This is a genomic window from Herpetosiphon geysericola, assembly GCF_001306135.1.
Classification (GTDB): Bacteria; Chloroflexota; Chloroflexia; order Chloroflexales; family Herpetosiphonaceae; genus Herpetosiphon; species Herpetosiphon geysericola.
This window is the reverse complement of the sequence record NZ_LGKP01000035.1, coordinates 461,374-519,044: the sequence shown is the minus strand read 5'-3', so window position 1 is coordinate 519,044 and position 57,671 is coordinate 461,374. Positions and strand designations below refer to the sequence as shown.

Genomic DNA, 57,671 nt, shown 5'->3' with positions numbered 1-57,671 from the left:
TATCAGCTGCCCCAGTTTTAAGATTTGGATTTGACTGCTTGGTGCGAAAGCCTAACAGGCCGTTGGGAAGGCGTTGGGGCAGGTAATAATCGGTGTATTGAAATTGCTTATCTTCAGGGATCGCAAGTCTGGTCGTTGAGCCCGATTCCAGATTGATCCACCAAAGTTGTTCTAATTCGGGAGGTTGAAGGGTGCTTGCCTGAAGAACTAAACCTTGATCAAGCCATGCAAGACCAGAATAGCTTCCTGCGGGAACCGCTAATTGAGTGGGTGTAATGGGCGTTGTAGAAATGTGAGTCATAGGAATTGCCTTCGTGCATCCAATAATGGTTAATAAAAAAGCTGAAAGGATAAAAAGTCGTTTCATTTGGCACTTGTTCCATCACTTAATGTATATGATCCATCTGGATTCATGCGGGTTCCCGCTGCTGAAATCAATCGACCTGTAGCAGTTGTAACAGTTCCATCTGCCCTAATAATCGTGCCATCAACTAACCGTGCATCCCCATTTACCTTAATAATCGTTCCATTATCCAATTGAACTTCACCACTAGGATCAATCTTGATATGTGGCAGAGTTGGAATAAGCCCATATTCAACTGCTTTGGACATATAATAGGTATTGCCATGCGTCATGACAACATTCCATGGTTCAGTTGGTATGCCTGCTGGGGGAAAGAGTGGCATATGGGGCGGTTGTTTGGGAAAAGATAACGGGGGTGTTCTAGAATCGGTATACATATCGATTCCAATCACATTTTTTGGATCAAAGAACCATGAGCCTGTTTGATCAGGAACAACAAAATCTGCTGCTTCTCCTCCTATCTCTTTACCTATTGGGGTTACGTTTGGTAACCATATAGCATTCAAGATCTCTTTAACTGGCAAATCCTTCCCAACATAGCTATCAATAATAAAATCGCTGATTGTTGTGGTAAATTGGGTTCCTTCTTGGGCAATAGTTCCACCAATGTCCTGACCAATTCGTGAGCTATAGCGATTAACAAACACATCTCCACCTCCCTCATTGCGGGCAATAAAGCGGTATAGATTGCCATAGGCTACGAATTGTGGGATAAGATCGCCTGCAGCTGTGCCAGGAACAGGAACACCAGCCCGTAAGTTTGCTGCATCTGAGCCATAATTTACCCCCATTTGTTCAGCCATTGCCCAATATGGGATGAGTTTTTCTTCTGCTAAACCCTTAGATTGATGCAAAAAGAACTCTTTCCATGCAAATGCTGCCCCAGCACAATCGTTAAACCCTGGAGGGATAATACCTTTTGATTTATGTAATTCATAGCCATTTTGAATTGCTTCTAAAACCCCTGCATCGGCCCACGAAGCCCATGTGCCTGGACCCATATGCCCAAGCGCCGATGATTCATCGAAAAACGCAATAATATCTTGAATGTTATGAAAAGAATTTGGAGAATCTATTTTTCTTTCTAAGGCTTCGACCCATTGAATGCGTTCAGGGGCGGTGAGCATTTCAAATTCAGCGAGGGTTAAGTCGAAACGAATTATGTTGCCAGCAGCATCGAATACTGGCCCACCTGGTAGTTTTGCGGCGCCTAAACGTGGTGCAGGCGGAGTTGTGCGTAAGTTAAAAAGTGTATCGAAGCCTGCACCTAAGGCTGCGGCAGCGATGTCGATCCCACCATCAAAATTGGCTCTGAAGAGCGCCGCCGCAGCCTCTTCGGCATTCCGCATGCCTGTGTGAATTGCGATGGCAACATCGCGGGCGGTTTCAAGCGCTTCGCGTAAGCGCTCAAACGCTGGTTCAACCTCTGTTTGATATCCATGGAAAAAGCTTGTCGCCGCTGTGCCACTCCAACCATGTTGAAGTTGGATCACCGTGCTTTGAAGCTGCTGGCGCAGCGTGAGCACCATTTCAGCTTTGGTTTGGAACCGCTGGGCAACCTGAAGAAGCTGGTTGTACTTCACCAGAATAATTGGGGTAGCCATATGCTCTCCCGTTGGGTAGGTTGATAGCGTGGATGCTTCTCTCTCGGGGTTGAGGATTGCTAGAATGGGTGATGCTGCATCCTTTGCCAAAAAGTATACGCCATGTGATATACAAAAACCTCACTCGTATGGGGGATTTTGGCTTTTAAATAACAAACCCTTCTCAGTTAAATGAGAAGGGTTGCCTAACAATAATCTACTTTTAATTGGTATGCTGGAGCCGCACAACGCTAAATGGCAGATCATCAAGCCCACGCAAAATCAGGGTTTCGTTGGCCAAATCAGCGGGCAAGATTTCAGCCACGCCTGGCGCTTCGAGCACTTGCTGGGTTACTACTAACTCTGCATAGTTGGCGCTTGATTGTACCCGCGCTGCTGCATTGACGGTCGTACCAAAGTAATCAAGCCGATCATTGAGCGTGACGGCAAGTGTTGGGCCTGCATGGACGCCAACTTTGAGCGTTAAACGTTCATCATCGGCTAGTTGGCGCTCGCGGTTAAAGGCTTCGATTGCCGCCAAGGCATTTTGGCCAGCCTTGACCGCCGCCGCACCATCAACAAACACTGCCATAATTGCATCGCCAATGGTTTTGACGACTGCACCACCTGCTTGATTGACCACATTAAATAAGATGTTGAAGTGTTCGCGCACCAAACTATAGGCCCGTGGATCGCCTTTACGGGCATACAAGGCGGTCGAGCCGCCAAGATCGGTGAACATCAAGGCCGCCCATTTGATCTGAAAGCTCTCGCCGTCGGGCAATGGCTCGTCGATAAATAAATCGCGGAAGGCCTGCACCGTTAGCAATTCATGCGAAGTCGTTACGCCCAAACGGTGGTCGGTGGCTTCGCGCCATGCTTCATTATCGATGCCTGCTGGCAAACTGCGCACCCGTTCAGCCACTGAGAAGGTCACATGGATGCCATCATCGAGCTTGGCTTGGAAATCGTCGCGGCACATTGCGCAATATTGTTTTGAATGCGCTTGGGTCAATTTATCGAAGGCATGGGCTTGGTAGCCACAATAAATACAGCGCGCTTCCCAATTCAGGTCGAATAGCCCAACCTGCACCGCTGCTGCCATCATTTGCAAGCCCGCGCGGCGCGAGAGCCCAACTTCTTCGGCCAAATAAGCCGGATTAAAGCGATAGAGCATCGCGCCTGGAGCTGTATCGACCATGCTCGCTAAGGCGTTGCGAACCGTTTCGTCGATGCCGTAATTTGCCAATTCTGCTACCAACGTGCTACTTGATGGTGAATGTTGTGCTTCATCTAAAGCCATAGCATAGCCTCCTAGATACCTATGAAATTGTAGCACGCTCTTGCTACTATTGGCAGTGTTAAGCATAAAATATGTGCTAAACGCTTCGGGCTGCGCCCCGTGATTCGATGTAGCTCAACGATTGATGGCGGAAGTAGGTATCGTATAAATCGGCGTAATGCCCGCCCTGATCCATCAGTTGCTCATGGCTGCCTTCTTCGATGATTTGGCCTTGGTTGAGCACAATAATGCGGTCGGCTGAGCGCACAGTCGAAAGTCGGTGAGCAATCAGAATCGCGGTCGAGCGCGAGAGAATCAGATCCATCGCTTGCTGAATTTGGGTTTCAGTAAATGGGTCGATGCTCGCCGTAGCTTCATCTAAAATAAAGATTGCTGGTTGTGCCGCCAAAACCCGCGTCAAGGCCACCAATTGGCGCTGGCCAAGCGAAAGTTTGTTGCCGCGCTCGCCAACTTGCGATTGCAAGCCTTGGGGCAGGGTTTCGAGCCATTCGCCGCCACCAATTTGGGTCGCCACCGCTTCAAGCTCTGCATCGCTCAGATGTGGCGCTGCATAGCGAATGTTGTCGGCAACCGTGCCATCAAACAAAAATGGAGTTTGAGTCACAATCCCCAATTGTTGGCGATAGCTGTGCAAATCGAGCGAGCGAATATCGTGGCCATCGACCGTGATTTTGCCAGCCTGAAACTCGTAAAAGCGAGTAATTAACTTGGCGATGCTCGATTTGCCAGCGCCAGTATGCCCAACCAAGGCAATGCTTTCGCCTGGTGCAATTGTGAGGCTAAAATCATTGAGCACTGGCTCTTTGCGGCCATAACGAAATTCCACATGATCAAACACAATTTCGCCGCGCAAACGCTCGGTGGTCTGCTGATCGGTTTGTTTGACGCTATGCTCTGCATCAATCAAGGCAAAAATCCGCTCGGCAGCGGCCAAGCCAGCCTGAAATTGGCTCCAAAAGGCCGAAATATTCAGCAAAGGAAACCAAAAAAGGTCAACCGAACGCACAAAAACATACCAAGCAGCCAAGCTAATCGAGAGATCAATAACCGACAAACCGCCCCAATAAATCAGCGCCGCCGTGCCAAAGCCCGAAACGACATTCAGGGTTGGAAACACATTCGAGAGCACAAAACCGCGCCGCAGGTTAACCCCATATGATTGCTGGTTGATCTCGCTGAATTCGCCGTAAATGCGGGCTTCTTGGCGAAAATTTTTGGCAATGCTAATCCCAGTTACGGCCTCTTGAATTGAGCTATTGACCTCGCCCAAGACCTGAAAACCTTTGCGCGTAACGAAGCGGGCCAAGCGTCGGAAGCCCAAAGCTAAACCAATCACGATTGGCGTAAAGCCGATAATGCCCAAACTGAGCGGCACCGAAACGCTGAGCAAATAAATCAGCAAGGCGATGACGGTCAACACCTGGCTAACAATTTCGATGATTAGGCGGGAAACTTGGGCAAACTCTTGGGTATCCGAGGTGATGCGGCTGATAATTCGGCCAGAACGCAGATCATCGAAGAACGAAAGATCATGGCTGATGGCTGCATTAAACGCATCGTTGCGCAAGGCGCTAATCACATCGGCCACGATTTTGGCGGTTAGGCGTTGGCGCACCCAGCCCATGGCCCATTGCAGTACGCCAAATACGACCCCGCCACTGGCCAGCAACCAGATAATATTCCAATCTGGGTTGGCCTCGCCAATCCGTTGCACTGCTTGGGCCACCAAAAATGGCGGCACGGTGTTGAGCAAGCCCAAACCACAGATCAGCAGCACTGTCCATAATGCGGTGCGCCGATGCGCCCGAAAATAGCTCAGCATCCGCCCCATTAATTCGCGGTCGCCATACTGGCGATCATAATTTTCGGTATCTAATCCTGCAAACATAAGCACCCTTTTGAAAGTCAAAAGTCAAAGGTCAAAAATCAAAATAGGTTTATTTGGCTAGAACACCACTTTGGTTCTTTACCAAGGGTTAAATATTTGGCTTCTGGCTTTTAATATTGAAAATCAAAGGCCAAAAAATTAAAATAGGCTGATCATAGTTTTGCCTTTTGACTTCTGCCTTTTGATTTTTCAACGAAGATTGCCCGATAGGCTTCGGATTGCTGCATGAGATCTTCGTGGGTGCCAACGGCGCTAATTGTGCCTTTGCGAATCACGATGATCAGGTCGGCCCAGCGAATTTGCGAAAGCCGATGGGTAATCAAAATTGTGGTGCGATCTTGCGAGGCTTGTTCAATCGCTTGTTGAATTCGATCTTCGGTCGCGCTATCGATCGCGCTGGTCGAATCATCAAGCACCAAAATTGTCGGATCGGTCAAAAATGCTCGCGCTAAGGCTAAACGTTGGCGTTGCCCACCAGAAAGCGTCACGCCGCGCTCGCCAATAATCGTATCGTAGCCTTCGGCCAAGCGCCCAATAAAATCGTGGGCCTGGGCAGCCTTAGCGGCTTCGATAATTTGCTTGCGGGTGGCGTTGGGCACGCCAAAGCCAATGTTATCGGCGATTGAGCGCGAAAAGAGGAAAATATCTTGCTCGATGATTGAGATTTGGCGGCGCAAGGCTGCTAAATTCCAATCGCGCAGATCAACGCCATCGATCAAAATTCGGCCAGATCGGGCATCGTAGGTGCGGTTGAGCAGCTTGGTCAGCGTAGTTTTGCCAGCGCCAGTTTGGCCAACTAAGGCTACGGTTTGGCCCGGCTCGATCCGAAAACTCACATTTTGAATTGCATCAACATCGCTGTGATAGCCAAACGCCACGTTTTCAAAGACAATTTCGCCGCGCATTGGCTCGGCGTAGCCTTGGGCATTTTCGTCTAACTCAGTTTCAGTGGTAATTAATTCCAAAATCCGTCGCCCGCCAGCAAGGCCGCTCGAAAGCTGCGAGTAGGCAAATTGGGCGGTAAAGGTGGGGAAGCCAAAGAGCAACAATAAGCCATTGAACGAAACTACATCGCCAACGCTAATCAGACCGTTGCGGAAAAGAATCAGGCTATGGATAAAGCCTAAGCCTTGGCCCAAGCCCAGCAACAGCACTGGCAAAAAGACCGCTTCCACATTACCTTGGGCAACAAACGCATTGCGCCATTTCGTGACCGCAGCCCGAAAACGGGTGCGTTCGCGTTCTTCTTGGGCGGTGGCTTTGACGGTTTCCACGCCGTCGATTGCTTCGGCCAAGGTGGCGTTCAATTCGCCAAAACTGCCGCGCACAGCGGTGGTTACGGGCTTGAGTTGGCGTAAATAGTGCCAAACCAACAATCCATAAAAGACCAAATAGAGAATCGGCACAACCAGCAGTTGCGGGTGCGGCGAGGCGATTAGCGGCATAATTAAGAACATCGCTGAGCCAACCACCAAATTGACCCCAGGATTGAGCATCAGGTTCATTTCGCGCACATCGTTGGTGGCGCGGGCCATCACATCGCCAGTTGGTTGGCTATCGTGAAAGGCCATGCTTTTGCCCAATAAACTGGTGTAGAGTTCATCGCGCACATCGCGTTCGAGCCGTTGGCCAATTACTTCTGAGGAGAAATTGCGCAAGAGCTGCACAAACGCCCGCAAGAATTGCCCGCCAACAATCAGCAACGCCGCCCACCACAAGCCGTCTTTATCGCCAGCTTTAACAGCCTCGAAGGCTTGGCCAGTGACGATCGGCACTTGCGCGGCAAATAATGCGTTGCCAAACGCCCCGATAAACAGCCCGATAATCCACCAAAGATTGCGCCGCGCATGCGACCAAACCCAGCGTACTGGCGTTGAACGATTGATCTTCCACGATCGTTCAACCACAAACTCACTATTCGAAAGCGCCATGAAATCCCTTTCCAGTTGGAAGCATCTGCTCAATATTCTACCATTGAAACAGGTTTGCTATCCCCGCCTTATGACCGATTGCACATAAGCAGATAGATTTTGGGGGTTGGTTGTTAGGGACTGGGACGATAGAACATAGAGCAAAGAGCATAGAACATAACCCAAGAAAAGCAAAAGTCAGAAGTCAGAAAGCAAAAGTCAGAAATTAGGGCGAGGATTTTAACGCAGCGGTGCAGCGCGATAAAAGGATGAAGGATGAGGGATGAAGGGCTATTGACTTTGGGATTGTAGGAACATCATCCAACAAATTTGTGCAATCTGTGGCTAAAAGATCTTCATTCGTGCAATTCGTGGCTAAACAATTGAGGCTATAGGCTATAGGCTTTGGGAAGGTAAGAACCTAATCACAACAATCTGTGGGAATCTGTGACTAAAAAGCCTTCGTGCGCTTCGTGTCCTTCGTGGATCAAAAAACTTAACCTTCGTGCTCTTCGCGTTCTTCGTGGTTTCAAACTAGCCCCTGAATCCTGACCTCTCGCTCAATCCTTCGACTGATTGACAAGCATGCTGCTGCTGAATACAATAAGCGCCACAAATTGAAAACGACGTTGACGCGGAAGAGTAAGCAAAAGCGCACTTGTCCAGAGAGTTATCCCTTGGCTGCGAGGATAATCAAGCTGACTTTGCTGAATGGGCCGCTGAGTTGCTCACCGAATCTGGGTTGCTGCCCGGTAGTAGGCTGAGCCGTGATTGCCTCCGTTAGCGGGCTACGAGCGCGTAACTATTGAGTTGCGAATTCGGGTGGTACCGCGAGAATCAAGCCGTCTCTCGTCCCGTATGTGGATCGAGAGACGGCCTTGTTTTAGTTTAGCGGAGGATGATCATGGCTGCCTTACCACGGGTCTTTTCTGGCATTCAACCATCGGGCAATTTGCACCTTGGCAATTATTTGGGCGCGATTCATACTTGGGTGCAAGAGCAAAACCAATACGATAATTTCTTTTGTATCGTCGATTTGCATGCGATTACCGTGCCCCAAGATCCAGCAGAGTTGCGCAAAAACGTGCGTGATTTAGCTGCACTCTATCTTGCAGCAGGTATTAGCTTGGAGCATGCGACAATCTTTGTGCAATCGTATGTGCCCGCCCACGTTGAGCTTGGCTGGATTTTAAATTGCCAAACGCCCTTGGGCTGGTTGAATCGCATGACCCAATTCAAGGATAAATCGCAAAAGCAAGAAACTGTTGCCGCTGGTTTGCTCAATTATCCAACGCTGATGGCTGCCGATATTTTGCTTTACGATACCCAAATCGTGCCCGTCGGCGATGATCAACGCCAGCACATTGAGCTAACCCGCGATATTGCCGAGCGCTTCAATCATCTTTATGGCGAGACCTTTGTAATTCCCGAGCCGCTGATTCGGCCTGTGGCTGCGCGGGTAATGGGCTTGGATGAGCCGAACCAAAAGATGAGCAAGAGCAACAAAGCCGCCAATCATTCGATTCCCTTGCTGGGCGATTTAAAGGCGACGCGCAAAGCGATTATGCGAGCGGTTACTGATTCTGGCAGCGACATCAAATTCGACGAGAAGCGCCCTGGGGTGCATAACCTGTTGGGTATTTATCAAGCCTTGACGGGCAAGGATAAAGCGACTATCGAGGCTGAGTTCGAGGGCCAAGGCTATGGCAAGCTCAAAGGCGCAGTCGCTGATGTGGTGCTGGCAACCTTGGAGCCGTTGCAACAACGCTACAACGAGCTAACCGCTGACCCCGCTGAGCTTGATGGGATTCTCAAGCGTGGAGCCGAGCGCGCCGCCGAAGTTGCCAATGCCACCTTGTTGCGCGCCTATCAGCAACTTGGGTTGCGTTAATTCGCAGGGGTCTAAGATTTTTTAACCACGAAGGACACAAAGAGCACGAATGTTGGGTTAGTTGGAAACTTGGAATATCTGTGGATACCAAGAAATAATTTAACTAAGCTTTGCGTTCTTCGTGTCCTTCGTGGTTAAAAACTTCTTCATCTTTTTACGGCATCCACTCCGCTGGCTAGAGCCAAAAGCCACTAGCCAGCGGTTCATCCTTCATCCCTCATCCTTCATACTTTTACGGTAGCCACTCCACAATTGAGCCATTCACAAAGGGGGCTGGGGCTTTGCCAGAGCCAATTTCATAGATAAACGAGCCTTTGCCAATTGCCTCGTAGGTAACATAGCGTCCATCGGGCGACCATTTGCCCCAAACGCGCACTTCGTAGGAGTCGGCACTGCTTGGTGGTGCAACCAATTCTTTATCGCCAGTATCTGCATTGATAATCAGCAACGAGCCATCGCTATAGTTATCGAGCATATACCACTGGGCATCGGGTGAAATGCCGCTGAGATAAAAATCGCCAACCTTTTGTAAGGTTTCTACCTCGCCTGTAGCTGGGTCAAGCAAACAAACTCCCCGATCAAACGTGCCAGGATCACAAAAATCGTCGTAAATGATCTTGCTATCTTTGTTCCACCAAGCATCGGCGGTATAGACGGTAGCGATTTTAGTTTGATCGCTGCCATCAGCCTTGATCGTATTCAGTTCAATTGCATCTGCGCCAGTCATAAACATGAGCGTTTGACTATCTGGTGCCCAGCTTAATGGATCGAAATCGATCATGCCAGCGGTTGTCAATTGCTTTTCGCTATTGTTCGCAACATCATAAACATAAATATTTTGGTCGTCCTTGGTTTCAAAATCGATGTCGCTGGTGACGAAGGCAAATTTGCTGCTATCTGGTGCCCAGTTCAAACTTTGGGGTGAAACATTTTGCAATTCCATGGCGCTGCGCACGTTTGAGCCATCGCCATTGGCGAGATAAATGGTTGTTTTGGCCCCGTCACGCACATAAAAAGCCATCGTTTTGCCATCAGGCGACCAGCGCAAAAGATCGCTGTAGTAGTTGTAGTCGCCAAGATCGAAGGGCAAGACCACGCCATCATTCAAGGTTTGACGCACCAAGTTAAAGTTTTCGAGATAAAACAGGCTGCCGTTGAGATCGGTTGGCACGCTGCCACCAGCCGCTTGGGTTGGTAAATCGCTTGATTCGTTGGTTGGGATTGGCTCAGTGGTCGCATTGCCACTGGCTTGGGTTGGCTCGCTGGTGGCGGTTGCTTCAACTTGGGGATTAGCAGCGGTTTCCTCGGTTGGCTTGGCCAAATTGGTTGGCAACGGCGTCCAAGTTGGCGCACTGGCCAGATTGCCACTATTGCCACCATTCGAATCTTTATTTGCAAGGAAATATGCGCCAGCGCCGCCCGCCACCAATACCAATGCCAAACCACCGCCAATCAACCAGCGGCCTGTTTTGTTTGGTTTGGCAACTGGTGGTTGGTAATTCGGTTGTTGATAATTCGCTTGGTTATTGGGCGGATATTGCGGCAAGGCAAAATTGGGTTGGGTTGATGGCTCTTTGCCAAAACCACCGAGATTGCTGGTCGGGCCAGGGTTTTGGTAATTTGGCAAATTGACCACTTGGGTTGGTGGATCGTTTAATGGTTGAGTGCCGCTACGCCGTGGCGCATACGGCGAATCATCGCTTGTATTGCTAGTTGGCAAGGGCTGCGAGCCAAAAACGCCACTGCCAAGGGCTTGGGTCGATTGCCCGGTTTCTGGTTGGCGCGAGCCACATTCGGAACAATAGACCGAGCCATCGGCCAGCGCCGCGCGACAAACCACACATGCTTGAGCCATAACTACTCCTTACACACTGGCCTCATCAGAAGCCGTTACGCTACATTTGCACTCCCAAGACATCTGCAACGGTGAAAATATCTTTATCGCCCCGTCCCGACAGATTAACCAAAATGATGCTTTCTTTGCTCATGGTTGGAGCTAAGCGTACAGCTTCAGCAATCGCATGCGACGATTCCAAGGCTGGAATAATGCCCTCGGTGCGGCAGAGCAATTGAAAACCGTTTAACGCTTCTTCGTCGGTGGCATAGGTATAGAAAGCCCGTTCTTCGTCGTGGAGCCAAGCGTGTTCTGGGCCTACAGCAGCATAATCGAGGCCAGCAGAAATGCTATGGGTATTGGCAATTTGGCCATCGCTATTTTGCAATACATAGGAGCGTGTGCCTTGGAAAACGCCCAAGCGCCCGCCAGCAAACCGCGCTGCATGGCGACCTGGCTTAATGCCATGGCCACCTGCTTCAACCCCACGCAGATCAACATTTTCGTCGTTGATAAAGGGGTGGAATATGCCAATCGCATTGGAGCCGCCGCCAACACAAGCGATAATCGTATCTGGGAGTTTGCCAGTTGCTGCTAAAATTTGCTCGCGGGCTTCGATACCAATGATGCTTTGAAATTCGCGCACCATCAGCGGATAGGGGTGGGGGCCAAGCGCCGAGCCAAGCAAATAGTACGAATCTGGGTTGCTGACCCAATCGCGCATGGCTTCGTTAACTGCATCTTTGAGCGTTTTGGCCCCAGTGTTCACGCCGCGCACATCGGCGCCTAGCAAGCGCATGCGAAAGACGTTGGGCTTTTGGCGCTCCATATCTTCGGTGCCCATATAGACCACACATTGCAGCCCAAGCAAGGCACAAACTGCTGCCGTCGCCACGCCGTGTTGGCCTGCACCCGTTTCGGCAATAATTCGTTGCTTGCCCATGCGTTTAGCTAAAAGGCCTTGACCAAGCGCATTGTTGATTTTATGCGCACCAGTGTGGGTCAGATCTTCGCGTTTGAGCCAAATTTGTGCTCCGCCAAGCTCTTCGGTTAAGCGCCGTGCAAAAGTCAGCGCGGTTGGGCGGCCCGTGTAGGTGCGGTGCAAATGCGCCAATTCGGCTTGAAACTCAGGGTCAGTCCGAATCCGTAAGAACGCCTCGGTTAGTTCCTCAATTGCTGCGACTAAGGTTTCGGGCACATAGCGCCCACCAAAATCGCCGTAGCGGCCATTTAACTCATCAAGAACAACGTGATCAGTCATAGATCTTCCTTTAGCGTGCTTGGATAAAATCTTCAGCGACCCAGCCTTGACCAATTGCCGATTCGATCAGCCACCAGGTGTAATCATCGCCTGAGCGTGGCCCATCGACGATCGTAATCACTTCGCCTGGATCAAGCGCCCCAATCGGTTCGCCTTGGATGCTTGGGTCGGGCCGGATGCGCACTTGTTCGAGTGTAATCGCCTCGCCGCCAATTTCCAACACCAATTGGGTTGGCGTTGGCGGAGCTGGAGTGGCAATTGCAAATGGCGGGAAGGTTGGCGAAGCAGTGACTGGGGTTACCGTTACCATCACAACTAACGGCGTTGGTTGGGTACTCAAAACGCCGCGATCGCGTAAAAACCAACCGCCAGCCAGCCCAACCAACAACAGCGCCGGAATCAAAAAATAGAGGAAATTTGGCTTTGGTTTCGGTGGGCCATTGACAATTTCGTCGTAGCCACGCTTATAATCGTGGTAGGTGTGATAAAACAATTGATTCAGCGTGCCTTCTTCTGCATCACGCCGTCCCTGATCATAATATGGCGAGGGCATAGCAACACTCCATAAAAGCCATGGTTTAGTATCATTCTCTGACGATTTTGTCAATCAACAAAGGCCGCAAGCGGCTTGAACGAGCGTCGATGCAGCTGGGTTGGGCCGTGCGCTACCAAAGCTTGTTGATGTTGAGCCGTGCCATAGCCTTTATGCGCTGCCCAGCCATAACGAGCATCACGCTGATCATACTCGTGCATCAAATTATCGCGATAGACTTTGGCCACAATCGAGGCCGCCGCCACCGAAATGCTGACTGAATCGCCTTTGGGCAGCGAGCGTTGCAATAAAGGCAATTCTGGCAGTTTAACCCAATCAATTACCAAGCCATCGGGCAAGGCTGGTAGGCTCAAAACTGCATGCATCATCGCCCATTTGGTGGCAACCGCAATTCCAAATAAATCAATGAGATGGGCTGAAACCACACCCAGCCCAATCCCGCTGGCCAAGTGGCGAATGCGTAAGGCCATGGCTTGGCGGGCTTCGGCGCTCAGCGTTTTGGAATCGTTGATGCCTGCTAAAGCTGTTGGATCGCGCAGCAAGGTTTGGGGAAACATCACTGCCGCCGCCACCACAGGACCAGCCCAGCAGCCACGGCCAACTTCATCAACGCCTGCAACGAGCTGCGCGCCCTTATTCCAAAGTTGTTGTTCTTCGTAAATTCCAATTGTCATAGCTTGGTTGTTGGGGTCTGAGGATCGAGGGCTGGGTTGTATCAGCCCCTGATCCAGTCTCATATCAATTAATTAATGGTTGGTTGGCTTTTTCGGCGATAAATAGTTGGACTTGCGAGCGCCCAACCTGCTTCATTCCACTGCTGACGCGAAAGCCTGCTTCGTGCAAACGCTGAATCCGTGGGTCGAGTTGGCTAGTTGGCACATCGGGGTTGGTCTGTCGCCCAAACACAATCCGATAGATCAAGCCAATTACGATTGCATAGATGCCATTGGGAATGCTGCCACCATCGACAATATACAGTTTGCCGTCAGCGGTGAGCACGCGCTGAATCTCGGCCAAAGTTCGGCGATCAAATAAATAGGGCGCTGGAAAGGTCGAAAGCACTGCCGCCCAACTGCCATCGGCGTAGGGCAAGGCTTGGGCAACTGCGCGCACCAAATTGGCTTGGGCTGCACGGCGACGGCTCAAAGCCAGCATTTGGCGTGATTCATCAAGGCCAACAGTTAAGCTAGATTGCGTTTGGCGGGCTTTTTGCACATAGCCTGTGCCACAACCAAGCTCTAGCAATGGTTGATCGGCAATTTCGGGCAAGGCCGCCAAGACCCATTGGCTCCAATAGCCCTGCGACATGAGCCAGGCTACCAGATCGTAGCTAAATGCGCCTTCGTGATAAAAGCGCTCGAAGGCCCAAATAACCAAGCGTTGCATTCGTTGCAGCATTGCCAAAGCTCCCAAAAATACAAACGCGAGTGCAGGCTTGGCCCACACCCGCGCAGGGTTTTGCAGCTATAACGAAAACGATTAACCGCGGCGTTCTTTGATCCGAGCGGCTTTACCGGTACGACCGCGCAGGTAGTACAGGTTAGCTTGGCGAACTTTACCAGTCCGCACCAGCTTCACGCCGTCGATGCGGGGTGAGTGCAGCAAGAACGTCCGTTCAACGCCAATACCGTGTGAGGCAATCCGGCGCACGGTGAAGTTTTCGTTCACACCCATGCGGCGGCGGCGAATCACGACACCTTCAAAGTCTTGAATCCGTTCGCGGGTACCTTCAACAACCTTGACGCTAACGCGAACCGTGTCGCCAACGCGGAATTCTGGCACATCTTTGCGCAGATATTCGTTTTCAATTTCGTGAATGACGGGAGCCTGTTGCATTGCTCTGCCTTTGCATTTCTAACGCGTAGAGCCGTATCTCTCGGCGCTGGTTGAATAACTAAATTTCATTGGCATACAGCGGATACGGTCGCTGGACAAACAACAAGCGTGTGAAGCTTCACACGCCGTTTCTTTTCGTGCCAATCAATTGACCGCGCGATTATAGCATAGCTGGTTAGTTATGGCAACTGCGTGAGAGACTGGGGTTCGGGTTTTGGGGATTGGGGATTAGCAACCGCGAAGTTCACGAAGGGCGCGAAGGTTAAGCGATGCCCACCCATAAATAATCCATAAATCCAAGCAATCCCCGTGCTATACTTGGCCAATGCTGCTGCTCAATTAAATAGGATCACGGCTATGCGCGCATTGTTTTTGGGCTTGTTGGCCTCGCTGTTTTTTGCCTCGACCTTTGTGCTGAATCGCTTGATGGAGCTGGCTGGCGGCCATTGGCTGTGGAGCGCGAGCCTGCGTTATCTGTTTATGCTGGTTCCGCTGTTGGCGATTGTGGCTTGGCGCGGTAAGTTGGGCTTGGTACTGCACGAGCTGCGTCAACAACCGTGGCAATGGATGTGGTGGAGCAGCATTGGCTTTGGCTTGTTTTATGCGCCGCTCTGTTTTGCTGCCAAATATGCTCCTGCTTGGCTAGTTGCCAGCACATGGCAGATTACGATTATTGCTGGAGCGTTAGTTGCGCCCTTGCTCCAAGCCAAATCAGCCCCCAATCAAGCAGCCTGGCATTGGCGGAGTTTGGCAATTTCAGGCTTGATTTTGGCGGGCGTGGCGGTGATTCAATTGCAACATGCGGCTACGATTGGCTGGCGCGAAGTGCTTTTGGGCTTTATGCCAGTCGTGATTGCCGCCTTTGCCTATCCGCTTGGCAATCGGGCCATGATGCAGCTCTGTGGCCAGCGCTTGGCAACCTTCGAACGCGTTTTGGGTATGACGATTGCCAGTTTGCCATTTTGGCTGATTCTAGCGGGCGTGGCGGCAACGACGGTTGGTTGGCCAAGCGCAAGCCAACTTGGTCAATCGTTGCTGGTTGCGCTGTTGGCGGGCGTAATTGCCACCGTGCTCTTTTTCAAAGCTACCGATTTGGCCCAGCATCACCAAGGTCAATTAGCGGCAGTTGAAGCAACCCAAGCAGGTGAAGTGGTCTTCGCCTTGGTTGGCGAAATTGTAGTCTTGAACAGCCCCGCTCCAAGTGACCTAACCTTGGTTGGCATCGGTGTAATTATCATCGGCATGGTTTTGCACAGTTGGTTCAGCGACTAAAGCCATTTAACATCCATTTAGGCTTGCTATGCTGCTTCTATCACCATTTAGAAGGAGCAAGGCTATGCTACGACGCTTAGGATGGATTGGAATGTTGCTCTTGTTCGTTGGTTGCCAGCAACCACCACAGCAACTTGCATGCTTTCGTCCGCTGATAAATACACCCACTACCCGACTGGCAACAGGTGAACGTTTAGTGCTGCTTGATCGGATTCTGGCGATTGAACCAGCACCCACCAAACCAATCACGTTACAATTTGCCTTAGTGAATGATCCATTAACCCAATTCAGTTTCAATTTCAATCAAAAAAATAACCACGTTAAGTTTGTCGATCTAGAAAACTTTTTTCGCATCAAGCCTGCTACAACACTTGAATGCCAAGATACATTTGTGCCCCAAAGCTATTCTTTTGTATTAGAGATTATGTCCAACACCAAAACATATACTCAATCATTTGATGTTAGCTACAAAGCTGATATTAATGACTTTAATTTTTATGATCTGCGATTTACTCAATCAATAAATGTGACATTAATAACTTTTACTATTATTGCTATTGGATTGATATTTCTATCAATTATGTATAGTATAATTTGGATTACAATATTTAGAAATAAATTACATACTAAAAAGTTGGTAATAAATATCTTGTTAATCAAATTTATTTTAGCGATATTTATCTTTCATATTGACTTTTATAATTTTAATCAAAAAACGACCCTTTATTGCTATTCCATGATTACAGTTGCTAATGAAAAATATCAACCATTAGCAGAAGGCATAAAAATGTTTCCAAATGGAATTCAAAGCCAAGACATTGATCTTAATTTTTATCCGTTGTATACCGATCTTTCTGATGACGAGAATAATTATATTTATAGCGATAATAGATATTTTTATCGGTTTTATTTCAAGTATATGCCAGCACTAAATTCTTTTCCTAATTATCCTAACTGTAATCAAGAATTTAATAGTACTCATATTGATATGTACCTGTTTAAGCAAAATAATGAAGTTAGCACTATTCCAATTATAATCAAACCATTGTATAAAGATAATCTTGATAATAATATTGGTTTTATTCGCGCTTATGATTTTGCGGGAGCGATATTAACCTTATCAATCCTTGCAATTCCAATGCTATTGTTTATCCGCTCGCAGCGCTAACGCTTGGATTGGGTTGCTGAAATTGGCTTAAGCATCTGCTAAACTACGCCTACTGGATTATTGCAGGCTGCGAAAGGATCGCTATGAGCAAGCCGATTAATCTCCACGAGTATGAGCAACAGGCAATGACGCTGTTGGAAGGCCCAACCTGCGATTATTATGCAGGCGGTTGCGAGGATGAAGTGACGCTGCGAGCGAATCTGCAATCGTTTGAGCAGGTGCGCTTGCGTCCGCGCTTTTTGGTCGATGTGCGCGAAGTTTCGACCGCAACAATCCTCCTTGGCAAACCACTTGATTCACCAATTCTCGTCGCGCCATCGGCTTATCATGGCTTGGCCCATGCTGAGGGCGAATGTGAAACTGCGCGCGGTGTGGCCCAAGCTGGCTCGTTATTTACCGTCAGCACCTTGGCCACGCGTTCGCTGGAAGAAGTGGCTGCTGCTGCCGAATGCCCGCTGTGGTTTCAATTGTATGTCTATCGCGATCGCAGCGTTTCTGAGCGTTTGATTGCGCGGGCTGAAGCCGCAGGCTACCAAGCTTTGATGCTCACAATTGATCGGCCTTGGCTTGGGCGACGCGAGCGCGAGTTGCGCAGCGGTTTTGGCGTGCCATCCCATCTGAGTATGGCTAATTTTCGCGATGTGCCTGCCGCCCAAAACTATCGCCGCGCTGGCCCAAATGCCTTGCCCGACCCCAAAGCCGATATGTTTGATGCTGGCTTGACGTGGGAATCGATCGCATGGTTACGTTCAGTTACCAGCTTGCCAATTATTATCAAAGGCATTTTGACTGCTGAAGATGCAGTCTTGGCGGCGCAAGCAGGCGCGGCGGCGGTGGTGGTTTCAAATCATGGTGGCCGCCAAATTGATGGTACAGTGACCACGCTGGAGGCCTTGCCCGAAGTTGCTACCGCTTTAGCTGACAGTGCGTGCGAAATTTATATCGATGGTGGTATTCGGCGCGGCAGTGATGCGCTCAAAGCCTTGGCCCTCGGCGCGCAGGCAATTATGCTTGGGAGGCCTGTGTTGTGGGGCTTGGCGGTTGCTGGTAGCGCTGGAGTTGCCGATGTACTAACGATTATGCAACGCGAATTGCAACGCTCGATGGCGCTCTGTGGCCGCCCAAATTTGGCCAGTATCGATCGTAGCCTCGTGCGCCCAAGTGGTATGCTGTTCTAATAAGAGAACAAAGAACATAGAACAGAGTAGAAGGATCAGGAGTTAGGTGTCAGTAATCAGGGAATCGGTCAGAAATCAAAAGTCAAAAGTAAAAAAGGAGCACATTTAACGCAGCAGCGGAGAGAGAAAATAAAGGATGAAGGATGAAGCGCAACAGGTAAAGCGGGATCGGGAGCGTTAGCTCTTGGCTAGCGGGCCGCAGGAATAGCATCCATCGTTGTTTTTGCCAACAAAAGCGATGCACCTTCACGTTACCGTCTCTTCTGGCTTACTTCTGACCGCCAACTCGGCAATCTCATTGCCATTCCTGATGCAATCGATGCCGATAGTACCCTCCATCGGCTTACTCGATGCTGGCCCGGGCGTGGTTAGTGCGCTGACCCGCCCTGAGCAGCTATTTGATGGATGCCGAGGCGAGCAATCGACGATTGTGCTTGCTGATGCCTACAATATTGCGGGGTTGCAATGGTCACCCGATGACCAATGGCTCGTTTTTAGCGCCAATTTCGACCCTTCCTCCGACCAAGTGTGGCTGTTTAAGCCTGCCACAGGCGAGCGCCTAGCCCTAACCCCGACGACCAAGATGCCCTAATCGTGCTCGATGTGCCCGATCTGGTGCGGCGGTAATTGATTGAATAATGCTTGGTGCACTTACAGCAATAGGTACCATACCAATAAGGCTGCGCCAATAACCACGCCGCCAACGACCAAACCCAGCAAAAAGCCATTGCTTCGCTGTGGTTGATTCCATGGTAATGGCGAACCAGCCAGCGGATCAACGCTTGGAGTGGGATTGTTCCAGCTGCTTGAGGAAGGTGGTTTTTTTTGGCTGCTCACGTTGCTTTGCTCTTGCATGATGTCAGGAATGCCATTGCCATCACGATCAGCAAATAGCTCATTAAATTGATCGGCGTTTCCTTCCATAATGTCGGGAATGCCATTACCATCGCGATCAGCAAACATTGCGTTCAGCTGATCGCTGCTGCCATTGATCACATGATGCTGGCTGACATTGGTTGTATGGGACGTTTGGATGGTAGTATTTTTATCAAAGAGGTTAGGAAAACCATCACGATCTGCGAGGGCATCCATCGCTTGTTGATAGGCTTGGCGATCTGCGGCAGGCATTTCATCGATGCTGTTGTATTTACGCCCATTAACAACATACCTCGGCATACGTCCTCCTGATTTAGCTGGTCAACATACGCACCAATACGCGCAAACGATCGTAATCGTCGCGCAATAAGCGGGCTAATTCGCGGCCTGCATACAACTCATATTCACGCCGATTGGCTTGTAATTCGGCAGCATTACGAATCGCTGTGCCCAAAAGTTCATCAACAATCGGCAAATTGGCGTGTAAGACCATGCGAAAGAAATCGCAGTGCTGGGTAAAACGATGCACGGTATTATCATCGCACAAATGGACGCTGTAGTGGACGGTTGGCGGTTGCGGTGGCAGATAATGAATAATCCGGCCAGCCCGCTCATAGCCAATTACCAAGGCACTCCACTCGGTTTGCAATACGGCGGCGAGATCAGGATGTTCGCTATAAATTTGGTCGTCGTAGAACTCGCTACCATCGTAGCGTCGACCACCACGCACCATAGCTTTGCCGCCAAGATCACGGCTGCCAGTTCGAATATCGTAGACCAAGCCATAGACACACAAATCGTTATCATAGCAGCCAGCCTTGATCAACGAGCCAAACGGCGGCGCATTCAGCAACTCATATGCGCCAGTTGTCCATTGAGTTGAGCTTGCTTCAATCACTTCACCAATACGTTGTTCTTGCATATCCGTTGGGTATAGGCTATCGAGGATAGGCTATAGCTAAAAGAGTTAAACCCGCACTTGAGCTTTGGCATCTTGTTTTAATGATGAGCCATTGCTCAAGCGAGCATGCCACAGGGCTTGCTCAATCATTTGGCGAAACACCCGGCGATCGCTTTCGCGCACCACTGCTTGTTCATGCGCCCGCGCCAACGCCACCGGATAACCACCACCACGATGGGCTTGATCATACGCGACTGCGTGAATCAAATCAACCCATTCAGGCCGTTGCGCTACCCATTCGGGCATTTCGATTCTGGCTAATTCGGCCCCAACATTCAGGTAGAAGAAGTAAATCGCGTGCTCGCCATATTCTTCAACATTAATTTTGGAGAGGCTTTTGAATAACGCGCTGCGTTCGCCATCGCCCAACAAGCCATTGCCAAATAATTTTGTATCGTTGATCCCAGGATAGGGATCGATAATGCCTTCTGCTTTGCTGGCACTGTTCAAGGTTGGTTTGGCAATCAAACGCGCAATTCCAGTCACTTCAGGCGCTTTGGGGTGGCTAATGTAAGAGCAGGTTGGCACGTCGGCAGCTCGTAAAGCAGCCAAACCTTCATCAAGATAGCGTTGCAAAAAATGGCTGCGCACCCATGGATCAAGCCCGCTCAACGACCAGCGAATGAGCGTGCCATCTTGCATTGCGACTAACGGCGCGGTGCTGGTGGCCAAAATCTCTTGGGCTAAACTCGCCAGCGCGATCCCTTCGCGAGTGTCACGCTCGGCATGGACCAAGGCTCCAGCCATTTTATAACTGCGGCCATCTTTATCGCGCAGCAACAATTCTTGATCGTTGTAGTGCAAAGCTGGCACCGAATGCAATTTGGAATAGGGCTGTTGGCCATATTGAATCGTCACCAACCCAAGGTTAATCAAAAAGCACTCAACCGCCCAATGCCGATCAAGGTCGATTTGTGAGCCATCAACTGCCGCCAAGCAATAATTTGGCGCAAATTTAGGCAAGCGATAACGATTGGTAATCGGCTCGGCGGGAGCCGCCAAAAGCCATGGACTACGCAGATAATTTTCCTCTGCATGGCGTGCCCAATGTTCCCAACGCGGGCTTTGTTGCTCCAAATTTGCCCACGCTGTAGCAACCAATTGATCATGTTGATTGGCAGTTTGGCGCAAATCGCCGCCCATTTGCTTAATTTGTTGGCCAACTTGATTAAAATCGAGTGGCATGCGGTGCTCCTAACCTAGTTGGCTTAATCAACCATTCGCGTTGGCAATCTTCGCGGTTCCGTTTTTCCTGATCACCAATCCCCAACAACTAATCCTCATAGTGCACGAAGGCTATTTTTTAGCCACAGATTGGCACAGATTATTGAGATTATGTTCCAATAGCCATAAGCCATAATTTCTCTGCGCCTCTGCGTTAAAACTTCCTGATCTCTGATCCTTCGCCCCTTCGTGATCTTCGCGTGCTTCCTGATCCCTGAGCGCTGATCACTAGCCCCTCGTTCGCCTCCCTTCCGTCCCTCCGCCGGAGGGAGACGCAGGGGGTTTTCATCCCCCTGCACCCCCTAATATTTGCTTGTTGGATTGTTATTATTGTTTCAGTTACAACATTCGGCTTGCGCGGTTGCGTTTTTCCTGATCCCTGAGCGCTGATCACTGGCCCCTCGTTCGCCTCCCTTCCGTCCCTCCGCCGGAGGGAGACGCAGGGGGTTTTCATCCCCCTGCACCCCCTAATATTTGTCTGTTGGATTGTTATTATTGTTTCAGTTGCAATCTTTGTGATCTTCGCGGTTCCATTTTTCCTGATCACTGCCCTCTAGGCCAGACCCTAGCACAACCATGTGTCAATTTCTGTCACAAGCGGCCCATTTGGCGCTCTTTTTCCAAAACCCGCATCAACTCACGGGCCAAACGCACTGGGTCGTGGCGCAATGGATTGGCAGGGTTGATGACGTTGGCAGTACGCACCCGAATTGGCAAATCTGTGGTTTGATCAAGCGGCACAACCGTCGTGCGGCCTTGCCATTCTGGGGCAAAACGATGGTTCTGACGATCATCGCTATTGGCCAAAGCCACATCAAACACATCAGGCCCAACGTGCTCGACGAGCGCTTGCAAGTGGTCGCGCACCCCAAAATGGTCGGTTTCGCCTGGCTCGGTCGCTACGTTGCACACATACACCCGAACCGCTTGGGTCGCCTCGCGAATGGCTTGGTTGACTTCGCTAATCATCAAGCTCGAAAGCAAACTGGTGTATAAACTGCCAGGCCCAACAATAATCAAATCTGCTTCTTCGATTGCTTTGATCGCGGTGCGCACGGCTAAGGCAGTTTGCGGCTGAAGATAGACCCGTTTGATCCGCTGGCCGCTTTTGGCAATCCGTGATTCGCCGCTGATATGCTCGCCATTTTCCAACTCGGCCCACAGCACCACATCATCAAGCGTGGCTGGCACAATTTGGCCGCGCACCGCCAATACCCGATTGGCCTCGCGCACGCCTTCGCCAAACGAGCCAGTTACTTCGGCCAGCGCGGTGATAAATAAATTGCCAAAGGTATGGCCTTCGAGGCTGCCAGCTTGGAAACGATGCTCAAACAAGCGGGTCATCAATGGTTCGGCTTCAGCCAAAGCTGCCAAACAGCGTCGAATATCGCCTGGCGGTAAGATGCCAAATTCTTGGCGAATGCGACCTGAAGAACCACCATCGTCGGCAACCGCCACAATCGCCGTAATATTATCGGTATATTGTTTGAGGCCGCTGAGCAAGGTCGAAAGCCCATGACCGCCACCAATTGCCACCACTTTGGGGCCATGACGGGTGCGGCTGCGGCCAATCAAGGTTTCGGCCAAATCGATTGGGGCAGTATTGCGGGGCAAGGCTGCACTCAGCAAAACCCGATTCAGATGGCGAAACGCAATCCCAGTGGCCATAATTCCCACCAAACACAAGATGATCATGCGAATGGTGCGCGGCCAGAATTGCAAGGTCAAATAGTAAAAGATCGCTGGCAGTTCAACCGTCGTATAGAGTTCGCGCAGGCCAAATGCCAAGCCCAGCGCCGAAAACATCAGGCCCAGCAGCATGAGTACCAGCCAACGCTTGACCCCAATGCCAACCTTAAGCCAGCGGCTATCCAATAATTTGCGCGCAGATGCAGGTACAGATTGTTTCATAGTCCCCCAATTATAGACCTAAATGCCGTGCCGTTATAAGGGCATTATTTGGCGCCGTAAATAATAGCTAAACCACCAACTTAGGCCAAGTGGGTAGATAACGAGGATCGCTAGCAGGAAGAAGGTTAATCCAAGGCCATCAAAATCGTTGATTACCAGCCAATGCGTGATGCTGGCAATCACAAAACCAAGCCCCAATTGACTAAACAGCCAAACTCCTGCCCAACGGCGTGGCCCCATAACCAAGGCAATTGGCCCAGCTACACAGCCAATCGCCACCAACATAGCGCTCAGCATATGCCGATAGTAGGTTGTATGCGGGCTATTGGTAAGCCACAATAAACTGGGCGGCCAATTAAACAGAATATAGGCCGCCCAATAGCCAAACAGCGTTGCCAAAACCACTGATCGTACACGGCAAATTGCCACTTTGCGCAGCATCCAGCCAATCAGCCAGCCAAAGCTGGCAAAAATCAGGCTGGCTAGGCCAATGCTCGCAATACTCAAACGCTGCATGCCCAATTGCCAAATGACTGGCAGACGCACGTTATCGTTGAGATCGTTAATGCCAACAATTGCCATCATGCCAAAAAAAACGCCCACAAACAGCACCACAAACAGATACCACCACAAGCGACCATGACCATAGCGCTGGCCCAAGGTCTGAACTGCTGGCACATGCAAGTCGGGCAGATTTTCAGCCATCGGCAAATTCCTTTTAACGAATTGGCTCGGCAATTGTAATTAGGCGATGGCTCAGCTCTAAATTGCCTTCAACAATCACTTGGTCGCCAATGCACGAAACCAAGGTCAAACGCTCTGAACCAACTGGCAAAATATATTGCACTTGATCAGGCGTAGCCCACACTTGTTCCGTTACGCGGTAACGATATTCGCTGCCATCGGCACTATACAGGTTAATTGTCTCACCAATCGCTACATCTTTCACCCGCGCAAAAGGCGCTGGTACATTCGGCGCATCCTTCCAGCGCAAGACATGGCCCCAAAGCACCACATTTTCGCCTTGACCAGGCTGCGCGCTCAGATTGTACCAACCAACATCGTGTTTTGGCACAATTGGCACATTACGTTGATCCAAACCAACTGAAACCGGAGCCAGATCCAGCCCAATGGTTTCAATGACCATGCGCACTGGTTGGCCGGGGTTGCTGCTAGGGTTGGCAGTTGGTTGCGGCGCAGCGGTTGGCGGCGCGTTTTGCTCGTTCAAGGTTGGCGTATCCAACTCGACTGGTTTGCTGGTAATTTCGGGCGCAACTGTTTGGGTTGGCAAACGAGTGGGGCTAGCAGCAGCAGTGGCAACAGGCGTGTTTGTTGGCACAACACTTGCCACCATTGCCTCAATAGTTGGCTCAAGGCTCGGCAACGGAGTTGCACTCGGATTGCCGACCGTCCCACCACAACCAACTAAAATGCAACCTACGAATCCCAATAGCATTCGACGCATGCCAAAACTCCTTATCCAGCAATCCATCCACATGGCACGAATTGCGTAATCTATCTTGTAATGTCCGTTCGCTACGCTATGAGCTTTATAGCCATGTTCACGGTGTTTGGAAACCTTTTCACAAATCGAGGTCATCAATGGCGCACAACTTCTATGCAACCTTACCTATTATCACCGATTTTGTCCAAATTACCGATGCCAGTTGCTATCAAAAAGTCCCTGCCGATTGGTATATTGTGGTGAGTGATATTGAACAATCGACCAAAGCGATTGCTGAAGGTCGCTATAAAGATGTGAACTTCATTGGGGCTAGCACGATTGTGGCCTTGCTGAATTTGCAGTCCAATCTCGATTTGCCATTTATTTTTGGTGGCGATGGTGCAACCTTATTGTTGCCGCCATGGTTGGTCGAGCAAGCCAAGCCTGCGCTGCAAGCGGTTCAACATCTGAGCCAATCGATTTACAATCTGCATTTACGCGTCGGCATTATTCCAATCAGCGAAGTGTATGCCCATCGCTATCAGCTTGAAATTGCCAAATTTGCCGTCTCGGAGAATTATGCTCAAGCCATGATTAATGGCGATGGCTTGACCTTCGTCGAGCAAACGATTAAAGATCCAATTTTGGGGGCCAAATATTTACTCGCAGCCCAGCCCAGCGATCAGCCAGGCTTGCTCGATGGACTCGAATGTCGTTGGCAAGAGATTCCTAGCCGCTATGGCGAGACGGTTTCGTTGTTAGTGCGGGCCGAAGCCGCTACCAGTATCGAGCGCAACCAGATCAATCGCCATGTGATCGAGCAAATCGAGGCAATTTATGGCGCAGACGCTGAGCATCATCCGGTTGATGTGCAGCAAATTAGCTTATCGTTGTGGCCTAAAGATCTGTGGGCCGAAGCTCGGTTGCGCGGCGGCTCCAGCAAATTGCAACAACTACGCTATCTGAATAATATTTGGTGGCTCAACGTACTTGGCAAGTTCTTGTTGGCAACTGGAGCTAAAACCGAATTAACCGATTGGGCCGAATATCCCCAGATTTTGCAGGCCAGCACCGATTATCGCAAATACGATGCAATGTTGCGCATGGTGATTGCAGGCACGCCAGCCCAACGCCAACAACTTGAGCAATTTCTCGATCAAGAACGCCAAGCTGGCAACTTAAACTATGGCCTGCATGTTGCAGATAGTGCTTTGATGACCTGCATTGTCTTTGAGCGCATGGGGCGGCAAGTTCATTTTATCGATGGCAATAATGGCGGCTATGCCAAGGCCGCCGATCAACTCAAGCAACAGAGCCATGTCCACCAAGGAGCGATCACGCTGAACGCTGTGGCATCCTCGAAAACAGGACTATTGGGGGATACTTCATCACCATCATGGGGGACATGCTGAGTATAATGGCTTCATTGCACTTTTTGGAGGCCGTATGCACATTTTATTGGTTGATGATAGTCAAGATATTTTGCGTTTGGTTCAACAGGTTTTAGCGCTCGAAGGGCATCGGGTTTCGGTGGCCCGCGATGGCTTGGAGGCCTTGCAAAAAGTTGCCAGCCAACGCCCAGATGCGGTGATTCTCGACGTGAATATGCCCATGATCGAAGGCACCGAAGTTTGCCGCCGGATCAAAACCAGCTATAGCATTCCGGTGATGATGTTGACTGTGCGCTCGGAACAAGTCGATTTTCAACGTGGAGCCGATGCTGGCGCCGATGCCTACCTCTCCAAACCCTTTGACATCCCCGTTTTCATCGAATATCTCAATACAATGCTACGTTTGCGCTATGGGAAAACCGTCTAACGCGCCAGTTGTTGACGATGGGCTGAGTCAATACTACGGATTTAGTCTGAGCAGAGGTCAACATTGCGCCTGATCTGCAAGCCTGCCTGTATTAATTATAGTGATTGCAGCTAAACCAACATATACTAGAACTGAGTCTCACATTTATGAAACTAAATGTTTTGCTGAAGCCATGGCGTGGCGATAAACGCTTCACGGCCATTGCCAAGTATGCCGCCGCCCTCAAAAAAAGTGGCTCCAAGGATTTGCAGATTGTGGCCCAAGTTGAGGCCGAATTTGGCAAACCTGCTGAACTGGCTCGCCTCAACGAGCAGGCCCAACCCTACAAAGCCTATGGCCAAATTGGGGTCGATATTGAAGCCGCTGCCTTAGAGCAATTACAACTGGCCTTGCGTCTGCCAATTGCCGCCCAAGGAGCCTTGATGCCCGATGCGCATCCAGGTTTTGCCTTACCAATCGGCGGGGTTTTTGCCGCGCACAACGCCGTCTCGCCGATGATGGTTGGGGTCGATATTGGTTGTCGCATGCATCTGACCATTTTTGCTGAAGCACCAATGGAAATTCAACGCCATCGTGAGCAATTGTTTCGCGATTTAGCTGAAGTAACCGTGTTTGGCTCGGGCGCAACCCGCAAACGCGGGCCGGATCACCCAATTTTAGGCATAAAAAACTGGAATTTGACCGCCCAAACCCGCAGCTTGCGCGAAAAGGCGATTGCCCAACTTGGCACTAGCGGCAGCGGCAACCACTTTGCCAACATTGTGATTGGCGAACGAATGGGCGAAAACGATTTGCCTCGCGAATTTGTTGGCTTGCTGACCCATAGCGGCTCGCGCGGGGTTGGTTACGCCATCGCTAAGCACTATAGCAACATTGCAGTGCAAGAAACCGCCAGCAAAGCCAATGTGCCCAAAATGTATGAATGGCTCGATTTGGATAGCGAAGCAGGCCAAGAATATTGGGCAGCGATGGAATTAGCCGGAGCTTTTGCCCAAGCCAATCATGAAGTTATTCACCGCTTATTTGCCCAACGCAGCAAGCTCAAGCCAGTCGCCACAATTCAAAATCACCATAATTTTGCCTGGCGCGAAGGCGATCTGATTGTGCATCGCAAGGGTGCAACGCCTGCCGGAGTCGGCGTGCGCGGCGTAATTCCTGGCAGCATGGCTTCGGCTTCGTATGTGGTTGAAGGCTTGGGCAACCCCGAAGCCTTACATAGTGCCTCACACGGTGCAGGCCGCTTGTACAGCCGCTCCAAAGCCCGCGCGGTCATCAGCCCCAGCGAGGCCAAAAAAGTCATCAAGGCCCATGGTGTGCACGTCGAAGGCTGGAGCGTCGATGAATCGCCGTTGGCCTACAAAGACATCGAACGGGTGATGGAATTGCAAATCGAAGCCAATTTGATTAAGCCGTTGGCCCGTATGAAGCCAATTGCCGTGATTATGGCTGGCGAGGCTGGCCAAAACTAAGCAAATGGCGGTGGGTTGCTGAGAGCTACATACCTTGGAATTATGATTTTGCGCCAGAAAATTCCCAACAATTGGATATCGATTAATCCTTGACCACAGGCCTAAAAATCTCTATATTGGAACCTAACACTATCTTAAATTGGTGATAGTGATGCAATGAGGTAGCACTATGCATGCACGAGATTTTGTTCAACCAGGCGAACAATTATTGGTATTGTTTACCCGTGGTCACTTACTAACCTTCAATAACGACGGAACTGGAAGCAGCGGGAATTGGGAAATGGCAGGAAACCGTAAAATCGATCGCGTCTTAATCTATTATCGTGACGATTCAAGCAATAGTAATAAATTGTATCTTGCTACCTATAAACATGCTGAAAAAGTTGAAGATGGTCGCTATTGCGTTTATTTTGAACATTGCCAATATGCTGGCACCACTAAACAAAACTGGGTTGAGTTTAGTGGTGCACAACAAGCAGTTCGCTACTTTGAATAGCATTGTTAGTCCACTCCCAACCTCTGACGTGAACCGTCAGAGGTTTTCGTATTTTAGATGCGATCTTTTCCTCTCACATCACTCATTCACAATTTTAGCGGCGAACGCCTTAGCATCACTAATTGTGCTTTAGGGGGTGCAGGGGGATGAAAACACCCTGCGTTCCCCGCCTTGAGGCGGGGCGGAGGGGTGGTGAAAAGATCCAATGCATCGCCAATCTGCATTTTAGGTCGATTTGCCCAAGCCGTTTTCAATTACGACAATAAATAGTTTACAATACAGCATCATGCAAGGATCGGAATCATAGACCTAGAATAGGAACATGGAATGCAAGCAAAACATGTGCTAGACCGCTTTAACCTGTGGCTAGAACAATCTGACAAAGTGCTTGAATACCTTGCCATTGAAGATGCGCTCAACCTGATGCTTGGATTCTATCGCGAAATTCGGATTGACGATTGTGATCTGGCCAATGATGGTGATATGTTGCTGTTTCAATGGGGGGTTGAACAGAACGGATTAAATGCACATTTTAGTTATAATTTAACCCGCCATTTGGTAGTTGAAAAAACCTATGTCGATGATGATGGCGAGTGGATTGACGATTCGGTTAAGCAGCTTTCGCTGACCTTTCGCTATATTTCCAATTTGAAATTAGCCAGTTTGGGCCAAGGCAATCAATGGTGTTTGCATCCTGAGGAACTGGGCGAATTTGAGCAATTTTTGCATACCCATCCGGCGACCCTCGCAGTCAAACACCTGCATGCACGCTCGATTGACCTGAGCTTCAAACATTTAGAGTAATTTGACAAGCAGATCAGCCATCGCTATACTTGATTAGACAGTTTCTTCCGATTAAATTGTTTTTATTGAGGCAACGATGGCTGATCTGCTCTTTGGTTGTTTGCAATTGGTGCTTGGCGGTGGCTTATTGATCGGCAGTTTCAAGCTAACCCAACAGATCAAACCACGCTCGATCAAAAGCCTCAAGCAAGCAGTGCTGCGCCAACAACTCCTCGCGCAACGCTCCAAGCTTCAATAATTTCACGCTTTTCAGCTTCACAGCTCACCCTGCCAATTAAAGCATGCTCCAGCCTTGGCGTTGACACAAACCTCTATTTGCAGTACATTCGTGCTAATCGATTGTTAAACTCGGGGAGAGCCTATGAACGGAGTTTTGTTCGATTCATTTCAGCACAATAGTTGGGCAACCAAGGTGCTCCTGAAGGTCTGTAGCCAGCTTAGCGCAGAGCAACTTGCCACAACGGCAGTCGGCAGTTATGGCAATATCATCGCCACCTTCAATCATATTATTTTGTCTGATGCGCGCTATTTGCATCATCTTTCAGGCAATGCACCAGAATGGCTACTCAATCGCGATCTGAGCAATGATTTTGCTGTGCTTGAAGCGCGCGCTGACGAAGCAGCCAACAATTGGCAGCAATTCTTCACCCAGCCAGTCGATGGCGAGCAGCTAACGATCCTTGTTTCAGGGGATTATGAAATTCACGCCGGAGCCTTGATTGCTCAAGCGCTGCACCATAGCAACATTCACCGCGAGCAAATTTGTGCAATCCTGACATCTTTAGGCATCGAGCCACCAGATATTCAGCCATGGGCTTATGCCCATGAAACTGGGCGAGGCCGCGACCTGCCTAGCGAGCAATAAATAGTTGCTATCCACAAAGGGCACAAGGTATGTAACCGCGAAGCACACGAAGGTTTCGTTTTTTGCCACAGATTGGCACAGATTATCAGGATTATGATCGTGCCAACCCAGAGCCACCAGCCAAGCAACATAATTTCTCTGCTTCTCTGCGTTAAATATCTGTTCGTTTAACGCAGAGAAGCAGCGTTAAATTTCCGATCCCCAATCCCCTTTCTCTATGTTCTATGTTCTATGTTCTTCCATTACATCTTTGGGCGTTTCGAGAAAATCGTCATTTCCGCAGCAAGCGCAACAGCAATCTTGGCTGGCCCCAGCGCCAACAGCACGCCAACCACACGCCAATAAGCGCCAATTTGAGGCCAATCAATGGCCAACTAAACGCCAATGGCAACCAACTTGCCAGCGCCACGCAGGCGATGGTGAGGCTGAGCCAAGCAAGCACCGCCTTAACATCAAAATCGATTGGATAGCGCTTTTGGGCCGCGCGATAAACCAACCAAGCAGCGATCAATTGATCGCCTGCGGCGGCGATGGCAGCACCAACCAAGCCCAACCACGGCACAAGCATCATCGCCAAACCAACATTCAAAATCGCGGTTAATAAGCTGGTTTGGCCTAAAACCGCAGTTGCTTTGGTAATCGTTAGGCCTGTTGCTAGCACCGTCAATAAGCCAATAGCCATCAAATTAAGTGCATACCAGCCAACCGCTGGCGCTGCTGGCAAATAATCGCCAGTCGTCAAGATTCGCAGCAACTCGGGGGCAAATAAGGCCAGACCAGTCGTTGCTGCGCCCAACAGCATCGTGTAGCTGCTCAGATATTGGCGATAGCTAGCGTTGGCGGTCGGCGTGTTGGCAATCGCTAGGCTATACGGCAACCAAGCCTGATTGGCAGCACTAATCACAATCCACACGATAAAGCTAATTTTGGTGGCCGCTGCATAGTGGCCAATTTGCTCCAACGAGCCAAAATGCAGCAAAATTTGGCGATTGATCAAAGTCATAGCCACAAAATAGATCGAGCGTGGCAAAAAGCCCAAGCCTTTAACCAGTAATGTTTGCAGCAGTTGCCAAGCGGGCCTACCAAGTTGGTCACGCATCAGCAGCGTCAAGCCAAGCGCCAGCAAACAATCAACCACCAACATCGCGCCAAAATAGGCACTCAAGCGCTGGCTCGTTTGCAACATCCAGCCAATTGTCAGCAAGGCCGTTGCCGCCACCCGTAGCACAGTTAGCCCAAACAAACGCAGGGCTTTGCTCTCTTGTCGCAAGGTTGTAAACCACAGACTGATGATGCCATTCGCCAACTGGCCCCACAAACCCAAGCGCAAGGCTAAAATCGTTTGCGGATCGCTGCGTTCGAGCAGTTGTATAGCAAGCCATGGGGCTAGTGCATGGCCAATTAATCCCATGAGCAAGCCCAAAAGCAAGCGCGCCAGCCAGAGCGAGCCAACCAAGCGCCGCCGCTCAAGGGTTGCTTCATGAAAATAGAGCGCCAAGGCAAAATCGCTGCCCAACGTCACCAACTCAATCGCAAATAAGCCAACCAAACTAATCAGATCGACGCTGCCATACAGCTCAGGGCTGAGCAAACGGGTGATAAAAGGCAGCAGCAAAGCCCCAATCAGTTTGGTTGCCACCCCCGTCAAGGCATAGAGCGCAGTATCTTTGAGCAGGCGATGACTCACGGGCTTGCTTCCACCAGCCGCAAGCGCTCGGCCAAACCAGGATGGTCAGGGTTCAGCTTAGCCGCGTCTGCATAAGCCTTGCGCGCCTCTGCCACCAAATTCAATTCGCGCAACGTGTCGCCCAGCACCAAATAATAATCAGCTTGTGGATCAAGCTTAACCAATTGTTCAAGCGATGCTTGGGCTGCTGGCCAATCGCCCACAGCCCGTTGCTGCAATGCCAAATAATACCAAGCCAAGCTATTAGTTGGCGAGATTATGGTAACTTGCTGCCAATCGCTAATTGCCTGTTGAGGTAGATTTTGACGCTCGTAGCTCTCAGCACGGCGGCTCAACCACATCGCATCATTCGGAAACGCGCTCAGCGCTTCATTCGCCAATCGCTCAACTGCTGGCCAATCTGGCTGATCGTTGGCGTAACGCCGCAGCCAATAACGATCTTCCCAAACCGTGCGATCGCTTGGATCGAGCGTCAAGAGCAATTGATAATAGCGCTCAGCTTGCGCCAAATCACCAGCCATGCGTTGATCAAACGCCAAGCGTTGCAAAGCTAGCCGAGGATTTGCTAGCCCTTGCAGGGTTGCTTGGGCAATAGCGCCATCGCCACGTTTGAGTTGCAGCAAGGCCAAGGCCAAACGCGCAGCTTGGCTCGTTGGTTCGCGATCCAAAGCGGTTTGATAGACTTGCAAGGCAGCGGCATCATCATCGTTTAGCTCAGCCAGCCAACCAGCCAAAAAGGCCGCCCTCCCAGAATCGGGCAACAATGGTTGCAGTTGCTGCAAAAGTTGCTTGGCAGTGCTTGGATCGTGCGTCCAGCGCAGGCTAACCACCGCATCCAAGGCACGATCAAGCGTGTTACTGCGTTGCCAGCGGTCGAGGGCGGCGCTGGTTTCGCCTTGCTGCCAGAGTTGCCAAGCTTGCTCAGCGGCTTGCTGATCAGCGGTGATTGGCACGTCGCTTGGGGCTGGCTGAATTGCAGCATCAATAAAGCTCAGCTCGTGATCGTGTTGCAACGTACCACGCCATTCGACCGTTTGCCCAGCTTGACTAACACGAACATGAATTGGATGCGCCAACGTGCCAGCCTGTTTGAACCAAGTTAGTTGATAGGGTTGGCTTTGCAAATTAGGCAAATAACTCAGCCGAATCGTGCGCGTTTGGCCCGGGTAGAGCAACATATACCAACCAACGCTTGTCAGCTGGCCTTCCTGCGCAATATCTGGCGGCGTATCAGCGCCCTCCAAGTGCAAGGGCAGCGCATTGATCGGCAAATAAGCCCGGGCATAGTCGCCATAACAGCCAGGAATGCGCTGCTGAATTGCCAAACCGATGTTGTAGCAATAGCCATAAACCGCGTGCTTGCTCAAATCGGCGCGCCAAGCATCATAGCGATTGGTATAGGTAATTGTCAGCGTGTTGGTTAATGACCGCGCTTGGGCATCGAGTTGCACATCAAGCTGCATACGTTGTTCAATAAAATTTTGGCCATCGCTATAGGATAAATCAGCGTCGACCAAGCCCAGCACATCGTGCGCAACCTGGGGCATTGCGCCAGCCCAGCCATTGGCAAGCATCAGACTTTGGCTAGTTTGATCATTGAAATAAATGCTTAAATGGCGTTGCTGCAACGATGCTTGTAAGCTTGCGCCAAGCTCCAACCACTGACTGAAATTGGCATGGCGAGCAGTTTCGAGGGTGCTGCGAAACAAGGCTGCCAAAAATTGTTTATCACCAGTCACGTTCTGGCCGTCGTAAAGGCCAAAAATGTGCTCAAGGCTGGCTGCTTGCGATATTTGGCCGTAGCCAGCAATCTCCACGGGCGCAAGCACCTGAATCAGGCCTTGCAAGCCATACAGATCGAGCGCAATCACCGCATCGACGTCAGGCTGTTGGTTTAATTGCCAAAATGTTTGCAAACTTTGGGCCGAGGTTGGCCAATCGGGCCACCAATTGGCATCGCGCAAGGTCCAAAGCGAGGCTCGCAAATACTGGTTGTAGGGCTTGGGCATAGCCGAGCCAGCAGGCGCAACCACCGCAAAATCGGCACTGTTGAAGTACGCCATGTCGCTAATGCGGCCTTGCTCAAGCGTCAAGGTTGCAATGCTGCCAATAAAGCCGCCGCTTGGCCGTAATTCAAGCGGATTTTGGCCAGCAATCAATAAACGCAACGGTTTTTTTGTGCCCCAACCATCAGCAAGCAACGGCCACGCTTGTTCAAGCAAGCCAAGGCTGGTTTGGGCCGCCGTTAATTGCTGGTCAAATTGGTCAATGGAAGCTTGATAGTTGGCCAACAATGGCGCTGTTTGCAGGCTGGTTGGTACGCTGCGCCATGTTTGTTGCAATTGCTGCACATCGCTTTGGAGTTGCTGCCAATTTGGTTGATTGGCAACCAGCCAATTGAGCATTTGCTGCGTGCGTTGTTCAGCAGGCAGATCGAGCAGCGCAAGCAAGGGATTAAATTGGTGGCAATAACCCTCTGTTAAGCCCAAGCCTTGCTGCGCAACATCACTAGCAGCGGGCAGCGCACCGATCCAAGCATCACTTTGGCGCAGGATGGGGTGTAACGGCAAGCTCAAACGGCGCAGCCAAATACCGCTTGTATTGGTTGACGCAAGCTCGTTGCACAAGGCTTGGGCTTGGCTGCTACGCACTGGGCTGGTTTGCAATAAATCACGGATGTTTTGGCTGTGAGCATACAGTTGGTAGCTCAACCAAGCCAGCAACCCAAGCCACAGCCCAAGCAACCCCAAAGCATATAGGAAAAAACGCCGCAAGCGGCGTTTCTTAGGAGCTTGATTGATTGCGCTTGAATTACTTAGTTTGCTCATGGCTAGCCATCTCATAGGCCGATTCTGAGCGCTCAAGCGTTGAATCGTGCAAATCCAACGGTGCTGGCTCGCTCATATTTGGCACCGGCTGATGATCATCTTTACGCTGCCAGAAGCGGCGGCCACGATTGGCGTTATGATGCTGATCGTAGTAGTAGGTGTAGTAGACGCCATAGCCCTCGGAGCGCGCATCAAGCTTGTTGAAGACCAAGCCAATCAGCCGACCGCCGACCGTTTGAACTGCAGCGCGACATTTGGCCAGCATATCGCGGCGGGTGCGTTTGGCTTCGGCCACCAGCACAACCCCATCGACGCGTGGAATCAAAGCAATTGGGTCGGTTACGGTCAAAATTGGCGGCGTGTCGAATAAGATCCAATCGTATTCTTGTTGCAACAGCCAAATTAGCATTTCCATGCGCTTGCTGCCAAGCAATTCCGATGGATTCGGCGGCAACGGGCCACTGGGAATGAGCCACAAATTTTCGGCAACGGGCAGCACCGTGCGATCGCGAATGGTTGGATCTTCGTTGTTGGTCAGCAAGTTGGTCAAGCCATATTCGCTGCTTACCTCAAACACCCGATGCATCATTGGCTTGCGCAAATCGGCATCGATCAGCACAACCCGTTGGCCTGCTTGAGCCAGCACCCACGCCAAATTGGCCGCGACGGTACTTTTGCCTTCCTCAGGTTGGCTACTGGTCACAATCAAGGTGCGGGCTTTAGTATCAACGTTCGAAAACTGCAGATTGGTGCGCAAGGTGCGAAAGGTTTCGGCGGTTGGCGAACGCGGATCGAGGCGTGAAACCAAACGCTGAGCAGCTTTGGTCACTTTGGTTTCTTGTTTGACGATTGCTGCCAGCAACGGCGCATTGACCAAATCAACGCCTTCGTCGGGAGTTTGCACGCTATCATCGAAATATTCGAGCAGCAAGGCCAAGCCAAACACCAAGGCAAAGCCCAAAATTCCGGCCAATATTGCACTGCGAATTGGCCGTGGCGCAATTGGAGTCGGATTGACCAACGCTGATTCGACAACGCTAATTGAGTTGGCCCGATTGCCAAGCGCCGTGCTATACAACGTGCTGAGGGTTTGGCGATTTTGATTTTGGCTCTGTTGCTTGAGTTGCAAATTAGCAATTAACGATTCGGCAGCAGGCTTATCGGCCCCGATTTGTTCGATTTCAGCTTTGAGAGTTTTGATTTCCTCGTCGGTGCGGGTAATTTCCTCGTTGAGGGTCGCAATCTGGCGATTAACCTCATCGAGCAATTTGGCCTCGGCGCTTTGAGGCCCTGCCGGACTGGTCAAAATCAGCTGTTCGGCAATTGCATTGGCAATATCAGCAGCCTGTTGTGGATCGTCGGCCTCAACCGCAATATCCAAAAACTCAGTTTCCTGCACTGGCCGCGTCGTGATAATCGCCGAGCTTGCAATATCGCGTACATTTAAGCGTTGCTCAACCGCCTCGATCGTTGTACGGCTTTGGGCAATTTGGGCATAGGTCGAAACCAAGCGCTCGCTGGCAACCAAACTGCCATAATCGGGATTACTATTTTGCAGGGTTTGACCAACAATCACCCGCGTGCTGCTTGCATAGCGCGGCGTTTGACGGCTACTGATGGCATAGGCCGCGCCAGCAGCGACGACTGGCCCTAGCACTAAGAGCCAGAGCCAGCGCCGCAACCCAGTGAGATAACGACGAAAGATATTCATTGATTAAGCTTCGCTCCGGCGGCGACTGACCATGAGCAACAGCCCGCCTGTGATTGACAAGCCCAAACCAAGCCAGAAAATCCACGAAGCTTGGCTCGGCGCGCTGGTGTCAGGCAAGCCAACTGGGGCGCTGCGATCGACCGCAATTGCAACTGGATTGCTAGGTGTGCTTGATGAGCCACCAGTGCCATCGCTGGCAACTGCTTCGGCGATGTTGATCCCTTGTTGGCCGCTGGTCGTGCCAGGCCGAATCTTGGTGGTAATCACAATCGTGACGCTTTCGCCAGCAGCCAAATCGCCAACACTGACCTTGACAGCTTGGCCAGTGGTAGTTGCGCTACCCTTGCTGGTTTGGACGCTGACGACTTCTAAGAAATCGAGAATCCGGTCGTTGACCACCACAGCAGGAGCGGTTGTGCCGCCAGTATTGCGCACCACAATTTTAAAGCTAATCAAATCGCCAACTTTGCCACTCGCAGGGCTAGCCGACTTTTCGACCACCAATTTTGGCCCGCTTGGGGCTTGGGTTGGCAGTGGTGTAGGCGTGGCGGTCGTATCGCCGCCAACCGTAACGGTCACGACATTACTTGATGAGCTTGAACCGCTGGCAGTATTGACAATTGCCACATTTTGGCCGATGGTGCCAGCTGCTGTGCCAGCCCGAATTCTCGTCGTAATGGTTAACGTCACCGATTCGCCGCTGGCTAATGTGCCAACATCGGCACGCACATCTTGGCCGCTGAAACTGGCAGTGCCTTTACTACTGCTTGCGCCAACAACTTCCAAGAAATTAACCACGCTATCGGTAATGACCACGTTGGTTTGAGTTTGTGGCTGATCGTTGGTGACATTGATCGAGAAGGTCACCGTATCACCGGGCAAGCCATTGCTTGGGCTAACGGCTTTGGTAATCGGCAGATCGAAATCAGGAGTTGGGGTTGGGCCTGCGGTTTGACCATAGGCACGCCATGCGCCGTCAAAGCCAAAGAGCGCCAAACCCAACCCGAGGACACAGAAAATAGTTCCCAGTACCCGCGTGAGGCGTTTGTGCATGGCTCGCTCCTTCTAAGCTAGAGTGAAAAAGGGGAAAATGACAACAATGGGTAAACAGCAGTCTAGCGCTTTAGAATGGCATAAATACCAACAATCAAGCTTTTTGTGCAGCGCTGTGAACTAGCGATCAGCATAACACGCGCCAGCAAACGCTGTCAAACCCTTTTGGCGCAGAAGTTTTGATCTTGTGGGGGATTTTTAGCGGGATTAAACGCATGGCGACCAGCTTAACCAAAAGCTGATCGCCATGCAATTGGCTTATTTACGACGGAAGAAACCACGTTTGGGCTTGGTTTGTTCTTCCAACTCGCTGCGCAAAGCGCTAAAGTCGGCAGGCGCCACTGGTTGCGAAGCTTGGCGCTCGCCCAAATCCAACACTGGCTCGCTACTCACTGGCACATCCAGCCCGCTCAGCCAATCGGGCAATGGTTCTTCGATGCCAAACTCGCTCGGCGCTGGCATTGCCAGATCGTTGGCGTTTTCGCCTTCTTCGCGTAGCCAATCGGGAATCGCGTTTGGCTCCTCGCGCTCTGGCAGCATTTGGGCTGGCGCTGGCGCAGGTTCTGGAATGCGGCTGATTGTCGGAATTGGCTCAAATGCGGGCAGCGCTTGCTCATCAGATTGGGGCGCATACGGATTGAGTCCATCAACCACACCCAATTGATTGAGCCATTGCCATTGTTGATTACGGCTTTGCGCGTCGCTGTTGCGTTGGGCTAAAGGCCGAGGCCGGGCATCAATCACCAGGCCAAGCGTGCTGCCAGTAATCGCTGCCAAGGCGGTTTCGACCACTTCGCCTGGCAAATTTGCGCCAATTTGCACTTGTTTGGTTGGGCGCAAGCGCAGGGTTGCCCGTTTGCCATGAGCCAATGGCAAGCGGCGAATCTCGCCATGGTGAATTTGGATAATGATTGGTGCGCCGCTAACTGGCACAAGCTCAACTTCAGCCACCAAATCACCTAAGCGCAACGAGCTATTGATCAACAAATAGCTAGCCAAGGCTCCATTGCGCAAAATATCTTGTTCAAGCAAGCAAAAACTTGCATCAGGATACTTCCAGGCAGTCGCGCCAGCCAGCGCCAACAACCCATCGCGATCAAGGTAAATATCGCTAATTAACAAACTGCGATCGCGATATTGTTGCAAGCGCCCGAAATCAAGCCCATCGACAAGGCTCAACAAGGCTTGGGCTGGGTGAATTGTATGGGTCAACGGGCCGCCAGTGGCAATAATCAAATCGCTGGCTAATTGAGGCTGTTCATCAAACAGATCATTTGAGACCACCCGCAGCGCTTCGCGCACCAACGCTTGTTCAATCAAGAGACTTTCGCGGTCGATTGGCACAATTTGCGGGCGAATCAACCGATTGAGCATATGCTCGCGCAAAGCCGAATCGCTCATTTCAAAGGGCAACCAACGGGTAATATTGCCAGGCCCAGCTTGATCAACCAAGCCAGCAATCCCATAGGCTGTGCCACAATTGGTTTCAACTGTGAGATGCAATTGCGTGCCATCGGAAGCATAGCCAGCGCTGGTCATGGCGCCAATATCCACAATCAAGGTGTTGCGGCCATGATGTTTGGCGATAAAGCGCACCAACGGCCCGAAGCCATCGCTGGTAGAACGCACCAAATCGCTGCTCATGGCGCGCATGCGGTTGAAACTTGGCAGTTTTGGCAGCACCCGATCGTTGTAGGAGCGCATTAATTCCAAGCGCGCTGGCATTAATTGCTCAACCCCAATTGCTGGCAGCACATTCGAGGTTGCGGTAATTGGCGCAATTGTTGAAAGCGCGTCTTCGATGCCAGGGTAGGCGGCGGTATTGCCAGCAAAAATCACATGGGCAAACTCGCGCGAATTAATTTGTTCGAGCCGCAAGACCGTAAAGCCAAGCATGTGGGCCAAACGTTCAAGCGGCGCTGAGTTGCCGCCATCAATGCCACCAGCCATCAAAACCGTTGCTGCTGGCAAGCGCACCAAATTGGCTAGCTGATAGTCGATCCAGCTTTCGCCTTCGGCCAAATCGGGGTCGCCATATTCATCGAGCGTCACCATATCGAGCACCGTGGTGTAGCTCGAACGCGCCACCCGCCGCAAACTTGCGCCAGTTGTATCATTCGAGATCGCCGCCAGCACAATTGGCAAGGTTCCGGCAGCGCTAGTGCTCACCACCATGCCATCAACGCCCGAGCCATCTGGGCGATGCGGCGTCATCAAGCCATCAACGTGGGCAATCGCCCGAAAAGTAAGTTGCTCAATTTCGCGAATTGCCGTCAGAATTCCTTGCCAGGCATCGGCAATTGGTGGCTCTAAGGTTGAGAGTGCTTGGGCACGACCCAACAAGCGATACTCGCCAGCAACCAATTCGAGCAACGCCACATGGGTAAACAACGTGCCAATATCAACGACAAGCAGTGCAGCAGGATCAGCGGTCGTCATATCAATCCTTTCGCAACCCCTAAGAGATCACGCTTAATTGCCGCAGCAAAAACTGGATACGATCAATCAAGGCTGATTGATAGGTGATCAACGTAGCGGCAAAGACCGCCCCCAAACTTAGCAAGAGCCACATCCGACCAACTTTTGCCACCATGCTTGGCTTGAGTGTTTCGCTATGATCAGCGGCTTCTGGCGTTGCGGCCTTGCTAAAGCGAAACGATAGCAAGACCAAGACAACCCCAATGACCAACACAAGTTTGCCAAGGGCTACTGCTAAATTGCTGCCATCAGTAAAGCTCGTAACCGAGAAGAACGATGATTGTAATTGGGGCAGCAATGTGCCAAGAATGGTGCCAGCAATCGCAATGGCGGCGGCAACCCCAAACAACAGCGCCAATGGCACGTTGGCCAGCCACGAAAGCTGTTGGGTGCGCAAACGGGTCAACAAGAGCAACCCAACGAGGACTGGCACAATAAACAAGGCAGTCCCAACGCTATTGGGATTATCGAGCATATCGCCGCTTGGCACGATAAAGACTGTTGTAACGACCACAGTTAGGGTATAGCCAAGCGCCAAACCAACAAACAAATATTGGCTGAAGCGAAAGAGTGGATTTTCGCCAAATGCCCGGCTGAGCACAATTAATGTCAAGCCAAAGGCGATCCAAGGTCCAAGCGTTGTCACAAGCTATTCCTCTTTCCACGGATACGCCGTTGCAACTGAAGCAATCCGCCCACCAGCACCACCAGAATCGTGGTGATCATGCCCAAACTCAGGGCGTTGATCGAGCCATTACTGCTGGTGTCGATCGAACGCAGCGCCGTATATTGCTGCTCACCAACTAAGCCAGCAGCAGTATAAATTGCCGCCTGATTGCCGTTGACGTTAACATCAACATAAGGTTGAATTTGGGGTAAAACTTCGTTCGTGGTTAAAATTGCCACTGGCAGAGATGGTTCACGAGACCAGAATTGCTCCATCCAGCGCTGAACATCGCTTGGCTCATCAGCAACCACAATCAACAGATCAAGATCTCTGGTGGTGGTAATCCGCGGTCGATCAAGTTGATTATTCGAATTGAGCTTCGACATAATGCGCAACAAATTAACATCAGCGCCCTCGCGATTTTGCAAGAGATTGGCAATTGTGCCGCGCAAATTACTGCCCAGCTGGGCAATTCCAACTTCGTTGCCTTTGACCCAACCAAGATTCAGATATTCGGCGCCTTCGCCCGTGTAGCCTGTCGTTGGATCGATGATTGGGAATTGGGCGGCTCGTTGGCTGGCAAGCAAGCTGCCTTCGGTATCGGTCGAAAGCAACAACATTGGCACTTTGCGATCGATCAAATGTTGGGCAATTGATTGTTCTAGTGGCCCCAACTCGGCGTTATGGCGTAAATCGCCTTCGTAGGCAATTAACACACGGCTTTCAGGGTTGAGCGTTTCAACATAATTGTAGAGATCGCTCGTATTGCCGCCAATCGTCAAGGCTTGGGTATTGATCGCAAGCAGATTCGGCACGAGTAGCCCAACAATCAAGCTGAGCAACATCAAGATTGCCACAATTCGCTGTGTCCCAATGCGTTGCCACCATGGCGGCGTTGCCACAATTGGGACTTCAGCTGGCTCTGGCAGCGGCTTCGTAACTAAATCTTGTAACAAATGCATAGCCGAAACTCGTTCAGGTGTTCGGTTCAGCAAGGCAGGCGGAGCTTGATCGAGCAAGCGGCCAGTTGTTGCAGCGTTTGCCGCAACTACAGGCTCTGGCTCACCTAAAACCCGCAGCCAATCCGCTGATTCAGCAATAGTCGGAGCCGCATCTGGCTCAACCACGGGGGTTGATTCTTCCTGCTTAACTGTCTGACGCAGCCACGCAGGCAAATCAACACTACCCAACAAACTATCATCTTGAGCAGCTTGAGCAGGCTCATCATCCAATAACCATGAAGGCGTGTTGCTAGGCAGGCTTGGCGCAGCAGTTGCCGGTGTAGCAGGAATCTCAATATCCAAATCATCGCGCAACCACGCAGGCACATTCGCAGCTTCAGTCTTTGCGCTTGGCGTTTGCGGAATGCTCGGCTCGACGCTGGCTGGCGGAACGATAGGCGTGACATCATCTTGCAACCAAGCAGGCACATTGCTAGCAGTGCTATCCAACTTGACGGTTGGCAAGTCTTCTTGCAACCACGTAGGCAAGCCTGCTGCTTGATTATCGAGTTTGATGGTTGGTGCTTCTTCATGCATCCAATTCAGTGAATCAGCTGGTGCAGCAGAAGGCGGCGTTTCAAGATCATTGAGCCAAGCAGGAACATTAGGATCTTGCTCATTGGAGTCAAGTTTGATAGTTGGACTCACAGGCGGTAGATCAGCTCCATCTGCCTGCAACCATGACGGAATATCGCCGCTTGCTGGAGTTGCCGGAACATCGGCTTGTAACCACGATGGTACATCGCCACTCGCTGCCGGAGCTGCATCCAAATCGGCCTTCAGCCACGCTGGTACATCCTGCTCGCTGCTATCAAGTTTGACCGTTGGGCTTGCTGGTGGCGCATCGGCTAAATCGCCACGCAACCACGCGGGTACATCATCGCCAGTACTTGACGCTGGTGTTGGCGCTGCCGGAGCATTCACCTGCATCCACGACGGTACATCGCTGCTCGCTGTTGGTGCTGGTGGCGCATCAGATAAATCGCCACGTAACCACGCGGGTACATCATCGCCAGCATTTGCCACTGGTGCTGCTGGCGTTGCCGGAGCATCCGCTTGCATCCACGACGGTACATCATTGCTCGCTGCTGGTGCCGTTGGCGCTGGCGTTTCTAAATCGCCACGCAACCACGCGGGCACATCCTGCTCGCTGCTATCAAGTTTGACCGTTGGGCTTGCTGGTGGCGCATCGGCTAAATCGCCGCGCAACCATGCTGGTACATCATCGCCAGCATTTGCCGCTGGTGGTGTTGCCGGAGCATCAGCCTGCATCCACGACGACACGTCGCTGCTCGCTGCTAGTGCTGCTGGCGCTGGCGCATCGGCTAAATCACCGCGTAACCACGCGGGCACATCATCGCCAGCATTTGCCGCTGGTGGTGTTGCCGGAGCATCAGCCTGCATCCACGACGACACGTCGCTGCTCGCTGCTAGTGCTGCTGGCGCTGGCGCATCGGCTAAATCGCCACGCAACCACGCGGGCACATCATCGCCAGCATTTGCCGCTGGTGGCGCTGCCGGAGCATCAGACTGCATCCACGACGGCATGTCGCTGCTCGCTGTTGGCGCTGCTGGCGCTGGCGTTTCCAAATCGCCACGCAACCACGCGGGCACATCATCGCCAGCATTTGCCGCTGGTGGCGTTGCCGGAGCATCCGCTTGTAACCACGACGGCATATCGCCACTCGCTGCTGGGGCTGGTGGCGCTGGCGCATCGGCTAAATCGCCGCGTAACCATGCGGGCACATCATCGCCAGCATTTGCCGCTGGTGGCGTTGCCGGAGCATCAGCCTGCATCCACGACGGTACATCATTGCTCGCTGCTGGGGCTGCTGGCGCTGGCGCATCGGCTAAATCGCCACGCAACCACGCAGGTACATCATCGCCAGCATTTGCCGCTGGTGGCGTTGCCGGAGCATCAGCCTGCATCCACGACGGTACATCATTGCTCGCTGCTGGGGCTGCTGGCGCTGGCGTTTCCAAATCGCCACGCAACCACGCAGGTACATCATCGCCAGCATTTGCCGCTGGTGGCGTTGCCGGAGCATCAGCCTGCATCCACGACGGTACATCATTGCTCGCTGCTGGTGCCGTTGGCGCTGGCGTTTCTAAATCGCCACGCAACCACGCGGGCACATCCTGCTCGCTGCTATCAAGTTTGACCGTTGGGCTTGCTGGTGGCGCATCGGCTAAATCGCCGCGCAACCATGCTGGTACATCATCGCCAGCATTTGCCGCTGGTGGTGTTGCCGGAGCATCAGCCTGCATCCACGACGACACGTCGCTGCTCGCTGCTAGTGCTGCTGGCGCTGGCGCATCGGCTAAATCACCGCGTAACCACGCGGGCACATCATCGCCAGCATTTGCCGCTGGTGCTGCTGGCGTTGCCGGAGCATCAGCCTGCATCCACGACGGCACGTCGCTGCTCGCTGCTGGTGCTGCTGGCGCTGGCGTTTCTAAATCGCCACGCAACCACGCTGGTACATCCTGCTCGCTGCTATCAAGTTTGACCGTTGGGCTTGCTGGTGGCGCATCGGCTAAATCGCCGCGCAACCATGCTGGTACATCATCGCCAGTACTTGACGCTGGTGTTGGCGCTGCCGGAGCATCCACTTGCATCCACGACGGCACGTCGCTGCTCGCTGCTGGTGCCGTTGGTGCTGGCGTTTTCAAAGGTGCTGTTGCAGGTTTTAGCCAAGGCGGAACATCATCGCTTGGGCCAGCTGCATTTAAATCAACATCAGATAATTGCACGACTGGTGGTTCTGTATCAAAATCTTTGAGCCAATCGGGCAAATTACCAGTTCCAGCGCGGCGTGCAATAACTGGTTCATCGTTATCTTCAGCAAATGAGGCAATACTTGGCGGTGGTGCAGGCTCACTAGGGCGTAATTGCTGCAACCACGCTGGCATCGGTTCTTCATCAGCACTTGCTGCTGGCGGTGGTGATGCTGGTGGCGTTGATTCAACCGTACCTTGCAACCACGATGGGATATCATTGCTTGCCGCTGGCGGTGGCGCTACTGGTGGGGTCGATTCAACCGTACCTTGCAACCACGATGGGATATCATTGCTCGCCGCTGGCGGTGGTGATGCTGGTGGCGTTGATTCAACCGTACCTTGCAACCACGATGGGATATCGTTGCTCGCTGCTGGAGCCGCTGAGGGAGCATTCGAGGGCGCTTGGAGATCTGAGAGCCAATTTGGCAAAGGTTGCTCAGGGCTAGCTGTTGCTGGCAATGGCTCATCAGCTGGAATTGCGGGCGTGGTTGCCTGCAAATCGCGCAGCCATGGCGGAAGCTCCTCGCTATTAGCAGGAGCAGTGCTAGCATTTTGGGCTGGCGCAGGGGCCGCCGACTCTTGTAACCAAGCAGGGATTGCGTCGGCGCTCGGCGCAGCTGGCGGTGCAGGGCTATCTTCTTGCAACCATGGTGGGAGGCTCGATGTACCACGTTTGGCGGGCACAACGGTTTGTTGCTGATCAAGATCCTGGAGCCAAGGAGGTAAATCGTTGCTAGCACTTGGCGCGACAGCCAAAGGTGCTTGACATTGGCTACAAAATTGGCGATCAGGAGTATTGGGCGTGCCACAGCGAGGACAATTCATTGAGGCCGCCTCCTAGCGATCCAAATATGGGAGGTCAATCCCAAGTAAGATGCGAATACTGGCAACGATGGCGCCAATTGCCGACCCAAAGATGAGGCCGCGTAGGCCAGCCATCACAATGTAGCGTTGAATCCAGCCCAAGGTTTCGCCCAAATAGGGCAACCCAGCCAGCACTGGCAATTGCAACACCAGAAATAGCAAGGCAACGCTCACCACGATAATTGCTTCACGTTGGCCGGCTCCAAAGGCATGAATCGCCGCAGTTAAACCAAAAAATGTCAGCAACGCCAAGAGGCTAATGCTGATTGGCGCATAAACCCAGCGAATCACATCTTGAAACAAACCAAGCTCTAAGACATTGGCGCGGCCTTGGGTGCTATAGCCATACACGGCTAAGGCTGGTGGAATAATCACGCCCAACAGCAAGGCAATGCTATACCAGCGTTTGGGATCGGTCGAGGCTAAACGTTTAATATGATGAATAATAACATTGGTTGAACCAGCAATTAGGGCAAAAGCAGCAATCACCGTTGCCCAATTGAGCAAAATTTGGCTGCCATTGGCAATGCTGCCAATCCCAGGAAAAAGCCGATCAATTAAAACGAAAATACCGGCAACGCTGCCGATCAAAATAGGAATTAAGCGCTTTGGATTGCGGAGCAGGTCAATTCGACGCATCCCACCCATCCTTTATCTAGGCAGCAATGGAAAATCTTGTGGCAAGATTGCTAATTGGCCTAAAGAAACCAAAATGATTCCAAAAATAATGATCCCAATAATGACCGAACGCAGGACATCATGGGTTAAGATGCGAGCAAAGCCTAAAGGTGTCGGGGCGATATAAGCCTCAGCGGCGTAAATTTCCTCACCTAATAGTGTCCCGTTGGCAGTTAGTAAGGCTGCGGTTAGGGCTTGCTGATCAGTCGTGCCAGCAATTTGCAAAATGTTATTAGCGCGGCCTGGCTCGGCAAACAACAAGTAGCCTTGTTCAAATGAGCCAACCGTAATGCTAGCCTCCATTGGTTCGCTGGTAACGCGATTACTTAAGCCAACTGAAAAGGCAATTGGATCATTCGCGGCCAGCATTTGAATCAGTTCGGGCCGATAATCTTCGCTGTAGCCAGCATCGCGATAGGCGCGCCGAACCGTGCCGCGTAAGGCCAAATGGGCAATTGGATCGCCGCTTGAGGCCGAAATACCCGCTCCACGCCGCGCTGCAATGTCGGTGATGCGCTGGGCCAAAACCAAACCAGCTAAAGTTTCTGGGTTGATTGTTGAGCCATCAAGCGAGCCACTCCCAGGCGAAACGTGGATTGGTTGGCCGGTTTCAGCAGCCCGTGCCAAAGCACTATTGATCAGGTCAATTGGGGGAAGAGGGCGGCGGTTGATCTTACGGCCACCAGTAACTAGCCGTGCATACACAAAGGGCAAGGCAATTGCTAGGGTTAAGATGAGTGACACGACAAGAATCTCAAAAGGAGACACGGGTTGGCCCTCACAACAGACACAGATTGAAGCAAGTAGGCTACTAGGCGTAATTGCGCTGAGTGTAGCCCATCGTTAATGCTTTGTCAACTTTCTAGGGCATTCAGATGCTCAATTAAGCGTTGCCAACTAGCCTCTGTTTCTAAGGCATTGGCATAGCTTGCGAGCCTCTGTCGTAGCGGGCTTGGCACAAATGCTTGGCCAAATAAACACAGCTGGCTCAAAACAATGCTGGCAACATGGCCCGATCGTAAGAACAATTGGGCTACGCCGTTGAGCCGATGGCGATGCAGGCTCTGCGCCAATTCAACTAAAACCTGCTCAGCCTCATCAGCCTCGGCCATGCTGCCACTCCGCTGTATCCAATATAATCGTCACAGGCCCATCGTTGATCAGGTGCACCTGCATTGCCGCACCAAATTGGCCGCTGGCGGTTGTAATGCCTTGCTCACGACAATAGGCAATAAACTGTTCGACCATCGGTTCGGCCAAGGCTGGCGCTGCCGCCCCAACAAACGATGGGCGGCGGCCTTTGCGGGTATCAGCATAGAGCGTAAATTGCGAAACCACCAATAATTCGCCGTGACAATCGATTAACGAACGATCAAAGCGATCTTGGTCATCGGGGAAGATCCGCAAGGTGAGAATTTTATCTGCCAGTTTGCGCAAATCATCAGGGCTATCGCTGGGGCTAACCGCCAGCAACACCAAAAGGCCAGCGTTAATCTGGCCAACTAGCTGTTCGGCAACGGTGACGCTGGCACTAGCTACGCGCTGGATAATTGCCCGCATCGTTTTTGCCCCCGTAAAATGCCCCAGCACTGCCCATAATTCGCCCAAAGACCATGCGGCCCCGATCGTTGGTCCAAACCCGACTGACGATCACCCGAACTTCATCGCCAATTCGTTCGCGCGCATCTTCGACCACAACCATTGTGCCATCTTCGAGATAGCCAATGCCTTGTTCGCGCTCGCGGCCCTCTTCACGTACTTTCACCACCAACATTTCGCCAGCGCCAACTGGTGGGCGCACCGCATCGGAAAGCACATTTAAATTGAGCACCTGCACGCCTTGCAATTCGGCAACTTGGCTCAAGTTCTTATCGTTGGTAATCAAGGCATGGCCATCTTGCAACGCCAACGTGACCAATTTTTGGTCAACGCCGCGCGCATTGGCAATATCTTCATTGGGCATTTCAAGTCGCAATTGGTCGTCTTTGCGAATTTCTTCTAGCATATCGAGGCCACGCCGACCACGCATGCGCTTCATATCATCGCTCGAATCGGCCAAGAGCTGCAATTCGTTCAAGACAAAGCGCGGCACGACTAAAATGCCATCAAGAAAACCACTTCGCACAACTGCTAAGACCCGCCCATCGATAATCGCGCTGGTATCAACCAAACAGGTGCGGCGCATTGGCACAGCTTCTTTAACCGGACGGGCTTTGGCGGTTTGCAATGAAACGCTAAAGTTAGCCAAGTTTTTCTTCTGATATTCAAAACCCATAATGCTAAAATAGATCGCCAAGAAGCTGGCAATTGCTGGCAAATAATTGCCGAGTAGCCCAGGCAAATTGCTCAGTGGAACCGCTAATAGTGCGCCTATCACGACACCCAAGAGAGTACCCAAGCCCAAAGCAATTAATTCTTGAGCGCTACTCTTGCGCAACCGTTGGTTAACATTGCGAATCGGGTATAAGATCATCCGGTGGGTAATTAACAAGCCCAAGCCAGCACCAGAAAGTGTGAGCAATTGCATTGCTAAAATTTCATCTTCGGTGGCGGGATTGCTCGCCGAACGCGAGCTAAAATACCAACCAACATAGCCCAACACGACCATGCCCAAAATTCGAACCCAAAAATCAATGCTAAGTAAGCGATTTCTGTTAACAGGCTTTTTTTCCGAAATCGTCATAAATCTCCTCGTGAGCACATCCACAATTTACGCTTAATCATCATGGTCAGTTGCTGCCTTCGCGGTTGGCGGCTCACCAGGTGATGGTCGCGGAGCACCAATTAAAGCAGCGCGAACTGCTTCAACTAATGAACGAATGCCAGTAACCTGAAACGCGTCGATCTGCGGTAAGGCATCGATCTGCGGCACAATTGCATTATGAAAACCAAGCTTGGCCGCCTCATTCAAACGCCGATCAAGCTGGCTCACCGAACGCAATTCGCCCGAAAGCCCAATTTCACCAATTAAGACGGTATTTGGTTCAACTCGCTGGTTCCGAAATGATGAAGTAATCGCCGTCGCTACAGCAAGATCGATCGCTGGCTCGGTCACTTTCAAACCGCCTACCACATTAACATAAATATCCTGATTGAACAATGGCACGCCAACCCGCTTTGAGAGCACAGCAATAATCATCGCCAAGCGGTTTTGATCAAAGCCATTAGCAGTGCGCCGCGGTTGGGCATTGGCGGTGTGACTGGTCAGGGCTTGCACTTCCAATAATAATGGACGTGTGCCTTCTAACATCACCGCCACCGCCGAGCCAGGCGAGTTGGTGCTGCGCTCGGCCAAGAAAATCTGCGATGGATTGGTAACTTCGACCATGCCACCTTGATTCATCTCGAAAACCCCAACTTCGTTGGTGGAGCCAAAGCGATTTTTGACGCTGCGCAACAAACGATATTGATGAAAGCGCTCACCTTCAAGGTACAACACCACATCAACAATGTGCTCAAGCACCCGTGGCCCAGCAATCGCGCCCTCTTTGGTGACGTGGCCAACCAGCATAATTGAAATATTGTGTTGCTTGGCCACCCGTTGCAGCCGCAACGCGCCTTCGCGCACTTGCGAAACGCTACCTGCCGCCGAGGTGACATCTTCGCTATACACGGTTTGAATCGAGTCGACAATCACCAAGACTGGTTTCATGCGTTCGATGGTAGCAATTGCGATATCAAGGCTGGTTTCAGCCAAAATATATAAACGCTCAGCAGCTAAACCAAGCCGCGTAGCCCGCAACTTAATTTGTTGCTGCGATTCTTCCGCAGAAATATACAGCACATCGCCAGCAGTTTCGGCCAAAGCAGCGCTTTGTTCAAGCAGCAAGGTCGATTTACCAATGCCTGGATCGCCGCCAATCAGCACCAACGAGCCGGGCACAATCCCGCCGCCAAGCACGCGAGCAAATTCACTGCCACGAACTGGCAAGCGTTGCACATCGCCAAGTTGAATATCCGGCAAGCGTAATGGCTCGCTCACTCCTAGAGGTGAACGAGTACTACCGACTGTCGTACCTGCTGACTTCGTGACAATTTGTTCAACCAAACTATCCCAAGCGCCACATTCGGTACAGCGGCCCATCCAACGGGGAAACTGTGCATCACATTGTTGACACACGAAAATTGTACGTTGTTTGGCCATGAAAACACCAGTTCCTTGCTTGCCACATCTCGTTAAATTATAGCACAGCCGCTTGGTTCAATGAACTAAGTTCGTGCTATACTTGGCGCAGATTAGCAAGCCAATCCTTGAGCTTTTTGGCTTTCGCCTGCGCTAAAAATCGCGCCAATGTCCCCCATATGGGCAGGATCGCCGTTAGGCCAAAGTGGTGCTTTTGGGTTATCGCAATCGCTTAAATAATTTTTTACAATAGCGAGTGAGGGTTATCGCTGGCTTAGGCAAGCTGGAACCACATTCGTCTGCCGTCACTTGCACTGCTGCATGTGCTGCTTAACGTGAGGTTGGTATGCCATCAACACCGCATCGTCAGCGTAAACCAGAGTGGTTACGCAAACCCGTGCTTTCACCAGAGTTGCGCAATGTCCGCCAACTGCTGCGTGATCTCAATCTCAATACTGTGTGTGAAGAAGCCTCGTGTCCGAATATCGCCGAGTGTTTTGGTCAAGGCACTGCCACATTTATGATCGGCGGCGATCGCTGTACGCGGCGTTGTCATTATTGTGACGTCACCACCGCCAAGCCCTTTCCGCTTGATCCACGTGAACCAAATAACGTGGCTGAAGCTGCTGCGCGCTTGGGCTTAAAATATGTGGTAGTAACTGCTGTAGCGCGCGATGATGTAAAGGATGGTGGCGCACGTCACTTTGCCCGCACCATCAACGCAATTCGCCAACGCTTGCCTGAGGCCGAAATCGAGGTCTTGATTCCCGATTTCAAGGGCGATGCCGATGCACTCAAAACAGTCTTGGATGCCGAGCCACATGTGCTCAATCACAATATCGAAACCGTGCGCAGCGTCTTTAAGAGTGTCCGCGCCCAAGGCGATTATGACCGATCATTAGCGTTATTGGCCCGCAGTCGTGAATTCGCCCCCCAGATTAGCACCAAATCGGGGTTTATGGTGGGCTTGGGAGAAACAACCAGCGAAATCTACCAAACCATGGACGATCTCAAACAGGTTGGGGTAGAGCTGGTCACGATTGGCCAATATTTACAACCATCGTTGACCCATGTCGCGGTCAGCGAATATATTCCCCCTGAGCGTTATGAGTTGTATCGCAACTATGGCCAGCAATTGGGCTTTCGTGCCACCTTTGCCGGGCCATTCATCCGCTCGTCATTTCACGCAGGGGAGTTACACCACCAGCAATTAGGCAACGACGTGGCTAGCCCAGTGCAAGAATGGATCGCACTCGAACCACGCTAGATTATCGATAGAAGGAGTTCCTATGTCGTCCGTGCATGAAACGCATTTATTGGCTGAAGGGATTACTGCCGCCAAAGCAGGCCAGCGCGCAACAGCCCGTGATTTTCTGACCCAAGTGATAGCGCTCAATGCACGAAACGAACTAGCATGGCTCTGGATGAGCGCAATTGTTGATACGCCTGAGCAACGCCGCGATTGCCTTGTGCGGGTTTTGTTGATTAATCCTAGTAACGAAGCAGCCCAGCGTGGCATCGCAGCCCTCGAAGTGCAAAATAAACCTGCGCCCATGCCAGAGCCAACTCCACCCATCTCAATGGCAGCGAGCAGCAATGGCAAATTGATTCAATGTCCATTTTGTCATTCGGATACTGATAGCAGCAAGCTCGATTGCCAAGTCTGTGGCGAAAATACGATTCTCACTTGCCCCTCATGTGATAGTACAATTAACTTATGGGAAACCACCCGCTGCCCATGTGGCGAGGGTTTACGCCACTACATTTTCTTTCCCGATGGCATCGATCACGAAGGCTTAGGCCAACGCTATGCCTTGATGGAGCGCTGGGAGCCTGCCGCCCGCCAATGGGATCGAGCGCTCAAAGATGGCTCGCATGTGGTGATGTTGCACCGAAAGTTGGCCCAGGCCTACGATAAGATTGGCCGCAACCAAGAGGCCGAATTTCATCGCCAAGTGGCTCAATCCTAATTCTTTAGCCAATCCTTACTTGCATCAAATCAAATCTATGTCAAAATCGGTGTATCCTTAAAAATAGCCAATGAATGTCTTTTTAGCGATGGATTACCGTTATGACAATCGATGATGAACTTGCCAAAGGCATCGCTGCTGTGCGCGCAGGCCAACGTGAGCTTGCTCGCCAGCATCTGCAAAAAGTGCTCCTGACCGATTCCAAAAACGAGTCCGCGTGGCTGTGGCTCAGCGGCGTTGTCGAAACGCGCACCCAAAAACGCGATTGTCTGCAAATCGTGCTTTCAATCAATCCCGATAATACTGCTGCCCGTCGCGGCCTCGAAGAGCTAGCCCAAAGCGAAGCTGCCGATTTTCTTTCGACCTTCGAGCCACATAGGCCACCAGCCGCGCCAACCCCGCCACCAGCGCCAGCCGTCGCGCCAACGCCAGCTCCAATCATTTCAGCGCCGCCACCAATTGTCGGCACTCCAGCAAGTTTCGATGAACCACCTGCGGAAATGTTCCAACCACTGCCAATCGAGCTTGATCAGCCACTACCAGGCTTTGGGTTTGCCCCAATGGTGACTGAAGTTAGCCCCGAGCCAAGCGCGGTCGCGAGCAGCCCAACCAGCAATGTGCCAAAGCCGCCGCAAAATCTCGAAGCGCCCTGCGCATTTTGTGGCACGCCAACCCAAAGCACTGGTGAATGTAGCAATTGTGGCACCGAACAGACCTTCGATTGCCCCAATTGTGGTCATGTGCTCGATGTACGCGAAAATTGGATTTGCGAATGTGGTCATTCCTTCGAAAATTTTCTTACACCTGAACGCAAGCTTGATCGCGAACGATTGGCCCAAATGTATAGCGACCGCGATTTTCCCGCCGCTGCGGTGAAGCAATGGAAGGCAGCGCTGCCAACCAGCCGCCGCCCGCAACTGCTGCATGCAGCAATCGGGCGGGTTTATGATAATCTAGGCTTATACGAGCAAGCCGAAATGCACTATAGGTTATCAAAACAAAAATGATTGATCGTGAGCTACTTCAAACCACCTTGGCTGAGTGGGAACTAACCCTTTCCACTAGCCAAATCGACCGCCTCGAACAGTATGTGACGTTGCTAACCCAATGGAGCGAGCGCATGAACTTGGTTGCGCCCTCGACCTTGCCCGAAGCAACGCGGCGCCATCTGTTAGATTCATTTTCGTTGGCAACAACCTGTCAACAAGCGCCAGCCAGTTTGGCTGATATTGGCTCAGGCGCAGGCTTGCCAGGCATTCCCTTGGCAATTTTGTGGCCCGAAACCGAAGTTTTATTAATTGAATCAATTGGCAAGAAGGCCGAATTTTTGCGCCATGTGGCCCAAGAATTGCAGCTCGAACATGTGTTGGTTGAGGTCGAACGGGCCGAAGTTGTTGGCCGTGAACGGCGTTGGCGCGAGCATTTTGAGCTTGTTACCGCTCGCGCTGTCGCCAATTTGGCAACTCTTGCCGAATACTGTTTACCCTTGTGCAAAATTGGTGGCATGTGGCTTGCCCCAAAAGGCTTTGACATTGAGCCTGAAGTGCAAGATGCAGAACAGGCCATAACCATTCTTGGAGGTCAATTACGGGCGGTCTACAATGTCAACATTCCAGCCGAGCCTGTCCGTTCACTTGTCGTCGTTGACAAAATAGCTGCGACCCCATTGACCTATCCACGCACGGTTGGCACACCATCCAAAAAACCATTGTAACTTTTTGGAAAAAGGCGCGTACTACTTGAGAACCGCCAGCGCGGTGTGCTAGAATGAATTCACACAGTCTTTGTGTTTTAGCTAAGGAGGAATTCCTATGTCGTTGTTGAGCCGTGTTCGCGACCTGGTTAGCGCTAATCTCAATACGATGTTGGATAAGGCCGAAGACCCTGAAAAAATGGTCAACGAGTACATGCGGCAATTGCAAGAACAACTGTACGAAGCCAAAACCGCTGTTGCATCCGCCATGGCCGATGAAACCAAATTGCACAACAAGATGGTGACATTCCAAACCGAAGCTGATCAATGGCAATCCAAGGCTGAAGCTGCGGTTCGCGCAAGCGACGATGAATTGGCAAAAGCTGCCTTAGGCCGCAAAACCAATGCTCAAAAAATGGCTGATACCTATCGTCAACAATACGAACAACAAGACGAACAAGTGGAACAACTCCAAAAAGCCTTGGTCAGTCTTGAATCACGCTTGTCAGAAGCCAAAGCCAAGAAAGAATTGATTATCGCCAAGAAGAATCGCGCCGAAACTCAAGAAGCGATTCAACGCACAGTTCAAGGTTTGGGCAACCTCAATGCGATGGATAAATTGTCCCAAATGGAAGAACGGGTCGATGATCGCTTGGCCCAAGCTGACGCGATGTCAAAACTTGAAGGTGGCTCGCTCGAAGCTCGCTTCGCCGACCTCGAACGCGATACCGCCGTTGAAGACGAATTGGCTGCGCTCAAAGCAAAAATGGGCAAACAATAGTTTTTGAAATTGCGGGTGTTGGCTCGAACCAACACCCGCTTTGTATTTAAGCTCCAAGTACCACCACCAGCGCAAAGCCCAAAATAATTATGCCTGAAATCCGATTGATCCAAACGCCGTAGCCTTGCATTCGCTCACGCAACAAGCTCACGCCGCCACTCAACAGCAACCACCATAAGGCCGAGCCAACAGTTACTCCAACCACCAACCAAACGCTCTCCCAGCCATAGGCCGTAAGCCCCAAGCCAGCAAACACGGTCGCAAACGATAAAATCGTCATGGGATTGGTCAAGGTCAAAAAGAACGTCGAGGCATACATCGCCCATAAATTATCTGCTTGCGCGCTCGCACCTTCAGTTGCAGGCCGACTGAGCATGGTTTTAATTGCCAGATAGCCCAGAAATAGTCCTCCAACAATTCGCAGCCCAAACAACCAAACAGAATCTTGATTCACATTGTTCAGCGCTGTCGCCAAGCCAAACGCCGCTAGCAACCCATACAATCCATCGGCAGTCGCCGCGCCCAAGCCCGATAAAAAGCCCGCCAAGCGGCCATGAATTAGGCTGCGTCGAATGCACAACACCCCAATTGGCCCAACTGGTGCAGCAATCGAAAAGCCTAAAATAAGCCCTTTGAGTAACATCGCCATGCCCTCGCTTGCGAAAAATAGTCGATCAGGCCTAGTTTCGCATATATTGCACGCGAGTGCTTGCAACAATGGTAGTATATTCGCTACCCTACAACGAATGCTAGACAAACGCTTAAATTGATGAGGTCTTTAGATCTATGACCGTACAACAACTTGAAACTGCTATCGCACCCCGCCATGTGGCAATAATTATGGATGGCAATGGCCGTTGGGCCCAAGGCCGCGGCCTCCCCCGTCTGGCAGGGCATCATGCTGGCACAGGCAATATCAAACGGATCGTGCGCGAGGCGATTGCCTTGGGCATTCCTTACCTCACGATTTATGCTTTTTCAACCGAAAATTGGAAACGCCCATCGTGGGAAGTGCGCGGATTGATGCGGATTATGGCCGAATATCTCGACCGCGAGTTGCGTGAGTTGCACGCCGAAGGGGTGCGCTTGCACTTACTTGGCACGCTCGATGGCGTTGATTCAGCGCTGGCCAAAAAAATTCAAAATGCCATTACCATGACTGCCAAGAATACAGCCTTGACCCTTTCAGTCGCCTTCAACTATGGTGGACGCGCTGATATTGTTAATGCAGTGCGCGAAATTGTGGCCAAAGGCATCAATCCAGACGATATTAGCGACGAGATGATCGCCGGCCACTTGTATACCTCGGGCATTCCCGACCCAGATTTGATTGTGCGCACCAGCGGCGAGCAACGCCTAAGCAACTTTTTGATTTGGCAAGCAGCTTATAGCGAATATTATATGACTCCCTTGCTGTGGCCCGATTTTGGCCCCGACCAATTTCGCGAGGCCGTGAGCAATTTTGGCAATCGCGAACGCCGCTATGGTGGCCGCATCGGCGAAGGTGAAATGGCCAAGTAAGCAGTGCCATCCACGCTTTTGGGGTTCAATCGTTAACTATATAGCGCTAAAAAATGAACATCTATCAACAGCCCAAGCCAACACCCAAGCGGCTTGGGTTTGGTTTAAACGGTGCAACCAGCTATCACCCTTTGGATAGGCGCTTGGCTACCCATTTGGAGTTAACCGAATCATACCAAAGTCTCTTGTTGGAACATGATATGATAGAAGTAGCAAGGTTGTTAAGTAACCTATTGCACTTTCTAAGCTTTAGCTTATGGCACGTTCTCTACTTACCAAGAGGGTTTTCCCAATGCATATGCGATTGCCTGCTGCCCATACTCAGCTTTTGCGTCAACTCAAAGATGAGCGCAGCAAACTGCAAGATCTCGTATGGGAACTCGATGATCTTGAACATGCTGTCGTCGATTTGGAACAACAATTAGACGCTACTCACGATACAAACAAATATCAAGAATTGGAGCATCTGCGCCAACGCCATGATCACGTCGAAGATGCCGTGCTCTATCAAATGATGTATATTGATCGTTTGCAAGAGCGCTACGATTTATTGCCCTACGCAGCGGCGCCTGCTGCCTAAGCTTCCTCAGCGCGGCTAGAGCAAACCCAGCCGCGCTTATTTCCGCAGATAAATTGCCACACTCGCATTTTCATACACCAATTCAAATTCCGGCGTATTGGCTAATTTTGCTTGGTTGAAGATCTTGCCATCAATCGTCGCATAGGCATAATCATAGTCATGGTCGCGCATCCACTGAGCTAGCTCGCTTGGCGGTTTATCGCTAGCGTTGCGCAACCAGCCTGTTTCTGCCTCAACTGCATCGATATACTCAAAGGTTCCTTGGTTGTAAACCACCGGCGGAGTGCTCACCTGCAAGCCAGCATAGGGCAAAATCCACCAGCCGCCATCGCTGCCGCGCGCTACGTCGTAGAGCCAACCTTCAGTATTGATCGCAAAACGGGCATTTTTGGGAATGCGCTGCACAATCCAATTCAGGGCAGTTAAATCATCGGCTTTGGCGATAATTGTGCCATCGTTGATCACGTTATGCATTTTTGAAGCAGAAATCAGCACGGTTATTGCCAAGATTGCAGTGCGAATCGCTCGCCACCCTCGGGCCACGCCCACTTTAAGATGTTGGCTCAAGCCTTGGTCTAATGAAGCAACCCCAAAGCCAAACCATAAACTAATCGGCAGAAAAATTGCCAAAGCCACAATGTTGTTGTTGAAAAACGAGAGATAGGGCAAACCAAGTACAACCGGATTGGCAAATAGCATCACCAGCAGCGCCCAAAGGCTGTTAATCAATACCAAACGCCATTGCTTCAACAACCCAACCCAAGCCGCCAACAAACTTACTAAGAAGATCTGAAGATTATTCCATGTCCAATACAGGCCTTTAGCAGCTTCGTAGGTGTTGTAGCCGCCGCCAACCAGTTGTTTAGGCGTGCCACTCCCTGCAGGCTGAATTTCGCTAATCAACAAGGCCAGCCATGGCGACATCAACAAAATTGCCATCCCAACTGCTGCCGCTTGATTGCCCAGCACCCTCCAGCGTTGCTCGGACCAAACATCACGCCCCAACCAGACCGCGACACACCATAACAAGGCAAAACCTGCCGCCACAAAGTGGGTCGGCAACAGCCCACCAATGGCAATTGTCAATAAAATCAGGCCTTTACGATCGCTGCGATCCATCGCAACCCACGCCAATAGCAAAACCACCGGAACCATTGCCAAGCCAGCAAGCAAGGTATAACGGCCCCAACTGAGATAATAGGCGGGCATAATCGAGATAAAGCCCGTCATGGTCGCAGCAGCTAAACCAGCAATTGGGCTTTTGGTCAGGCCAATCGTCGCACTGCCAACCGAAATCACAATCAGTACGCCTAAAAATTGGCCATACCATAGCATAAATTGCGGAA

General features: G+C 51.2%; 51 protein-coding genes and 1 other annotated feature (2 of these 52 only partly in view). Of the genes, 19 read left to right on the top strand and 32 right to left on the bottom strand.

What is annotated here, in order from left to right; translation table 11 throughout:
* From SE18_RS23045 to SE18_RS23025, 5 genes are all read right to left on the bottom strand, one after another.
* A protein-coding gene (locus SE18_RS23045) for a TolB family protein (protein ID WP_160319541.1) crosses the window boundary here: on the bottom strand, positions 1–301 show its start. It extends 632 nt beyond the left edge of the window; only the first 301 of its 933 coding nucleotides appear in the window; the start codon lies at positions 299–301; its stop codon lies off the left edge, out of view.
* A gap of 62 nt (positions 302–363) precedes the next feature.
* Entirely contained in the window at positions 364–1,968 is a 1,605-nt protein-coding gene (locus SE18_RS23040) for a WXG100 family type VII secretion target (RefSeq protein WP_054536821.1), read from the bottom strand.
* A gap of 202 nt (positions 1,969–2,170) precedes the next feature.
* Entirely contained in the window at positions 2,171–3,250 is a 1,080-nt protein-coding gene (locus tag SE18_RS23035) for an adenylate/guanylate cyclase domain-containing protein (protein ID WP_054536820.1), read from the bottom strand.
* Between the two features lie 76 nt (positions 3,251–3,326).
* Positions 3,327–5,138, bottom strand: coding sequence for an ABC transporter ATP-binding protein (locus SE18_RS23030; protein WP_054536819.1), 1,812 nt, complete (start codon positions 5,136–5,138; stop codon positions 3,327–3,329).
* A gap of 152 nt (positions 5,139–5,290) precedes the next feature.
* The gene (locus tag SE18_RS23025; RefSeq protein ID WP_054536818.1) at positions 5,291–7,069 is read right to left on the bottom strand and encodes an ABC transporter ATP-binding protein; all 1,779 of its coding nucleotides are present in this window, start codon (positions 7,067–7,069) and stop codon (positions 5,291–5,293) included.
* Between the two features lie 599 nt (positions 7,070–7,668).
* Positions 7,669–7,908, top strand: a binding site (T-box leader).
* Positions 7,909–7,952: 44 nt separating this feature from the next.
* Here SE18_RS23025 and trpS point away from each other — a divergent pair.
* Positions 7,953–8,939 carry a tryptophan--tRNA ligase gene (trpS, locus tag SE18_RS23020; protein WP_054536817.1) on the top strand — a complete coding sequence of 329 codons (987 nt, stop codon included), beginning with the start codon at positions 7,953–7,955 and terminating at the stop codon, positions 8,937–8,939.
* A 232-nt stretch (positions 8,940–9,171) separates the two neighbouring features.
* Here trpS and SE18_RS23015 read toward each other — a convergent pair whose 3' ends face one another.
* The 6 genes from SE18_RS23015 to rplS all read right to left on the bottom strand — a co-directional run bounded on the left by SE18_RS23015 (position 9,172) and on the right by rplS (position 14,423).
* Positions 9,172–10,794 (bottom strand): PD40 domain-containing protein, encoded by a 1,623-nt coding sequence (locus SE18_RS23015; protein ID WP_054536816.1) that lies wholly within the window; start codon positions 10,792–10,794, stop codon positions 9,172–9,174.
* 40 nt (positions 10,795–10,834) lie between these two features.
* Positions 10,835–12,034 (bottom strand): tryptophan synthase subunit beta, encoded by a 1,200-nt coding sequence (gene trpB, locus SE18_RS23010; RefSeq protein WP_054536815.1) that lies wholly within the window; start codon positions 12,032–12,034, stop codon positions 10,835–10,837.
* 10 nt (positions 12,035–12,044) lie between these two features.
* Positions 12,045–12,587, bottom strand: a complete 543-nt coding sequence (locus tag SE18_RS23005; protein ID WP_054536814.1) for an SH3 domain-containing protein — start codon at positions 12,585–12,587, stop codon at positions 12,045–12,047.
* Between the two features lie 50 nt (positions 12,588–12,637).
* Positions 12,638–13,261, bottom strand: a complete 624-nt coding sequence (locus SE18_RS23000) for a ribonuclease HII (RefSeq protein WP_054536813.1) — start codon at positions 13,259–13,261, stop codon at positions 12,638–12,640.
* A 64-nt stretch (positions 13,262–13,325) separates the two neighbouring features.
* The gene (locus SE18_RS22995; protein WP_054536812.1) at positions 13,326–13,985 is read right to left on the bottom strand and encodes a class I SAM-dependent methyltransferase; all 660 of its coding nucleotides are present in this window, start codon (positions 13,983–13,985) and stop codon (positions 13,326–13,328) included.
* Positions 13,986–14,066: 81 nt separating this feature from the next.
* Entirely contained in the window at positions 14,067–14,423 is a 357-nt protein-coding gene (gene rplS, locus SE18_RS22990; RefSeq protein WP_012187786.1) for a 50S ribosomal protein L19, read from the bottom strand.
* Positions 14,424–14,780: 357 nt separating this feature from the next.
* Here rplS and SE18_RS22985 point away from each other — a divergent pair, with 357 nt between their 5' ends.
* From SE18_RS22985 to SE18_RS22970, 4 genes are all read left to right on the top strand, one after another.
* On the top strand, positions 14,781–15,695 hold the full coding sequence (locus SE18_RS22985; RefSeq protein ID WP_054536811.1) for a DMT family transporter: 915 nt from the start codon (positions 14,781–14,783) through the stop codon (positions 15,693–15,695).
* A gap of 64 nt (positions 15,696–15,759) precedes the next feature.
* Complete coding sequence (locus SE18_RS22980) at positions 15,760–16,863, top strand: hypothetical protein (RefSeq protein WP_054536810.1); 1,104 nt, start codon at positions 15,760–15,762, stop codon at positions 16,861–16,863.
* Positions 16,864–16,946: 83 nt separating this feature from the next.
* Positions 16,947–18,041 carry an alpha-hydroxy acid oxidase gene (locus tag SE18_RS22975; protein ID WP_054536809.1) on the top strand — a complete coding sequence of 365 codons (1,095 nt, stop codon included), beginning with the start codon at positions 16,947–16,949 and terminating at the stop codon, positions 18,039–18,041.
* A 238-nt stretch (positions 18,042–18,279) separates the two neighbouring features.
* Positions 18,280–18,633: a hypothetical protein gene (locus tag SE18_RS22970; protein ID WP_152976726.1), complete on the top strand. Its 354-nt coding sequence runs from the start codon at positions 18,280–18,282 to the stop codon at positions 18,631–18,633.
* Between the two features lie 59 nt (positions 18,634–18,692).
* Here SE18_RS22970 and SE18_RS22965 read toward each other — a convergent pair whose 3' ends face one another.
* The 6 genes from SE18_RS22965 to SE18_RS22935 all read right to left on the bottom strand — a co-directional run bounded on the left by SE18_RS22965 (position 18,693) and on the right by SE18_RS22935 (position 24,478).
* Positions 18,693–19,217, bottom strand: a complete 525-nt coding sequence (locus SE18_RS22965) for a hypothetical protein (protein WP_054536807.1) — start codon at positions 19,215–19,217, stop codon at positions 18,693–18,695.
* Between the two features lie 13 nt (positions 19,218–19,230).
* Entirely contained in the window at positions 19,231–19,839 is a 609-nt protein-coding gene (locus tag SE18_RS22960; RefSeq protein ID WP_054536806.1) for a hypothetical protein, read from the bottom strand.
* 45 nt (positions 19,840–19,884) lie between these two features.
* A complete protein-coding gene (locus tag SE18_RS22955) occupies positions 19,885–21,063 on the bottom strand; it encodes a DNA double-strand break repair nuclease NurA (RefSeq protein WP_054536805.1) in 1,179 nt (392 codons plus the stop codon).
* 630 nt (positions 21,064–21,693) lie between these two features.
* Positions 21,694–23,013: a gluconeogenesis factor YvcK family protein gene (locus SE18_RS22945; protein ID WP_054536803.1), complete on the bottom strand. Its 1,320-nt coding sequence runs from the start codon at positions 23,011–23,013 to the stop codon at positions 21,694–21,696.
* Positions 23,014–23,046: 33 nt separating this feature from the next.
* Positions 23,047–23,718, bottom strand: coding sequence for a hypothetical protein (locus SE18_RS22940; RefSeq protein ID WP_054536802.1), 672 nt, complete (start codon positions 23,716–23,718; stop codon positions 23,047–23,049).
* A gap of 13 nt (positions 23,719–23,731) precedes the next feature.
* The gene (locus SE18_RS22935; RefSeq protein WP_054536801.1) at positions 23,732–24,478 is read right to left on the bottom strand and encodes a sortase domain-containing protein; all 747 of its coding nucleotides are present in this window, start codon (positions 24,476–24,478) and stop codon (positions 23,732–23,734) included.
* A gap of 137 nt (positions 24,479–24,615) precedes the next feature.
* On the opposite strand from SE18_RS22935, the gene SE18_RS22930 reads away from it, so the two are divergent.
* The 7 genes from SE18_RS22930 (at position 24,616) to SE18_RS22905 (ending at position 29,909) form a co-directional block, all read left to right on the top strand.
* Entirely contained in the window at positions 24,616–25,869 is a 1,254-nt protein-coding gene (locus SE18_RS22930) for a DUF3095 domain-containing protein (RefSeq protein WP_054536800.1), read from the top strand.
* A gap of 34 nt (positions 25,870–25,903) precedes the next feature.
* Positions 25,904–26,275, top strand: a complete 372-nt coding sequence (locus tag SE18_RS22925) for a response regulator transcription factor (protein ID WP_054536799.1) — start codon at positions 25,904–25,906, stop codon at positions 26,273–26,275.
* A gap of 146 nt (positions 26,276–26,421) precedes the next feature.
* On the top strand, positions 26,422–27,744 hold the full coding sequence (locus SE18_RS22920; protein WP_054536798.1) for an RtcB family protein: 1,323 nt from the start codon (positions 26,422–26,424) through the stop codon (positions 27,742–27,744).
* A 169-nt stretch (positions 27,745–27,913) separates the two neighbouring features.
* On the top strand, positions 27,914–28,240 hold the full coding sequence (locus SE18_RS22915) for a hypothetical protein (RefSeq protein WP_054536797.1): 327 nt from the start codon (positions 27,914–27,916) through the stop codon (positions 28,238–28,240).
* 327 nt (positions 28,241–28,567) lie between these two features.
* Entirely contained in the window at positions 28,568–29,044 is a 477-nt protein-coding gene (locus SE18_RS22910; RefSeq protein ID WP_054536796.1) for a hypothetical protein, read from the top strand.
* Positions 29,045–29,120: 76 nt separating this feature from the next.
* Positions 29,121–29,282, top strand: coding sequence for a hypothetical protein (locus SE18_RS27610; RefSeq protein WP_160319540.1), 162 nt, complete (start codon positions 29,121–29,123; stop codon positions 29,280–29,282).
* Positions 29,283–29,405: 123 nt separating this feature from the next.
* Positions 29,406–29,909, top strand: coding sequence for a DinB family protein (locus SE18_RS22905; RefSeq protein WP_054536795.1), 504 nt, complete (start codon positions 29,406–29,408; stop codon positions 29,907–29,909).
* 271 nt (positions 29,910–30,180) lie between these two features.
* Here the strand turns inward: SE18_RS22905 and SE18_RS22900 are convergent, their stop codons facing one another.
* From SE18_RS22900 to radA, 13 genes are all read right to left on the bottom strand, one after another.
* On the bottom strand, positions 30,181–31,596 hold the full coding sequence (locus tag SE18_RS22900; RefSeq protein WP_054536794.1) for a lipopolysaccharide biosynthesis protein: 1,416 nt from the start codon (positions 31,594–31,596) through the stop codon (positions 30,181–30,183).
* Positions 31,593–34,424, bottom strand: a complete 2,832-nt coding sequence (locus SE18_RS22895; protein WP_054536793.1) for a DUF4012 domain-containing protein — start codon at positions 34,422–34,424, stop codon at positions 31,593–31,595. Before SE18_RS22895 ends, SE18_RS22900 begins: the two co-directional genes overlap by 4 nt.
* Positions 34,408–36,135: a polysaccharide biosynthesis tyrosine autokinase gene (locus SE18_RS22890; RefSeq protein WP_054536792.1), complete on the bottom strand. Its 1,728-nt coding sequence runs from the start codon at positions 36,133–36,135 to the stop codon at positions 34,408–34,410. The genes SE18_RS22895 and SE18_RS22890 overlap by 17 nt, the downstream gene beginning before the upstream one ends.
* Before the next feature lie 3 nt (positions 36,136–36,138).
* On the bottom strand, positions 36,139–37,188 hold the full coding sequence (locus SE18_RS22885; protein WP_054536791.1) for a DUF11 domain-containing protein: 1,050 nt from the start codon (positions 37,186–37,188) through the stop codon (positions 36,139–36,141).
* Between the two features lie 258 nt (positions 37,189–37,446).
* Entirely contained in the window at positions 37,447–39,627 is a 2,181-nt protein-coding gene (locus tag SE18_RS22880) for a glutamate mutase L (RefSeq protein WP_054536790.1), read from the bottom strand.
* 19 nt (positions 39,628–39,646) lie between these two features.
* Positions 39,647–40,312 (bottom strand): hypothetical protein, encoded by a 666-nt coding sequence (locus tag SE18_RS22875; RefSeq protein WP_054536789.1) that lies wholly within the window; start codon positions 40,310–40,312, stop codon positions 39,647–39,649.
* Complete coding sequence (locus SE18_RS22870; RefSeq protein ID WP_054536788.1) at positions 40,309–44,940, bottom strand: zinc ribbon domain-containing protein; 4,632 nt, start codon at positions 44,938–44,940, stop codon at positions 40,309–40,311. The genes SE18_RS22875 and SE18_RS22870 overlap by 4 nt, the downstream gene beginning before the upstream one ends.
* A gap of 12 nt (positions 44,941–44,952) precedes the next feature.
* Positions 44,953–45,618, bottom strand: a complete 666-nt coding sequence (locus tag SE18_RS22865; protein ID WP_054536787.1) for a hypothetical protein — start codon at positions 45,616–45,618, stop codon at positions 44,953–44,955.
* A gap of 12 nt (positions 45,619–45,630) precedes the next feature.
* Positions 45,631–46,425 (bottom strand): DUF6754 domain-containing protein, encoded by a 795-nt coding sequence (locus SE18_RS22860; RefSeq protein ID WP_330218473.1) that lies wholly within the window; start codon positions 46,423–46,425, stop codon positions 45,631–45,633.
* 86 nt (positions 46,426–46,511) lie between these two features.
* Positions 46,512–46,769, bottom strand: coding sequence for a hypothetical protein (locus SE18_RS22855; RefSeq protein WP_054536785.1), 258 nt, complete (start codon positions 46,767–46,769; stop codon positions 46,512–46,514).
* On the bottom strand, positions 46,756–47,217 hold the full coding sequence (dtd, locus tag SE18_RS22850; RefSeq protein ID WP_054536784.1) for a D-aminoacyl-tRNA deacylase: 462 nt from the start codon (positions 47,215–47,217) through the stop codon (positions 46,756–46,758). The genes SE18_RS22855 and dtd overlap by 14 nt, the downstream gene beginning before the upstream one ends.
* Positions 47,189–48,340 (bottom strand): PIN/TRAM domain-containing protein, encoded by a 1,152-nt coding sequence (locus tag SE18_RS26965; RefSeq protein ID WP_083470093.1) that lies wholly within the window; start codon positions 48,338–48,340, stop codon positions 47,189–47,191. The genes dtd and SE18_RS26965 overlap by 29 nt, the downstream gene beginning before the upstream one ends.
* A 33-nt stretch (positions 48,341–48,373) precedes the next feature.
* A complete protein-coding gene (gene radA / locus SE18_RS22845; protein WP_054536783.1) occupies positions 48,374–49,801 on the bottom strand; it encodes a DNA repair protein RadA in 1,428 nt (475 codons plus the stop codon).
* A 325-nt stretch (positions 49,802–50,126) separates the two neighbouring features.
* On the opposite strand from radA, the gene lipA reads away from it, so the two are divergent.
* The 5 genes from lipA to SE18_RS22820 all read left to right on the top strand — a co-directional run bounded on the left by lipA (position 50,127) and on the right by SE18_RS22820 (position 54,224).
* Positions 50,127–51,047 carry a lipoyl synthase gene (gene lipA, locus SE18_RS22840; RefSeq protein ID WP_054536782.1) on the top strand — a complete coding sequence of 307 codons (921 nt, stop codon included), beginning with the start codon at positions 50,127–50,129 and terminating at the stop codon, positions 51,045–51,047.
* Positions 51,048–51,069: 22 nt separating this feature from the next.
* Positions 51,070–51,750 carry a tetratricopeptide repeat protein gene (locus SE18_RS22835; protein ID WP_054536781.1) on the top strand — a complete coding sequence of 227 codons (681 nt, stop codon included), beginning with the start codon at positions 51,070–51,072 and terminating at the stop codon, positions 51,748–51,750.
* A 101-nt stretch (positions 51,751–51,851) separates the two neighbouring features.
* Positions 51,852–52,757 (top strand): zinc ribbon domain-containing protein, encoded by a 906-nt coding sequence (locus SE18_RS22830; protein WP_054536780.1) that lies wholly within the window; start codon positions 51,852–51,854, stop codon positions 52,755–52,757.
* Entirely contained in the window at positions 52,754–53,464 is a 711-nt protein-coding gene (gene rsmG, locus SE18_RS22825; RefSeq protein ID WP_054536779.1) for a 16S rRNA (guanine(527)-N(7))-methyltransferase RsmG, read from the top strand. Before SE18_RS22830 ends, rsmG begins: the two co-directional genes overlap by 4 nt.
* Positions 53,465–53,561: 97 nt before the next feature.
* On the top strand, positions 53,562–54,224 hold the full coding sequence (locus SE18_RS22820) for a PspA/IM30 family protein (RefSeq protein WP_054536778.1): 663 nt from the start codon (positions 53,562–53,564) through the stop codon (positions 54,222–54,224).
* Between the two features lie 46 nt (positions 54,225–54,270).
* Here the strand turns inward: SE18_RS22820 and SE18_RS22815 are convergent, their stop codons facing one another.
* The gene (locus SE18_RS22815) at positions 54,271–54,867 is read right to left on the bottom strand and encodes a LysE family translocator (protein WP_083470092.1); all 597 of its coding nucleotides are present in this window, start codon (positions 54,865–54,867) and stop codon (positions 54,271–54,273) included.
* 143 nt (positions 54,868–55,010) lie between these two features.
* Here SE18_RS22815 and SE18_RS22810 point away from each other — a divergent pair, with 143 nt between their 5' ends.
* On the top strand, positions 55,011–55,745 hold the full coding sequence (locus tag SE18_RS22810) for an isoprenyl transferase (RefSeq protein ID WP_054536776.1): 735 nt from the start codon (positions 55,011–55,013) through the stop codon (positions 55,743–55,745).
* Between the two features lie 292 nt (positions 55,746–56,037).
* Positions 56,038–56,325 (top strand): hypothetical protein, encoded by a 288-nt coding sequence (locus SE18_RS22805; RefSeq protein WP_054536775.1) that lies wholly within the window; start codon positions 56,038–56,040, stop codon positions 56,323–56,325.
* A 36-nt stretch (positions 56,326–56,361) separates the two neighbouring features.
* Here SE18_RS22805 and SE18_RS22800 read toward each other — a convergent pair whose 3' ends face one another.
* Positions 56,362–57,671, bottom strand: the 3' portion of a protein-coding gene (locus tag SE18_RS22800) for a hypothetical protein (RefSeq protein ID WP_054536774.1). It continues 589 nt past the right edge of the window; 1,310 of the gene's 1,899 nt are visible here — the last part of the coding sequence; its start codon lies off the right edge, out of view — the gene reads right to left on this strand; it ends in the stop codon at positions 56,362–56,364.

Coding starts and splice junctions, on each gene's coding strand:
- SE18_RS23040 (WP_054536821.1), bottom strand. CDS start 1,968: ATGGCTACCCCAATTATTCTGGTGAAGTACAACCAGCTTCTTCAGGTT.
- SE18_RS23035 (WP_054536820.1), bottom strand. CDS start 3,250: ATGGCTTTAGATGAAGCACAACATTCACCATCAAGTAGCACGTTGGTA.
- SE18_RS23030 (WP_054536819.1), bottom strand. CDS start 5,138: ATGTTTGCAGGATTAGATACCGAAAATTATGATCGCCAGTATGGCGAC.
- SE18_RS23025 (WP_054536818.1), bottom strand. CDS start 7,069: ATGGCGCTTTCGAATAGTGAGTTTGTGGTTGAACGATCGTGGAAGATC.
- trpS (WP_054536817.1), top strand. CDS start 7,953: ATGGCTGCCTTACCACGGGTCTTTTCTGGCATTCAACCATCGGGCAAT.
- SE18_RS23015 (WP_054536816.1), bottom strand. CDS start 10,794: ATGGCTCAAGCATGTGTGGTTTGTCGCGCGGCGCTGGCCGATGGCTCG.
- trpB (WP_054536815.1), bottom strand. CDS start 12,034: ATGACTGATCACGTTGTTCTTGATGAGTTAAATGGCCGCTACGGCGAT.
- SE18_RS23005 (WP_054536814.1), bottom strand. CDS start 12,587: ATGCCCTCGCCATATTATGATCAGGGACGGCGTGATGCAGAAGAAGGC.
- SE18_RS23000 (WP_054536813.1), bottom strand. CDS start 13,261: ATGACAATTGGAATTTACGAAGAACAACAACTTTGGAATAAGGGCGCG.
- SE18_RS22995 (WP_054536812.1), bottom strand. CDS start 13,985: ATGCTGCAACGAATGCAACGCTTGGTTATTTGGGCCTTCGAGCGCTTT.
- rplS (WP_012187786.1), bottom strand. CDS start 14,423: ATGCAACAGGCTCCCGTCATTCACGAAATTGAAAACGAATATCTGCGC.
- SE18_RS22985 (WP_054536811.1), top strand. CDS start 14,781: ATGCGCGCATTGTTTTTGGGCTTGTTGGCCTCGCTGTTTTTTGCCTCG.
- SE18_RS22980 (WP_054536810.1), top strand. CDS start 15,760: ATGCTACGACGCTTAGGATGGATTGGAATGTTGCTCTTGTTCGTTGGT.
- SE18_RS22975 (WP_054536809.1), top strand. CDS start 16,947: ATGAGCAAGCCGATTAATCTCCACGAGTATGAGCAACAGGCAATGACG.
- SE18_RS22970 (WP_152976726.1), top strand. CDS start 18,280: ATGCACCTTCACGTTACCGTCTCTTCTGGCTTACTTCTGACCGCCAAC.
- SE18_RS22965 (WP_054536807.1), bottom strand. CDS start 19,217: ATGCCGAGGTATGTTGTTAATGGGCGTAAATACAACAGCATCGATGAA.
- SE18_RS22960 (WP_054536806.1), bottom strand. CDS start 19,839: ATGCAAGAACAACGTATTGGTGAAGTGATTGAAGCAAGCTCAACTCAA.
- SE18_RS22955 (WP_054536805.1), bottom strand. CDS start 21,063: ATGCCACTCGATTTTAATCAAGTTGGCCAACAAATTAAGCAAATGGGC.
- SE18_RS22945 (WP_054536803.1), bottom strand. CDS start 23,013: ATGAAACAATCTGTACCTGCATCTGCGCGCAAATTATTGGATAGCCGC.
- SE18_RS22940 (WP_054536802.1), bottom strand. CDS start 23,718: ATGGCTGAAAATCTGCCCGACTTGCATGTGCCAGCAGTTCAGACCTTG.
- SE18_RS22935 (WP_054536801.1), bottom strand. CDS start 24,478: ATGCGTCGAATGCTATTGGGATTCGTAGGTTGCATTTTAGTTGGTTGT.
- SE18_RS22930 (WP_054536800.1), top strand. CDS start 24,616: ATGGCGCACAACTTCTATGCAACCTTACCTATTATCACCGATTTTGTC.
- SE18_RS22925 (WP_054536799.1), top strand. CDS start 25,904: ATGCACATTTTATTGGTTGATGATAGTCAAGATATTTTGCGTTTGGTT.
- SE18_RS22920 (WP_054536798.1), top strand. CDS start 26,422: ATGAAACTAAATGTTTTGCTGAAGCCATGGCGTGGCGATAAACGCTTC.
- SE18_RS22915 (WP_054536797.1), top strand. CDS start 27,914: ATGCATGCACGAGATTTTGTTCAACCAGGCGAACAATTATTGGTATTG.
- SE18_RS22910 (WP_054536796.1), top strand. CDS start 28,568: ATGCAAGCAAAACATGTGCTAGACCGCTTTAACCTGTGGCTAGAACAA.
- SE18_RS27610 (WP_160319540.1), top strand. CDS start 29,121: ATGGCTGATCTGCTCTTTGGTTGTTTGCAATTGGTGCTTGGCGGTGGC.
- SE18_RS22905 (WP_054536795.1), top strand. CDS start 29,406: ATGAACGGAGTTTTGTTCGATTCATTTCAGCACAATAGTTGGGCAACC.
- SE18_RS22895 (WP_054536793.1), bottom strand. CDS start 34,424: ATGAGCAAACTAAGTAATTCAAGCGCAATCAATCAAGCTCCTAAGAAA.
- SE18_RS22890 (WP_054536792.1), bottom strand. CDS start 36,135: ATGAATATCTTTCGTCGTTATCTCACTGGGTTGCGGCGCTGGCTCTGG.
- SE18_RS22885 (WP_054536791.1), bottom strand. CDS start 37,188: ATGCACAAACGCCTCACGCGGGTACTGGGAACTATTTTCTGTGTCCTC.
- SE18_RS22880 (WP_054536790.1), bottom strand. CDS start 39,627: ATGACGACCGCTGATCCTGCTGCACTGCTTGTCGTTGATATTGGCACG.
- SE18_RS22870 (WP_054536788.1), bottom strand. CDS start 44,940: ATGAATTGTCCTCGCTGTGGCACGCCCAATACTCCTGATCGCCAATTT.
- SE18_RS22865 (WP_054536787.1), bottom strand. CDS start 45,618: ATGCGTCGAATTGACCTGCTCCGCAATCCAAAGCGCTTAATTCCTATT.
- SE18_RS22855 (WP_054536785.1), bottom strand. CDS start 46,769: ATGGCCGAGGCTGATGAGGCTGAGCAGGTTTTAGTTGAATTGGCGCAG.
- dtd (WP_054536784.1), bottom strand. CDS start 47,217: ATGCGGGCAATTATCCAGCGCGTAGCTAGTGCCAGCGTCACCGTTGCC.
- SE18_RS26965 (WP_083470093.1), bottom strand. CDS start 48,340: ATGACGATTTCGGAAAAAAAGCCTGTTAACAGAAATCGCTTACTTAGC.
- radA (WP_054536783.1), bottom strand. CDS start 49,801: ATGGCCAAACAACGTACAATTTTCGTGTGTCAACAATGTGATGCACAG.
- lipA (WP_054536782.1), top strand. CDS start 50,127: ATGCCATCAACACCGCATCGTCAGCGTAAACCAGAGTGGTTACGCAAA.
- SE18_RS22835 (WP_054536781.1), top strand. CDS start 51,070: ATGTCGTCCGTGCATGAAACGCATTTATTGGCTGAAGGGATTACTGCC.
- SE18_RS22830 (WP_054536780.1), top strand. CDS start 51,852: ATGACAATCGATGATGAACTTGCCAAAGGCATCGCTGCTGTGCGCGCA.
- rsmG (WP_054536779.1), top strand. CDS start 52,754: ATGATTGATCGTGAGCTACTTCAAACCACCTTGGCTGAGTGGGAACTA.
- SE18_RS22820 (WP_054536778.1), top strand. CDS start 53,562: ATGTCGTTGTTGAGCCGTGTTCGCGACCTGGTTAGCGCTAATCTCAAT.
- SE18_RS22815 (WP_083470092.1), bottom strand. CDS start 54,867: ATGTTACTCAAAGGGCTTATTTTAGGCTTTTCGATTGCTGCACCAGTT.
- SE18_RS22810 (WP_054536776.1), top strand. CDS start 55,011: ATGACCGTACAACAACTTGAAACTGCTATCGCACCCCGCCATGTGGCA.
- SE18_RS22805 (WP_054536775.1), top strand. CDS start 56,038: ATGCATATGCGATTGCCTGCTGCCCATACTCAGCTTTTGCGTCAACTC.